This is a genomic window from Chlorobium sp. KB01, assembly GCF_001975465.1.
GTDB lineage: Bacteria > Bacteroidota > Chlorobiia > Chlorobiales > Chlorobiaceae > Chlorobium.
Genome location: NZ_MPJE01000042.1, coordinates 1 through 52,816, shown reverse-complemented (window position 1 = coordinate 52,816; position 52,816 = coordinate 1). Strand labels below are relative to the sequence as shown.

The following is a 52,816-nucleotide window of genomic DNA, read 5'->3' as shown; positions in this document are numbered from 1 at the left end:
TTACGGTTCCGATACTGGCAATGTTCTACTATTTCCTTCCCAAGTCGACGGGTCTTCCTATCTACAGCCACCGCCTCTCCATAGTCTCGTTCTGGGCACTGAATTTTGCCTATCTCTGGACCGGAGCACATCATCTCATGCTGACACCCCTGCCGGAGTGGATCCAGACCGTAGCAATGGCCTTCAGTATCTTCATGATTGCACCATCATGGGGTTCAGTTGTCAACGGCTATTACACCCTGCAGGGCAACTGGGATCAGATGCGCTCCAACTACCTGGTCAAATTTTTCATCGCAGGCATAACCTTTTACGGTCTTCAGACCCTCCAGGGACCTCTGCAGGGACTCAGAACCATCAATGCCTTCTTCCACTATACCGACTGGGTTGTGGGGCATGTACACATGGGGACGATGGGATGGGTCACCATGATAGTCTCGGCATCATTCTACTACATGATTCCGAACATCACCAACACGGTGATCTACAGCATCAAACTTGCAAACATACAGTTCTGGCTTATGATGGTTGGTCAGGTTATCTGGACCTCCGCCATGTGGATTGCCGGGATCCAGCAGGGGGCAATGTGGAAGGCCACCAACCCTGACGGATCACTGATGTACAACTTTCTTGATACTGTTGCATCGCTCTATCCCTACTACCAACTGCGATTTGCAGCCGGACTCATATTCTTTATCGGTATCCTGATCTTCGTCTGGAATCTGGTCATGACCGTACGCCAGGAACCACGTCAGGCTGAAGCATAACCGACAAATAAACAAACAGGAGCTGTAATCATGGGGATCTCTTCAAAACCGGTTGTTTTCGCACTGCTTTCAACCGTTGTCATCCTGATCGGCACAACCGTAACCGTCTTTATTCCGCTCTTCATGCCCTCAACACAGCCGGTGAGCGCCTATATCAAGCCCTACACGGCTGTTGAACAGGAGGGGCGCGACATCTATATGCGCGAAGGGTGCAACAACTGCCATACCCAGACCGTACGGCCACTCCGGACAGAGGTGCTTCGGTATGGCGAATACTCAAAACCGGAGGAGTTTGCCTATGACCGCCCCTTCCTCTGGGGCTCACGACGCACAGGACCGGATTTGAACCGGGTGGGCGGAAAATATCCGGATTCCTGGCACTACACCCACTTCCGGAGTCCACAGGCCATGTTTGAAAAATCCAATATGCCGCCCTATGCCTGGCTTGCAAAAAACAGGCTCGATACCGGAATCTCATTTAAAAAAACAGCAGTTCTCGGCTATGGCTATTCGGAAAGCGAGGTGCAGCAGCAGATCGACAACTACCGGGCAACTGTAACCGATGAGAACTATCCGTCAAGAGAGAGCCGCAACAAGGTTACTCCTCCGGAACTGCAGAAGGAGCTTACGGAGATGGATGCTCTTGTTGCCTACATCCAGAAGCTTGGACGGGATGTCAAAAATATGGAGTCGGCAAAATGAGTTTTTCCGGAGTGGCATATTTCATCTTTACGATAACACTGGCCGCTGTTTTTGCCGGAATAATTTTTTACTACTACAATCCGAAGCGAAAGGAGCAGGTCGAGAAGCCAAAGCAGAGAATGCTTGATGACGACCAGTAAAACTTCGAACTGATACAACAGATTTTTTAAAAGGAGACCTCTATGCATGATTCCGGAGAGCCCCAGGATGGCCATAACAAAATCCCCAAAGGGTGGCTGCTGTTTTTTTTCGGCGGAATTATCTTTCTTGTCGGCTACACGGTCGCCTATACCCCGGCTATCTCGGGATGGTCATTCTACAAGGAGTATGAACAGGAGATGGCTGCTGCGGCCAAAACCGTAAAAACAGATACGGTCAAAGAGTATACCGATAACAAGGATGCCATTGAAGATGGAAAGGAGATTTTTGCCTCGACCTGTGCACCATGCCACAATGCCGATGCAACAGGTGGAATCGGACCCAACCTGACTGCTCCGAAACTTAAATATGGCTCTCTTCGGACCGATCTCTATGAAACAGTGACCAAAGGGAGGCCAAACGGGATGCCCTCCTTCCTTCAGCAGATTGGTTCCGAGAAAATCAGCAAGGTTATAGCCTATCTGGAAACCCTGAGAAAACCATAACCTCTGCAAATTCGGGAGCCGCTCATTTTGTGGAAAAAAAAGAGAAACGTTGTGGCAATCATGCAGGCCGTCATCCTGACCGGACTGCCGTTTCTTGAGATAAACAGCCAGAGTGCCTTCCGCTTTGACATTGCAACACTCAAGCTTCATCTTTTCGGATCGGTAATATGGATGCGGGAGTTCTATCTTGTTCTTGCCGCATCCCTCTTTGTCCTTCTGTTCACAGGCTTTGTAACCATTATTTTCGGCCGGATCTGGTGCGGCTGGCTCTGCCCCCAGACTGTCCTGCTTGATTTGAGTGAAACAATCTCCGGATCAAAAACACTCCGGAAAACCATTCAGAAACTGGCACTCATTCCACTCACTGCCCTCGTCTCAATTACCTTGATCTGGTACTTTGTTCCACCCACCGAGACATTCAGAACGCTCTTTGCCGAGCCGACGATCACCGCATTTTTTCTGGTACTCTGGCTATTGATCTACCTTGAACTGGCCTTTCTCGGCAGAGGGTTCTGCACCTCAATCTGTCCCTACGCCATGCTGCAGAATGTGCTTTTCGACAGGGATACCCTTGTCATTGAATATGATGTTTCGCGTGATGCGACCTGCATGAAATGCGATGCGTGCGTTCATGTTTGCCCTGTCGGCATTGACATCAAAAAAGGGTTGAGTCAGGCCTGCATTGCATGCGCCGAGTGTATTGATGCCTGCCTGCGTATGACAGAAAAAAAGCATATTCCTCCCTTCCCGAACTATAAAGGACGAATCGTTCGTCTGAAAACTTTCTGGCTCGGTGGTGCAACAGTCGTCGCGGCCATTGCTCTTGTCATACTTCTCCTGAACCGTCCTCCGGTTGATTTTCTTCTCATTCGCGATAATGCTCTGCTGCCACCGGGACTGAACCGCTACTCTTTCACCATCCATAACAACGGAGGGGAAAAACTGACGTTTGATCTCACCTCCCCGGACACCGAAGCAACCCTTATTGGAGAGCATACCCTTCATGTGGAGCCATTTTCAGCTCTTCACGGCACAATTCTGGTTAAATCGACCGGCAAACGGGAGCTGCTCCATCTCAAAATTTCCGGTAACGGTATAGTAATCAACAGGGAGGCCGGTTTTCTATGAAGCTCTTTTTCTACATCATCTATCCGCTCTTTTTCTTTGCCATGGGGTGCGGCATCTATGTGGCGTTCAGGGATGCCGAGGGATTGGTGGATAACAACTATTATGAGAACAGCAAAGGCTATTTCGAGGCGAAAGCAGCAGAAGAGCGGCTCGGTATTGCTATCTCTCCTCCTGCGACACTGAAAAGGGGAGAAAACGAGATCAGAATTGCCATAACCTCAAAGGGGAAACCGCTTGAGCAGGCAAATCTGACACTCTTCATCGGCAACCTCTCCTCTTCCGGTTATGACTCCACCATAACCATGCGTGAACATTCACCCGGAGTCTATCAGGCAACCGCTGAAATTCCATTCAAGGGAGTCTGGTTCACACGAATTGACCTGAAGCAGCAACAACAACTCATTGCCACAAAAAAATGGTTTTCAGAGATAAAATAAAAGGTATGGCGGCTCTGGCGCTCTTTGTATCGCTGTTGAGCACAGGAAACACACTCCGGACAAAAGAGCTGGAGTGCAAAATCAATGATGGCCCCTGCACGCTCGTTTCCGGAACGCGAAGTGTCACCCTCGACATTGAGCCAAAACCGGTAAGCCCGATGCAGGAGCTCTCTTTCAGTGTGACCATTGCTCCGTGCGATGCACTACCCGAAAAGCTGCTGCTTGATCTCAGCATGCCGGGTATGATGATGGGCAAAAACCAGGTCACGCTTGCCAGAACAACCGGCTCTACCTACAAGGGAAATGGGGTTATTGTCCGATGTATGAGCGGTCGAACACGCTGGCAGGCAACAGTGCTTTCCGAGCTGCTTGACAATCCGGCATTTATCTTCAATGTCAGCAAGTGAGACCACCGCGGCTGAAAGCGTGCGATGCGATCACTGCATGCAGGAGACCGGCAGAGATACGGCCGTAACCGCAGTGATCGATGGCCGGAAGCGGTACTTCTGCTGTCATGGCTGTCTCGGCGTCTACGAACTGGTTAACAGCAGCTCGCTTGAGGCATTTTACCGCCAGCGTTGCGACTGGCAGCCCGGCCCTCCTGCAACCGGGGTAAAGCTCCGGAGTGCTCACTTCACCGATACCGTTACCATTGCAGGTGATGAGCACCGCATTGAGCTTTTGCTTTCAGGCATACGATGCGCGTCATGTGTATGGCTTATTGAGAAGTTTCTGGCCAAAATCGAAGGAGTCCTTTCAGCAAGAGTCAACTATGCAACCCACAAGGCAGTCATCACCTGGAGTGGCCGTAAAACAAAGCTCGACACTATCCTGAATGCCATTCGCGATATCGGCTATCTTCCACACCCCGCTCATATAAACGCAAGAAGCACGGTTTTTGCGGAGGAGAAGCAGGATCTGCTCCTTCGCTTCGGAACCGCCGGTTTTTTCTCCATGCAGCTCATGCTCTTTACCTCAGCCCTCTATGCCGGCTTTTTCCAGGGCATGGAGAGCCGCTACAGAGTGGCATTTCAGCTCATCTCCTGGGCTCTTGCCACCCCGGTTCTCATTTATGCCGGTTTTCCGTTCCTGTCAAGCGCATGGCGCTCGCTCAGGCGGCTGACGCTCAACATGGATGTTCTCGTTGCACTCGGAGCACTCTCGGCATACCTCTACAGCATTGCCATGATCCCCCTCGGAGGTGAGGTGTTTTTTGACAGCGCGGCCATGATCATCACCTTCATCCTTCTCGGCCGCTTCCTTGAAGCCGGTTCACGCCTCAAAGCAGGAAACGCCATGGCTGAACTGGCCGAACTCCAGCCGCATGAAGCCCTTCTGCTTTCCGAAAATGGCCAAACCACGATGGTGCCGATTGCCGCGGTCAATCCCGGAGACCGGATCGAGGTGATCCCCGGTGACCGTATACCGCTTGATGGCGTGGTGATCGAGGGGGAAGCCGAAGTAAACGAATCAATGCTTACCGGGGAGTCCCGTCCCGTTCTAAAAGCGCCCGGCAGCGACATCTTTGCCGGAAGTTTCTCCATGAACGGACGACTCACCATCAAGGTAACCGGAAACTCATCCACTACCCTGCTCTCACGAATTATCAAAACCGTCGAGGATGCCCAGGCACGCAAGGCACCGATACAGAACATTGCCGACAAGACCGCAGGCTTGTTCGTACCGGTAACCATACTGCTTGCTTTCACCACCTTTCTCTACTGGAAACTCTCCAGCGGCAGCACCGTTACAGCCCTTCTGAACGCAGTCTCGGTGCTTGTCATTGCCTGCCCCTGTGCTCTCGGTCTGGCAACACCGCTCGCCATTCTGGTCGGCACTACCGCAGCAGGCAAAAAAGGTATTCTTGTAAAAGGGGGGGACATTTTTGAGACCCTCTCAAGAACTACCACCGTCGTGCTCGACAAAACCGGCACCATCACCAGGGGAAAACCCTCCATAACCGATCTTCACGATTTTGCCCGAACCCCTGCTTTTCTGCAGCACGCAGCATCGCTTGAAGCCTCTTCAGAGCACCCGACAGCTCTTGCTCTTGCCGGAGCATGGGATAGCGATCTCCTGAAGGTTGATCACTTCAGGGCAATACCGGGAAGAGGAGTTTCAGGCATGATCACCGGTGAATCCTGGCTTGCAGGATCAGAACCCTTTATGAAACAGGAGGCCGTTGCAATCACTCCTGAAGAGCGATTCATTGCAGCTAAACTGGAAGCCGAAGGAAAAACCGTGGTGATGGTTGCATGCAACGGCATGCTTGCAGGAGTGATCGGCCTGATTGACGACCTGCGTGACGATGCCCTGCCTCTCATTGAAGGGCTACGCAAAAAAGGTCTCTCGATTCAGATTCTGACCGGAGATAACCGGGGAGTCGCCGACTATATCGCCGCCAGATGCGGTATAACCGATGTTCAGGCAGCTCTTGGCCCGCTCGAAAAAGCTGCGGTTATCAGGGAGCTGAAAGCAAAGGGCGAGTGTGTCATGATGGTTGGAGACGGAATCAATGATGCGCCGGCACTCACTGAGGCCGATACGGGAGTGACCGTCGGGCAGGCATCGGGCATAGCTCTCGAAAGTGCCGGGGTAGCAATTCTCAAGGATGACCTCCGGCTCATCAATACCCTGCTTGACAGCTCATCAAAATGTTTTTCCGTCATCCGCCAGAACCTTTTCTGGGCCTTTGCGTATAATCTGATTGCCCTGCCGCTTGCCGTAACGGGTGTACTGCACCCCATTATCTCCGCACTGCTTATGGCGACAAGCTCGCTGGTTGTGGTGAGCAACTCCTTGCGGTTAAAAAGAATCTGACGGATTAAGCATTATGTACACCATATTTTTTCTTATCGGTATCGGCCTGTTTGTTGGCGTGGCAGCATGGTTCCTCTTTATCTGGGCAGTAAAAAGCGGCCAGTTTGACGACCCTGAAGCGCCCAAATACCGGATGCTCGACGATGACGATGTAGCGGCAAAAACAGCAAAACCTCTTGAAAGACAAGAGAAATAATAATTAAAAAGGGCATCGCTATAAATTGTCGTGAGCGGTTTGAGTGCGAGGCGGACGGCGCGCAGAAACCGGAATGTACACGAAGTACTTGAGGATTTTGAGCACCGGCCAACGAAGCAATCGAATCGCGGAACAAATTAATAGAGATGCCCTTATGAGCATTGCACCACTGTTGGCTATACTGCTTTCGGGACTGGCTGGAGGATTCGGCCACTGCATCAGCATGTGCGGCCCGGTGGTCGGCGCACTCTCGGTTGGTGAAACACGAAAAGGTCTGCTCCATCTGCTGCTCTACAACCTCGGACGGGTAACCACCTACTCCATCCTTGGTGGAGTTGTCGGTCTCTCCGGCTCGTTTCTGCTGCTTGCTGCATCAATAGAAACGTTGCAGAGGGTAATCATGATCATTGCAGGGCTCTCCATTATCCTCATGGGGCTCTCGACAGCAGAGTGGCTGCCACTGCCCGCTAACAACAGAAATTGCACCCCCGGTAGCAGCGTGATACAAAAAATCATGTCGCTCTTCAAACCCCCCCCGCTCAATCGGCAGCTACTACCCGATGGGCATCGTCCTCGGCTTTCTCCCCTGCGGCCTCACCTACACCGCCCTGCTCGCCTCCGCAAGAGCCGCCATGGATGCGGAGAACCCCTTTGCCGGCATGCTCCAGGGAGCCCTCATGATGCTCCTCTTCGGCATCGGCACCGCCCCTGCCCTGATTCTGGTCGGAAAGGTGGTCAACACCATCAGCCAAACCACCCGCAAACGCTTCTACCGCATTGCCAGCCTGATTATGATTGCCACAGGCCTGTGGTTTGTGGCGTCGGCGCCGTAGGGGCGTATCGCATACGCCCCTGCAATGAAATTGCATACGCCCCATGCGCACCCATCAATCATTTGATAATTTTTTGATATTATGGTAATATAAAAATGATAACATGAAATACAATTCTATCACCCATCATCGTCAATCCATGCGGATGCAAGGTTATGATTATGCACAGAACGGCGTCTATTTTATAACCGTCACTGTCTCTTTGCTGAAATCAACACACCGACAGTACTGAATCGGTATGGTATCGTTGTTCTGGATGCGTGGAATAAAACACCCGTCATTCGACCAAACATTTTGTTGGATGCGTTCGTCATCATGCCTAATCATATCCACGGAATCATTGCAATTTTTGGGGGCATGTCACGGGGGGGTGAATCACAGGCGGACGTAACGGAAGAGGGCGTATCGCATGGGGGCGTATCGCATGGGGGCGTATCGCAATACGCCCCTACGGGGTTTCGATCACCGTCGCAAACCATTGGGGCAATCATTCGCGGGTTCAAATCCTCAACAACAAAACAGATCAACCAAATGCGTGGAACAGCGTATTTACAGGTCTGGCAACGCAATTACTACGAACATATTATTCGAAATGAAGAGGAATTGAACCGAATCAGGGAATACATTATCACAAATCCTCAACACCGGGCTAACGATATCCATTTTATGAGAGAATCTGAACCACCTTGTAAACTGAGTACAACACAACTGGATAACAAAACCGCGGTTTAAGGACATAGGCTTGACCGAACCACTGACCGAATTTGCGCAAAATCGAACTGCTGCATCCATTGCAACAGTTCAGAACAAAAGTGAAGTTTAATCAGGCATTACTGATGCAGCCACATATTTCAAACGGAGACGATGTATGAAAAAGAGGAATTTTCTGGTCAGGCTACTCTCTGTTGTTACCCTGTGCTCTTGCTTAAGTTTCAGTGCTCTTGCCGGGGAGATCAATTCCGGGTCAACAAAGCATGAACCGACAACCGAGCAGTTGATCACCATGGTGGATCATAACGCCGAATTGAAAGCTATGCTCGTCGAGTCCATTGAACAAACGACAAGAATCAATCCGGACAGGGTAACCAACCCGGTCAGGACGCTGGAGGAGTATTACAGTTTTATCGACTGGGCGGCAAAAGCAATGCCCTGGTCAATCCTGCCCAACATACCCTGCTCTTCGCTCTATGACCAGATTGATCAGAGTCTTGATTACTTCTACTTCGTCAACGATCAGCCGATTGCCGGATTAAAAGGGAAAGGGTACTACAATAACTCACTGCAGTACCATGAGCCCTATCGAACCTGGTTGATCAACTTCACAAAGGAGTGGGGGCTCTATCTGAGCAAGGAGGGGTCATGGAACGATGCATACTACAAAAAAGCTCTGGAGGATGATCGATTCGGGCTGAACAAGGGGTGGTATGAGGATCCCTCAAACTGGAAAACATTCAACGACTTTTTTGCGCGCTATCTGAAATCGCCCGATCAACGCCCGATTTCCTCTCCGAATGACCCGTCAGTTGTAGCTTCACCTGCTGACTCAAAGCCCCATGGTGTATGGAAAATTGACAACGAGTCCAATATTGTTGCTAAAAAAGGGGTCGCTATCAAGTCCGGTGTATTCAAATCCGTAGCTGCTCTTGTGGGTGAAGGGAGCGCATACAAACATGCATTTGCCAGTGGAACACTGACGCACACCTTTCTTGATGTAAACGATTATCACCGCTACCATTTTCCGCTTGAAGGAACCATAAAAGAGGTTCGTACTATTCAGAGCGATGATGCTGTTGGCGGTTTTTTGACATGGGATCCCGGCACGAAAAAATATATGCTTGATGCCAACACCCCCGGCTGGCAGAATATTGAGACCCGTGGATGCGTCATTATCGATACCCCGAAATATGGAGTGGTAGCGCTGCTGCCGATCGGTATGTCGCAAGTTTGCTCTGTTAATTTTGAAAAGAGTGTCAAGGTCGGCACTACCGTTAAAAAGGGTGATATGCTCGGCTATTTCCTCTTCGGCGGCTCAGACTTCGTGATGCTCTTTCAAAAGAAGGTTGACTTCAACCTTACAGCTCCGAAAGAGAGCAGTGGTGCCTTTAAACACCTGCTGATGGGACAAGAGTACGGCAAAGTGACATTGAGGAAATGAAAACCAGAAAAGGTTTTTAAACCACGAAATACTCGAAAGGCACGAAAAAAATATAACCCGATTTCACTTCATTGATTTCATTTCGTGTGTTTCGTTCTTTTCGTGGTTAAATATTTACTTGATAATCAGTAAAGAAATCCAAAAAGCCAGAGGGGGATTTTGTTCTGAAACCCTGTCTCAATATCATCAGCAACAATAAAACTGTTCTCAACCCCGCTGATTTGGCGGAAGCCTTTCCCTTTTCCACCGATTTCAAAGGTATACTGAGATTTGAAAATAAAATCCCCTTTAGCTGATAGTTCAATGGTGTTATCAACAAGGCCTGGATGAAGGGCACTGGCATTACGGAGTTGATTGACAAAAAAAAGCTCACGCAATGCTCCGATATTGACGTTTTCTGAAATAGCATACATCAGATTGCTGTTTTCAAGATATATCTTGTCTGGCTTTGTCAGCACCTCATATCCTCTCCCCTGGCTGCGCACCAGATTCAGCAGATTTGCATCCTGCAAACTTTCCAGATATTCGTAGAGACGTGGCCGGGATATTTCTGTTGCTTCAGCCAATTTTGAGATATTCGGAGTAAACGGAACGCTTGTCGCCAGCAGGTAGAGCAGCTTTTTAAGCTTTGAAAGCTGGCGCACTTCAATTCGATGCACAAGAGGAAGATCTACCTCAAGGATATGATTAATAACCTCCCGGAGCCGATAGAGATACGTACCCTTGCTCTCAAGAAAAAATGGATAGTACCCGATCTGCTGATAATCGCGAAACAGTTTTCGTACCGTAATTTCACCACAGAGGGTTTCTGCAATCTGGCGATGGTGTGCAAGAATATCCTCCAGCGAAAAGACTGCGAACTCTTTTGCCTGGGTGAAGTTGACATACTCCCGGAAAGAGAGCCCATGCAGGTTGAAAATGATGGCCCGTCGACTTAAATCTGCTTTTTGTTTGGATATCTGCAAAAGGCTGGAACCAGAAAAAACCACGTTCAACTTCGGAAAAGAGTCGTAAATCGCCTTGATGTCGAGTGACCAGTCAGGATATTTATGAATCTCATCAACAAGGAGAAGTTCTCCTCCAAACTGATGAAAATCCCGAGCAAACTCGAAGAGGTTATGTGCCTGAAAGTAGGGGCTGTCAACCGAAATATAGAGTGCTCGATCAGAAGTATCGCCATACCGATCCCTGACATGCTGCAGCATCAAGGTTGTCTTTCCTGTGCCTCGCGCACCAAGAATTCCGATACAGCGTTCACTCCAGTCAATACTGCTATAAAGATATCGCTTCACCGCGCTCACCGATGCAATCAACCGATACTGCTCCCTGAAAAAGCTTTCCATCACAATAATTATCATTTTCTGTAAAACTTATTTTACAAAATAACGAATAAATTATGATTTACAACTGCTTCGCAGAGATCACTACTTGTCAACAAAAAAGCTATCTCTGCAAAGGCTTATTGCTTTTCGCCGTTTTCCCGCTTAATGTTTATCTTCCCTGTTATCGAACCTTCCTGCTGTGTGACAAAAGTTATCAGAAAATAGATTACGTTTTTAAACGAAAACGGACTATTTTAAACCCGTTTCATCGCGAGAACTCGAGTGCGGATAGTAACCGCTTGTTACTTGCAGTTCAGTTTCAATATTGTTTTTTATGGATACCATTTTTCTTGCACGTACTCAATTTGCCTTTACCGCTGTTTTCCATTTCTTTTTCATACCGCTGACACTCGGGCTGTCCATCTTTACGGCTATTCTTGAAACCGCCTGGGTGAAAACCGGAAACGAGCGTTATAAACAGCTCGCAAGGTTCTGGGGCAACCTCTTTCTGATCAACTTTGCCGTTGGTGTGGTAACCGGTATTGTGATGGAGTTTCAGTTCGGCATGAACTGGTCGGAGTACTCCCGCTTTGTTGGTGACATTTTCGGTGTTCCGCTCGCTATCGAGGCGCTGCTTGCCTTCTCGGTTGAAGCGACCTTTATCGGAATCTGGCTCTTCGGATGGAACAGGCTGCCCAAAGCACTCCATGCCGCCACAATCTGGCTTGTCGCTCTCGGCTCCACCCTCTCTGCCTTCTGGATACTTGTAGCGAACTCCTTTATGCAGTACCCTGTGGGCTATAAAATGGCTGCAGATGGCTCAAGAGCGGAGATGGCGGATTTCTTTGCCTTTATCTTCAATCCCCATGTCTGGAAGCAGTTTCCGCATGTCCTTGCCGGTGGCGTTGTCACCGGAGGATTTCTGGTGATCGCTGTAAGCATATGGCATCTGGTGCGGTCAACAAAAGAGAGAGCCGCGTTTGAAACATCCCTCAAATTCGGCGCCATTTATGCGGTGACAGGCGCCATTCTCGTTACTCTTGCCGGACATGCACAGATGCAGGATCTCCTCAAAACCCAGCCGATGAAGGTTGCTGCTGCCGAAGCGTTGTGGGAGAGCGAAAATCCCGCAAGTTTTTCAGTGCTCACCATTGCGGATGAAAAAAATCTCCGGGATATTTTTGCAATCCGGATTCCCCGCCTTCTCTCCTTTCTTGCTTACGACCGTTTTGAGGGCGAAGTGAAAGGGATCCGGGAGCTGCAGAAGAGTTATGAAGTGCTGTACGGTCCCGGCAACTACATCCCTTCGGTTGTAACCGCATACTGGAGTTTCAGATTCATGGTAGGAGCCGGAACCTTGATGCTCCTGACCTCTCTCTTTGTGCTCTACCGGGTAGTAAAGGGCAACTATACCTTTTCGCCAAGAGTCGGCACCCTCATTATCTGGTCATCTATTCTACCCTGGATTGCAAACTCATCAGGCTGGATACTGGCAGAAATGGGTCGTCAGCCCTGGCTTGTTTTCGGCCTTCTGAAAACCGAAGAGGGTCTCTCTCCCGCCTCGGTGGTCAGCAGCACCGAGCTGACGCTCTCTCTCGGACTTTTTATCGTGATCTACGCCCTGCTGACCTTCACTGATGTCTGGCTGTTGAGAAAATATGCAGTCGCAGGAATCAACGCTCCAGAATAAACTGTAACGAACTTCACATAATGGATTTACACTCGATCTGGTTCATATTTATTGCGCTTCTTTTTACCATACTGTTTCTGCTCGAAGGCTTTGATTTCGGCACCGGCATTCTCCTCCCGTTTATGGGAAGTGATGACAGGGAGCGACGCAGTGTCATCAACACCATCGGCCCATTCTGGCTCGGTAATGAAGTTTGGCTGGTAAGCGCAGGAGGCGCTATGTTTGCCGCATTTCCGGGATGGTATGCCTCACTCCTCAGCGGCTTTTATCCGCTCTTCCTGCTGATGCTGCTCTCGCTGATTTTTCGGGGTGCTGCCTTTGAATTCCGCAGCAAGTTCAGTAACCCGGCCCTGAAAAGAGTATCAGAGTGGATTATCTTTGGCGGCAGTCTTGTTCCGGCACTGCTCTGGGGAGTTATCCTCTCCAATTTCATCAGTGGAGTGCCTGTTGATGCATCCGGGAACTATACCGGAGCTCTCTCCAACCTTCTGAATCCCTTTGCCCTTGCCGGCGGAGCTGCCTCTGCATTGACCTTTACCCTTTACGGCGCACTCTTTCTCTCGCTGAAAACATCCGGCAGAGTGAAAGAACGGGCTATCGGCATCGCAAAAAAGCTCTGGGCTCCGGCCACACTCTCCCTGATGGTTTGCATCGCCTGCAGCGTAACCGTAACCTCCATAAAACCGGGCATCCTGCCACTGCTCTCACTACTCTCTCTTGCACCGGTTATAGTCCTGCTGCAGAAAAACAGATCCGGAGTGGCATTCATCATGACCGCCCTTGCCATTATTTTTACCGCACTCGCCATCTTCACGAACCTTTACCCGAGAGTGCTTGTTTCAAACCTCAATCCGGCATGGAGCCTGACCATATACAACGCCTCTTCAAGTGAGTACACCCTCGGCATCCTCACCGTAGTGGCACTGATATTTACGCCACTGGTCATCATTGCCCAGTGCTTGAGCTACCGGCTGTTCCGGGAGAGAGTTGCAACAGACTCGGAACTTGAATACTGACAACCTGCTCTCAAAGGAGTGAACCGGTTGCATCGAACTTTTTTATTATGTAGACTTAGTGCGATTTTGACACTGAACAAGAGCATGAACCATGAACATTGACCGGCGACTTTTTCAACTCATAAAAGAAGAACGAGCGCCGTTTATTCTGTCAATTATTTCAGGATCTATCGCGTCCGGAATGCTGATCGCCCAGGCGTTTTATCTGAGCAAAATCATCGATGGCGCGTTTATACAGAAAAGTGCAATAAACAACCTCATCCCTCTGTTCGGTTTTTTCGGACTCTTCAGCATCCTCCGCATGTGCTTCAACTGGAGTTCACACACCGAAGCCAACCGGGGCACCCTGACTATCCGGAAAAAACTCTTCACTCTCCTGACTGAAAAAGTGGGGCTTCTCGGACCGATCTACACCCGTTCGGTGCAAAGCGGAAAGCTCAGTACAACACTGCTCAAAGGTGTCGAAGCGCTCGATGCCTATTACAGCCAGTATATTCCTCAGATCTTTTTTGCTCTCTTCACACCTCTGCTTATCGTTGCCGCCATCTTTCCTGACGACTGGATTTCAGGGGTTATCCTCCTTGCAACAGCGCCGCTCATTCCCCTCTTCATGATCCTGATCGGAAAATCAGCCAGTGCCATGACTGAAAAGCAGTGGAAAACCATGAGCAGGATGAGCGGCTACTTTCTTGATGTTCTGCAAGGTCTGCCAACACTCAAGCTCTTTGCACAGAGCAGGGAGCAGCGAAAATCCATTGAAGAGTCCGGAGAGAACTTCCGCCAGGCAACCATGCGGGTATTGAAAGTTGCATTTCTCTCATCCCTGACGCTTGAGCTGGTCGGCACCATTGGTACCGCCGTTATTGCTGTCGGGATAGGGTTGCGTATCATGAAAGGCCAGATCGGCTTTCAGCCTGCGCTTTTCGTTCTGCTGCTTACCCCTGACTTTTATCTGCCCCTTCGCCAGCTCGGCACCAAATTCCATGCCGGAATGGAGGGTGTCAGTGCCTCAAAAGAGATTTTTGCCATTCTTGAACAACCAGCCCCGCTCCACAGCCCTGGTGTGCCTGCAATACAAGCCGAACCATTTGTCAGGTACCCTCTCATCCTGAACAATCTGAGCTACAGCTATCCCGGCTCTGAAGTTGCCGCTATCGACAACATTACCGCAACAATTACTGCCGGAAAAACCACGGCAATCATCGGGCCGAGTGGTGCAGGAAAAAGCACCCTGATCAATCTCCTTCTCCGCTTCCAGGAACCCGCCTCAGGCAGCATAACCATGAACGGGCGACCGATTCATGAAATTCCTCTTGAAGAGTGGCACAGGGAGATCTCCTGGGTACCGCAGCACCCATACCTCTTCAATGCCACACTGAAAGAGAATATTCTCCTTGGCAGAGCGGATGCATCTGAAAAAGAGATCTCCGACACCCTTGAAAAAACCGGTCTTTCGAGCTTTGTCCGGACACTGCCGAAAGGACTTGAAACCATGATTGGCGAACAGGGCTCCCGACTGAGCGGAGGAGAGGCCCAAAGGGTCGCTCTCGCAAGGGCATTTCTTAAAAACGCCCCCCTTCTGGTACTCGATGAACCAACATCGCATACCGATCCGGAACTCGAAGCCTCACTGCGCAGCTCAATCCTGGAACTCATGAAAGGGCGTACAACCTTAGTTATTGCCCACCGGCTTGAAACCATCATGAGAGCAGAACAGATCATTGTTGTCAGCAACGGGCGGATTACCGGAAAAGGAACACATGATGAGCTGATCGAAGCCGGCGGATTCTACCGTGATGCCCTGAAGTTGCAGCAGGAGGAGTGCGTATGAAAACGTTTATTCGACTGACCGCTATCGTCAGACCATACTTCTGGTGGATGGCACTTGCCGCCCTGATTGGCTTTGCCACAACCGGAAGCGGTATCGGCCTTCTGATGACCTCTGCCTACATCATCGCAAAGGCAGCACTGCAGCCTCCGATGGCCGCCCTTCAGCTCGGCATTGTCGGCGTAAGGTTTTTCGGCCTTGCCCGCGGAGTGCTGCGCTACGCCGAACGGCTCGTTTCCCATAACACAACCTTCAGGATACTGGCAAAACTCCGCCTCTGGTTCTATGATGCCCTTGAACCTCTTGCACCAGCCCGACTCCTGCACTTCAGAAGCGGTGATCTGCTTCAGCGGATTGTTGATGATATCCAGAGCCTTGAGAACCTCTACACACGGGTTCTGGCTCCCCCGGTCACCGCTATTCTGGTCGCGCTGCTCATGTGGGTGCTTGCAGGAACCTACTCTCTTCAGGCGGCACTCCTTATCCTCTGCTTTCACCTGCTGGCCGGTATCGGCGTCCCACTGCTTGCCATGCTGCTCGGCCGCGGCCTCTCAGTCGGCATCATGCACCGGAAGACCGATCAGCAACTCCTTGCGCTTGATCTCTTTCAGGGGATCGGGGAGCTTCAGGTATACGGCAGACTTGCCGGGCATCTTGAGGAGATGCGCTCTGTCGAATCAGCCAAACTCCGGCTCCAGAGAAAAAACGCCATTATTGAAGGCTTGCAGGAGTCACTTACCGGTCTGCTGATGAATGGCGCGGTACTCACGATACTCTGGGCACTCATACCGACAGTCTCGACCGGAGCCATGAACAGCATCTCACTTGCAGTCATAACGCTTGCGGTCATGGCCTCTTTTGAGCCGTTTATCCCTCTTCCGGCAGCAGTAAAACACCTTGAAGCCGACAGGCATGCTGGAGATCGCCTTTTTGAAATACTTGATGCCAAGCCTGAAACCTCAAGCCCTGCAGCGCCGGTACCTTTCCCTGCAAACCGTGCCATCAAAATCGAAAAACTCAGCTTCACCTATCCGGGAAGCCTCACGAAAGCGCTCGATGCGATATCCTTCTCTGTTCCGGCAGGTCAGCAAATTGCCATTGTCGGGCCAAGCGGTGCAGGTAAATCAACCATCACCTCCCTCTTCATGCGATTCTGGAACAGTTCAGAAGGATGTATCGCTATCGGTGATGTTGACATCAGCCTCCTTGACCCGGAGGAGTTGCGTCGAAATATCTCACTCGTATCACAGCGAACCTACCTCTTCGCTGAAACCATCAGGGAAAACCTTCTGCTCGCAAAACCCGATGCAACTGACGAAGAGCTGCGCAAAGCCCTATCCCAGGCGGGTCTCATCAACTTTGCATCCAAACTTGACGAATGGATCGGACAGCACGGCATGAAACTCAGTGGAGGCGAACGCCAGCGCATCGCCATTGCACGTATTGTGCTGCAAAATGCTCCGATGATCATTCTTGATGAAGCAACTGCCAACCTGGACGGTATCACTGAAAAAGAGGTTACTGATACCCTTTCCTCCATCAGCAGAGGCAAAACCATGATCACCATCACCCACAGACTGAAGGCCATGGATCAGTACGACAACATCATCGTACTTGATAAAGGAAAAATTGTGGCACAGGGAGTTCATGAGAATCTCATGAGCACAGAAGGGCTTTACCGCAGAATGTGGAAGCTTCAGCATTCTGCGGATATTGCATAAAAAAGCCAATACATCATCGAAACGCTGAACGCTCCGGAAAAAAGTAAATCGATGAACTTGCCTTACGCTATACCACTATAAATTGCACTGCCCCTCCCCATTATGCGAGCAGGGTCAGTTTATTGAAAACCTTCTCGGCTATATGACCATCAACAGCTTTTTGGTAGGCTTTGAAACCCTCGGTGTTCATATGCTTTTCAAGCAGAGCAGGGCTCTCCCATATTTCATAAAAGATAAATACCGCCGGATCACTGTTGTCTTCGTGACAGAAGTACTTTATGCACCCCTCCTCCTCTCTGGCAAGAGCTACAAGTTTAAGCAGCTCACTTTTGACCAGTTCAACAGACTCATTTTTTGCCACTACTTTTGCTACAAGTGTCAGGTTTGACATTCGGTACCCCTTTATTTGAATATTTTTACTCTTCCAATCTGATTACGGAACTTCTGAACAAACAGCAGAAAATGGCCGGAAAAACAATACGTTTTTCGAAACACAGCCGGTTTGGAATACATAAAAAATAACGTACTTTATCATCGACATAAATACGGTTATTTTCTAAGAATGCCCCCGCAAAAACCACCCTTTTTTACAGTAACAAACCAAGAGAAAGCAGATAAACATGGCAATTACAATACCTGAGTCTATCCCTCATGACATTCAGATCGTTATCGGATGGTATCTTTTTGCCGGAGGAGTTGCTCTTGCTGTTCTACTGAATAAACGAAAAAGCTGAAAGTGCCCAAAACTCAAATTGCAATACTTTTTAAGGCTACGTCACAACCTCTCGCTACAGACCTGCCATCGCTATCGTATCCTGAATGCAGTCATAAACGGATCACTCGGTCTGCTGCTGTGTAACTGTGTGAATCTTCGTCGTATCAAACCCCATAGAACCAGCCTTCCCTACAAGCTCTTCGAGAAGCTCCCTCTCCATCAGAGGTGTTCTGGAAAGGATCCAGAAGTACGACCGGTTACTGCCGCACACAACTGACCAGGAGTAGTTTGTCCTGTCAAGCGCTATAACATTGTAACTCGCATAAAAAGGGCCGAAAAAGGAGACCTTCAAAGCCCCTTTGGTAGTATCATCAATAAAAACGCCGCGGCCTTCAATAGTTTTCCACTGACGTTTTTTTACCTTGTAACCGCTGTTCAAAACTTTGACGCTGCCATCTTCCGCCAGCGAGTAAACAGCCGTAGCCTGCTCAATTCCCTTCTCAAACCGGTTGTCAATTCTGGCAATTTCGTACCACTTGCCCAGATAACGATCCAGTGCGAAATTATCGACAACGGTAATCCCCTGCGGTACACCGGTACATCCGGCAAGCAACAGAAATCCAAGCAAAAAGAGTTTTTTCATAAACGTAGCTCCGGTTATAGCTGTTTCGGCACAAGATTAAAAGTAATAACCGATAGCAACACCAGAGAGTTGCCTTGGTGTCATTTCGTATCCCTCCCGAACGAAAGAGAGGAAACTTTCGGGATGAGAAATTTAAGACTTTCGAGTCAAGCAAGAGATCCCTCTGCCGACAGGTCGTCATCGGGATGACAAAGAAAAAGAGCAGAATTTCAGTGCTACGTTGTTAAGAAAAGCATCTTTAAAAATCGTCGTGAGCGGTTTGAGAGCAAGGCAGCGGAGAAACCGGAGTGTACACAAAGTACATGAGGATTTCGACTACCGCCCAACGATGCAATCAAATCGTGTAACAGATTTTTAGTGACTTCCGGTAAGGGTGTTGCGGCAAGCCTCTCCGGGATACTCTACCTCAACGGTTGAATGGTAAAGACCATGGCGTTCAACCAGCGTTCTGATACGCTCCTTGAGCTGTATATAGCTTTCAGCGTCAAGCATGGTAGCAACTTCAAGGTGAGCGGTAAAGACCGTATGCACTCCGTCCAGAGACCAGATATGGGCATGGTGTACGGCATGGATATGTTGCAACTCTTCAATTTCACGGGTGATTGCCTCAAGATCCTGCTCATCGGGCACTGCCTGAAGAAAAACCGGCACCATTGCCCTGAGATTTTTGATAACTCCGCCGAGAATATAGAGGGTAATGAGGATGGCAAGTATCGGGTCAAGCACCGGAACATCCCAGAAGAGCAGAATAACAGCCACAACAAGCACCGCCACCCATCCGAGCACATCTTCGAGCAGATGCAGCGCAACAACCCGGGCATTCATCCCTTTCTCTTTGGAGAGCCTTGCCATGGCAAGGCCGTTAACAGCAACCCCGGCAATGGCAAGGATGATCATCCCTCCTGCATCGGGGTGATGGGGCTCAAAAATCCTGGGGATGGCCCGCGAAAGCACAAAGAGAGAACTGGTGAGCAGGACCACCGTACTGATCAGTGCGCCAAGAAGCGAAAACCGCTTGTATCCATAGGAGTATCGGGAGCTGCTTGATGCGTCGGATATTTTCTCAAAATACCATGCCTGACCAAGAGCAATGGAGTCGCCAAGGTCATGCACCGCATCAGCAAGAATTGCCGTGCTGCCGGTCAGGATTCCGCCGACAATTTCGACAACGGTAAACCCGAGGTTCAGAAAAAAAGCCGTCCTGATGTTTCCTGATGCATGATGATGATGGTGGTGATGATGGTCATGGTGGTCATGAAGCTCTTCTCCTGAAGGTTTACTGCTCATAAAATCCTCGCTGAACCCGTTTACAGGTTATGGTATTTGCCCGTCTCATCATCATTTTACCATTCAGAATGCTCTGCATATTGACAGATGTGTACGAGGAAGAAATTTAATGTATTTTCAACTGCAAGCGTTTAATTCGGCAAAAAAATGTATCAACTGTTCATGAACACCTATCTCCGATGGACGCTCTCTTTCTGTTTTGTACTCCTGCTCTGCATAGCAAGCTTCACGGTTGCCGATATTCCTGCGGCCGTCTGGCTTAATGCACTGAAAGAGAGCCCGGTTTTCCAACTCTTCAGCTTCATAACGCTCTTCGGTGAATCGCAATGGTATCTTGTTCCCGGTTTCCTGCTTTTTATTGCTCTTAGAAAAAAAAATCCGTTCGTTGCACGTCAGGGACTTTTTCTCTTCACCGCGGTTGCCGTGTCGGGGATAGCGGCTGACATCATCAAATTTATAGCCGGGCGGGCGCGCCCCAAACTCTGGTTCAGTGACAAACTCTATCTCTTTGACTTTTTCCATACAGAAGCCGAGTGGACCTCGTTTCCATCCGGACATTCGGCAACCGCTTTCAGCGCGGCAATTGTCCTCTCAGTGTATTACCCCCGATGGCGGATGCTCTTTTTTTCTGCCGCCATCCTGATCGCATGCAGCAGAATCGTGCTGACCAAACACTACATCAGCGATGTCCTTGCCGGTTCATTCCTCGGCATCGCATCCACAGTTCTGCTCTATAACCGATATTTCAAAACGAGACTCAATGCAGTTGAATCTTCCGAAATCTGAAACCACCCGTTTTCTGGCACTGCTCGGACTTCTTGTTGCGGTCAGTTTCTTTGCAGGCCTTGGATCTTCACCGCTTTTTGACGTCGATGAAGGGGCTTTCAGCGAAGCAACCCGTGAGATGATGGTGAGCAAGAACTATCTGACCACATGGCTGAACGGCGCTCCCCGTTTTGATAAGCCCATACTCATCTACTGGCTCCAGCTTTTATCGGTCAACATGTTCGGAGTGAACGAGTTTGCATTCCGCCTCCCCTCTGCACTGGCCGGAACCGCCTGGGCAGCTTCAATTTTTGTTGTTGTACGCAAAGTATCCGGCAACCGGCAGGCCTTCCTTGCTGCTGCAATGATGGTGCTCTCGCTCCAGGTAAACGTCATCGCCAAGGCCGCCATAGCCGATGCACTCCTGAACGCCCTGCTTGCCATAACCATGTTTGCCCTCTTCCGTCATTTTGAAACAGGCTCAAAGCGGGCGCTCTACCTTGCATTTGCTCTGGCAGGGTTGGGCATGCTCACCAAGGGACCGATTGCCGTCATCATACCGGTGTCCGTTTTTTTTATCTTCTCACTCGTTGAAGGAGAGTTGAAAAGATTGGTGCGCGCCACGTTTTCTCCCTGGGGCATCATCATCTTTCTTTGTATTGCTCTCCCCTGGTATCTGCTTGAATACCGCGAACAGGGAATGGCCTTTATTGAAGGCTTTTTCTTCAAACACAATATCAGCCGCTTCAACACCTCATTCGAGGGCCACTCGGGCTCCCTCTTCTACTATTTTCCGGTACTCATCATCGGTTTGATGCCCTTTACCGGACTTCTCTTTACCGTGCTGTTCAACCTGAAAAAACTCTTTGCGGAACGTGAAAACCGCTTTCTGCTGATCTGGTTCGGTTTTGTCTTTATCTTTTTCTCGCTCTCCGGCACAAAACTTCCTCACTACGTCATTTACGGCTATACACCGCTCTTCATACTCATGGCGAGGGCTCTGCCTCTGAGCCGCCACCCCCGGCTTCTTGCCCTCTGGCCGCTGATGCTCCTCATCCTGCTTGCACTCCTTCCTGTTATTGCCCGAACAGCCATGAGCTATACCGATGACCTCTATCTGCTGACTCTGTTTGCCGAGGGAATTACGCTCACCGGAACGTCACACATCCTTGTAATCATTGCATCACTTCTCGGGATCCTTGCCATAGAGTGTCTTTCCCGGTTTTCTGTTGCGGACAAACTGATTGCTACGGGAGTGATTTTTGCACTCATCATCAACATCCATCTGATGCCGATTGCAGGAAAACTCCTCCAGGAACCGGTAAAGGAGGCCGCTCTGCTCGCCAGGACAGCGGGGTATAAAATCGTGATGTGGGAAGTCTATTACCCCTCTTTTTTCGTATATTCTGAATCTTTTGCTGAAAGACGGGAGCCGCTTCCGGGAGAGATTGCCCTGACAACAGTCAAGCAACTTGCCACACTCGACACTCCTGCCATACTCTACAGCAAACGCGGCATTGTGCTGGTGAAAATAAAGCAATAAACCCGGATAATCATGAAGCTCTCTGTCGTCATCCCGGTCATGAATGAGGTTGAGAACATCAAACCGCTGTTTGCTGCTCTTGCTTCATCGCTTGCCGGCATCGATCACGAGATCGTTCTGGTTGATGATGGTTCTACCGATGGAACAGTAGCTGAAATCCAGGCAAATGCCCCCTCTAACCTGCAACTCGTTGTACTGAACAAAAATTATGGCCAGACAACAGCCATGGCTGCCGGTATTGATCATGCAAAAGGGGACTTGATTGCCACCCTTGACGGTGACCTGCAGAACGACCCTTCGGACATTCCGATGATGATGCGCTACCTTTTTGACAACGATCTCGATGTTGTTGCAGGAAGGCGCGCAGGAAGGCAGGATGGCATGATACTGCGGAAAATCCCCAGCAAGATAGCCAATGCTCTCATCCGGACACTCACCGATGTACACATCCGGGACTATGGATGCACCCTGAAGGTGTTCAAAAAGGATGTTGCAAAAAATCTCGGCCTTTACGGCGAGCTGCACCGGTTTATTCCGGTACTGGTACAGCTCTATGGTGCCAAAATGGCGGAAGTTGATGTCCGTCACCATGCACGGCAGTTCGGCAAATCCAAATACGGAATCGGCCGCACCTTCAAGGTGATGAGCGACCTGCTCTTTATGGTCTTCTTTCAGAAATACAGCCAGAAGCCGATGCACCTGTTCGGTACGCTCGGGTTTTCTTCACTGTTTATCGGTCTGGCTCTGAACCTCTACCTGCTCTTTGTGAAAATCATGGGCGAGAAGATCGGGGGCCGCCCGCTGCTCTCGCTCGGCATCATCATGACCTTTATCGGCATTCAGCTTATTACGACCGGGTTTATAGCAGAGTTCATCATGCGTACCTATTACGAGTCGCAGAACAAGAAACCCTATATCATCAAAAAGATCATTGGCAAACAGTAACGCCCGGCTGAAAAAGCTGCTCAAACCACTTGTTCAGCTTCTTTTTACCTCTCTGGCCCTCTATCTGGTGCTGAAAAAGACCGATATAGCAAAACTGGCCGATATTATCCGCAGTGCAAACCCGTGGTATCTTCTGCTCTCCCTGCTTTTCTTCAATATCTCCAAGATATTCAACGCTATACGCCTGAACCGCTTTTTCAAAGCTATTGATCTTGAGCTCTCCTTCATCTACAACCTCAAGCTCTACTATCTTGGCATGTTCTATAATCTTTTTCTTCCGGGAGGTATAGGAGGGGACGGCTACAAAATTTTTGTACTGAAAAAAAATCACGGCCTTAAAACAATCAATGTCTTTCACGCCGTGCTGTGGGACCGGATCTGCGGAATGGTCGCCCTTGTTTTTCTCTCGATTGCGCTGCTGCTTCCCAGCAGTTATGCCGCACAATTTCCGGAGATGATCCCATGGGCATGGGCCGTGCTTGCAGGAATCTATCCGCTGTCACTCCTACTGAACAGACTCTTCTATAAACAGTTTCTCCCGGTATTCACCATCACCGCCATAGAGTCGATGCTGGTCCAGGTTACCCAGATTGTATCGGCATATTTCATTCTCAAGGCGATCTCGCAAAACGCAAACATTATCGACTACCTGGCCATCTTTCTTATTTCGGCTGTAGCAACCATTCTGCCGATCACCATCGGAGGCGCCGGAGCACGTGAAATAACCTTCTACTACATGCTCAATGCCATACATCTTGCCACAGACAGCGGCATTGCCCTGTCGCTCATTTTCTTTGCCATCTCGGCAATCTCATCGCTTGCGGGAATCCTCGGCAGAATCAGGCATGAAAAAAGTGTGCCTGATCAGATGGAAAAGTGACCGGCTAAAACAGAAACAGCAGAGTACCGCTATAGTCAAAAACAAATTCCGGGCACCTCTATTAATTGTCCAGTGAGAATCCCGAGAACAAGGCGGACGGAGCGCAGAAACCGGAATGTATACGTAGTACATGAGGATTTAGAGCACCGCCCAACGCAGTAATCGGGTTTCGGAACAAATCAATAGAGGTGCCCTTCAGCTCTTCAGTTTGTTGCACAACTCAAGATCCCGCAGCCTTATCTGGATCTGCTCCCGGTTATTCCACACCCTTTTTTCCACCGAATAGATCATAACAAATACCGGACGGGAGCGGGCGCTGAGATCGGTATAGATATCCGGACGATCAAAGCCGATAACCTCAAAAATCCTTCCGCCGCTATCCCTGACACTAAACTTCACATGCCTCTTGCTGAGCAGCCTTGGAGTACCGAAAAGCTGAAGTTCACGGGACATAAAGAGCGGCTCCCTGTTTCCATAGCCTAAAGGTGCAAACTGGGCAAGTACATTGATGAAGTTCGGCGTGATCTCCTCAAGAGGAAGCTGTGCATCGACAGCAAGCGCTTTCTGCTGCTGCTCAAGGGAGAGACGCGCAGCGCAGACCTCATTGAACTTTTTACGGAATCCGGCAAGATTTTCAGGGCGAAGAATAACTCCCGCAGCCTGATGATGGCCTCCAAACTGTTCGAGATACGCACTGCACTCCTGCAGTGCCTCATAGATATTAAATCCCTCAATACTTCTGACCGACCCCTTTATGAGTCCATTCATGCTGCCGAGAATTACGGTCGGGAGATAGTGTTTTTCAAGCATCTTGGATGCCACAATACCAAGGACCCCAAGATGCCATGACTCATCATAGAGCACAATTGAAGAACAATATGATGCAAAATGGCTTTCAACCATCTTTTCCGCCTTGATCATGATGTCACTGTCAATCTCCCGGCGAAGAGCATTCATGCGATCAAGTTCCCCGGCATGGCGGACCGAGTCATCCATTGATTCCGAAACAAGCCACTCCATGGCAAGATGTGCTGAACCCATCCTGCCGGCAGCATTGATACGGGGAGCAATACCGAATGCAATATGAAACATGCCGAGCTCTGAAGAAGCGACCTTCATGAGAGAAAACAGAGCCTTGAACGTGCCTCTCGGTTTTACCCGCATTCTTTTCAATCCCTCACGAACCAGGGTTCGATTTTCCTGTTCCAGTGCAACCATATCAGCCGCAGTAGCTATCGCAACAAAATCAAGATATTTCTGCCAGCTTTCATCATCCGCCCCTGAATTCCCGGCTATAGCCTGAATAAGCTTGAATGCAACACCACAACCGCATAGCTCGCGGAATGGATAGGTCGAACCCGGGACCTTCGGATTCAGAATTGCGTAGGCTGGCGGCAGTTCATCAGGCTCATGATGATCACAGACTATGACATCAATACCAAGCTCACCGCACCGCTTGATCTCCCCGTTAGCACGTATACCGCAATCAACCGTAATGACCAGCAAAACCTGCCGCCCGAGAGCCGTATCAATACCTTCGTCAGATAAACCGTACCCCTCCGTAAACCGGTCATTAATGTACCAGGAGACCTCGGCACCCTGCTCTTTGAGAAAGAGAAAAAGCATCGCTGTTCCGGTTGTACCGTCAACGTCATAATCGCCATAGATCATAATTTTCTCATGCATCCTGACCGCTTGAAGCACACGATCAACCGCCCGCTGCATCTGCTGCATGAGAAAGGGAGAGGGGATATGCTCGATTGATGACCGGAAATAATCCCTGGCAGCATCAAACGTCGTGACACCACGATTGCATAAGGCTCTTGCAACAGGCTGACTGACATTTATCGCTTCAGTTAGAGCCTGAACAGTCTCATCATCAGGAGCAAGTAAATTCCATCGATATCGTTTCATGAAACAGGGATGAGAGTGCTTGCTTTGAAAAAGTGTCAAGGTATATAACACTTCGGCATTTCTTTACAAAAACGGCTCAACGGGCAATTTTACTCTCTATTTGAAAGCGAGACTGAAATTTCTACATTTAAGGTTTAAATGTCGCTGATTAATCCCCTACCACCTAACCATCAGGATGAGTGAGCATGAGCAATTTGATTACCATTGAACGCCATATCCTCGAACAGCAGAAGTACTTCCCCGAAGCACACGGCGAACTTACCGACCTGCTTACGGATGTCGCCTTTGCAGCAAAACTGGTACGAAGAGAGGTTGTCCGTGCCGGACTGGTCGATATTCTCGGGTTTGCAGGAAGCACCAATGTTCAGGGTGAAGAGGTCAAAAAACTTGACTTGTTCGCCAATGAAAAAATCATCTCCGCCATCGGTCAGCACGGCCGGTTTGCCGTCATGGGCTCTGAGGAGAACGAAGGAATCATTATCCCGCCGAAAAACGAGACCGGGAGCTATGCTCTTCTCTTCGATCCGCTCGACGGCTCCTCAAATATTGATGTCAATGTCAGTGTCGGCACCATCTTCTCCATCTATCGGCTCAAAGGGGATGACCCCTGCAAGGCAAGCATCAACGACTGTCTGCAGCATGGATATGAGCAGGTTGCAGCCGGTTACGTTATCTACGGCTCTTCTGTGGTCATGGTCTACACTACCGGCCACGGTGTTCACGGCTTTACCTACGACCCGACAATCGGAGAGTTCCTCCTTTCACACGAAAACATCATCACACCGAAGAGCGGCAAATACTACTCCATCAATGAAGGCTCCTACGCACAGTTCAACGATGGTACAAAAAAATACCTCGACTACATCAAGGAGGAGGATCCTGCAACCAATCGTCCATACAGCACCCGCTACATCGGTTCGCTCGTAGCGGACTTCCACCGCAACCTGCTGACCGGAGGAGTCTTCGTCTATCCGCCAACAACAAAACATCGCAGCGGAAAGCTGAGGCTTATGTATGAAGCCAATCCCCTTGCCTTTATCTGCGAGCAGGCCGGAGGACGGGCAACTGACGGCAGAAACCGTATTCTTGACATTCAGCCGACCTCACTCCATCAGCGCACTCCGCTCTATATCGGCAGTGAAGAGGATGTTATTGTTGCCGAGGAGTTCGAGCAGGGATTGAGGTAAATCGATTATGGATTGCGCATTATGTCATCTCGACTGAAAGGAGAGATCTCTCTCTTGCGTTCGAGATCACAGACCCGGCTCAATTCGGAATCAACATACATGAAAACAAAAAAGTCCTCTTGCGAGGACTTTTTTGTTGATAACCATCGATATTTCCTACACCACACCGCGGTCGTACTCGGGATAAAATATCCGCTCGATGCCGACGGTTTTGCCGGTTGAGTGGTCAAGCGAGAGCAGCACTGCAGCAAAATGGACATCATCTTCGGCGCACTCGTACTTGTGCGGAGTCTGATAGAGCATCCTGTCGGTAGCAGATTTTATCTGCATGCCGATAACCGAGTTGTGCGGCCCGGTCATGCCCGCATCGGAACAGTATCCGGTCCCTTTCGGAAGAATGCGCTCATCAGCCGTCTGCACATGGGTGTGGGTACCGATGACTGCTGAAACCCGGCCGTCAAGATACCATCCGAGCGCTATTTTTTCAGCCGTAGCCTCCGCATGGATGTCAACAAAAATAAAACGGACTTTATCCTTGTGCTGCTCCTTGATCTGCTTCAGCACCCAGTCAGCAGTCCGGAACGGGCAGTCGATCGAGTACATAAAGGTTCTGCCCTGCAGGTTAACAACGGCAATGTCGCCAAGCCCGTCCGGCAGCTTGAAAACACCGTAGCCCTTGCCGTAGGTACCTTTCGGGTAGTTCAGCGGGCGCAGAACCTGTGGGTGCGTTTTAAGGGTGTCGAAAAAGTTGAAGTTGCTCCAGGTATGGTTGCCACCCGTCACAACGTTAACGCCTGCCGCAATCAGTTGATTAAGCGCCTCAAGGCTCATCCCCTTGCCATGATGGGCATTCTCGCCGTTACAGACCACAAAATCGACATCATGCTTTTTGATGAAGTTCTTCAGCCATAAATCAACCATCTTCAATCCCGGAGTACCGACAACATCGCCGATAAACATCACCTTCACCGTTTTCTGTGCCATACCTGATACTGTTCATATTCTATTGCTAAAGCTGACTGTGCTGAATTTACTCATTACGCCCCAAATTGAACAATCTTATTTGACTGCCCTCCGCAAGAGTGAACTTGTTAGCTCCTTCTGGAGGTTCAGATATAAAGTCCGTCTGATAATTCCAACAGTTAACCATGACTACTTCGAGAAAGATTCACAAGGTTTTTAAAAGCAAACCTGTTACCGAAGGTGCCGGTGTCCATCTGAAACGGGCATTCGGTTTCAACGAAGCACCGCTCTTCGACCCGTTTCTGCTGCTTGATGATTTCCGCTCTGATAATCCGGCAGACTATCTGAAAGGGTTTCCGTGGCACCCGCACCGGGGTATTGAAACCATAACCTATGTGCTTGAAGGCAATGTGGAGCATGGCGACAGCATGGGCAACCGGGGGGTGATCACTGCCGGATCGGTGCAATGGATGACTGCCGGAAGCGGCATCATCCATCAGGAGATGCCCTTTGGAGAAGCGAGCGGACGTATGGGAGGTTTTCAGCTCTGGGCAAACCTTCCCGCATCGCAGAAAATGAGTCCGCCGCGATACCGCGACATCACTGCAGAAGATATTCCGAGAGTAGTTCTTGATAACGGTGTGGAGATCAGTATCATCTGTGGCCGAATAGGCAACACAGCAGGGCCGGTCAGAGACATTGCCATTGATCCGGAGTATCTCGACATCACCATTCCGGCAGGCACATCATACAGCCATCCCGTGATCAAAGGTCACACCGCTTTTGCCTATATAATTGCAGGAAAAGGTGTTTTCGGTCATCAGGAGGAGTCGTTATCTCCTGGAGCCGGAGAGCTTTCCGGAAATGAAACACTGATACAGTTCAGCGATGGCGACACCGTTACCGTTACAACAGAAGCGGAGCCTGTACGATTTCTGCTCATCTCGGGCAAACCGCTCAACGAGCCAGTTGCCTGGTACGGCCCCATCGTGATGAACACCGATACCGAACTCCGTCAGGCTTTCGAAGAGTATCAGAACGGAACATTCCTGAAACACATGACAACGTAAGCGATAAAGGAGACTCTAAAAACTCTCTATGTCGGATAACTGAGTCGAAAGATAGCGCTCCCCTGAATCCGGAAGAATCGTAACAATTTTTTTTCCCCGGTTCTCTTCTCTTCGGGCAATCTGAATAGCCGCCCACACAGCCGCACCCGATGAGATACCTACCAGTATCCCCTCCTTGCGGCTTACCGTTTGGGCTGTCTCAAATGCAGCTTCATTGGTCACCCTGACAATCTCGTCAATAATGTTACGATTCAGCACTTTCGGAATGAAACCCGCCCCAATCCCCTGTATCCGGTGAGGGCCCGGCCTGCCGCCGGAAAGAACAGGGGAAGCATCAGGTTCAACAGCAATAGCTTTGAAACCCGGCTTGCGTGCCTTTATGATTTCCGCAACACCCGTAATTGTTCCTCCGGTACCCACTCCCGAAACGAGAAAATCGACATCACCTGCCGTATCCGCCCATATCTCCTCTGCCGTTGTCTCGCGGTGCACCTGGGGATTCGCCGGATTCTCGAACTGCAGCGGGATGTAACTTCCCGCTATCTGCCGCTGTAACTCCTTTGCTTTATTGACTGCTCCATTCATCCCCTCGGTTCCGGGAGTCAGCACCAGTTCAGCCCCCAGCATTTTAATGAGCTTACGCCGCTCAATTGACATCGTCTCCGGCATCGTCAGGATCAGACGGTAGTTCCGTTCGGCAGCGGCAAATGCCAGACCGATACCCGTATTGCCGGAGGTCGGTTCAATGATCGTTCCGCCGGGTTTCAGTTTTCCGGACCATTCAGCCTCACGAATCATGGCAATACCGATACGGCATTTCACACTGTTCAGGGGATTGAATGACTCGACTTTCCCGAGAATTATCCCCGGCAATCCATCGGAAATTTTTCCGAGACGAACAAGAGGTGTATTGCCGACTGCGGATGTAATGGTATCGTATATTTTACCTCTGAACCGATTTGATTCTGACATATTGTTACTGTTCTGATTCCTGGTTTATTAAATCGAATACTCGCTTTCGTTATCGATATCATATTTCAGGAGTCGGCTGATACGCTCCTGGATATCGGCCAACTCAGGATGATCGCGCCTGCGCGGCCTTGGCACATCAATAGTGAACCGGTTTCTTATCGTACCGGGTGAAGGAGAAAATATGATAATCTCGTCCGAAAGATAGGCCGCTTCAGCAACATCGTGTGTAACGATAACGATGGTAATGCCTGAAGAGTCCAGGAGTTTCAGCAGATCATCCTGCAAACGCTCCCTTGTCAGCAGGTCAACAGCAGCAAATGGCTCATCCATCAAAATCGCCTTCGGCTCAACCGAAAGAGCGCGGGCAAAAGCAAGGCGCTGCCGCATGCCGCCAGAAAGCTGCGAAGGATATTTATGTAACGAAGCGCCAAGACCAACCTTGTTGAGATAAAAAAGCGCCTGTTTCTCCCTCTCTGCACGGCGCAATCCTCGCAATTTGAGCGTGAAGGTTACATTCTGCAACACTGTCATCCATGGAAAGACCGCATAATCCTGAAAGATCATGGCAATATCGTGCTTGGGCCGATCCCGAAAGAGGTCATTGGCAAGCGGAGAGAGAAAACGGTATCTTTTCCGGTAAGCATCCATCTCTGCACGAGTCGACGGCAGGGGCTCAAGAACCCGAACCCCATCAATGAAAACCTCCCCTTCAGACGGGGCCTGCAATCCGGCCAATATTTCAAGAAATGTAGATTTTCCGCACCCGGAAGGTCCAAGCAGGGTAATAATTTTCCCTTTCTCAATAGAGAGCGTAACCGACAAACAGGCGGTGAGCCCCTCGGCAATGCCCTCTTTGTTCACGATTGAAAAAAACTTGCTGATACGTCGTGCTTCTATCATCTCCCCACCTTCCATAACGCGAGTTTCAACTCTGCGAATTTTAAGATTTCAATTGAAAACCAGCCGATCATTCCAAGCACCAGCATACAGACCACCATGGCAGGTATCTGGAAAAAATCTTTTGCCTCCACCAGCAAATAACCGATACCACTCCTTCCACCATACATTTCAGCAATAACAAGCATCACAAGAGCTATGGCTACGCCGGTTTTTACGCTCATGATGATGGCTCCGAGTGCATTCCAGAAATAGATATTGCAGATAAGCGTCAACTCACTTGCTCCGAAAACCCTTGCCGAAGAGAGATAACGGGGATCCGTATCCTTTATTGCCTGATAGGTATTGAAGAGAATCGGATAAAATGCCCCGAGAAATATCAGGTAGATCTGCATGGGAAGACCGATGCCAAAAATAATAATGGTGAGCGGAACCCAGGCAGGGGGCGGTATTGGGGCAAGAATCTGAAACAAAGGCAGAGTGTGCTTGCGTATGGGAAGATTCCACCCCATGAATATCCCTATCGGAATAGCAGTAAACACAGCAATCAAAAGACCGGCAAGAAATTTGCCGAGACTGTAGAGAATGTGGAGCAACAAACCCTTGTTGATCACCATATCCCGGAATGCAAGAGCCACATCGCTCAGGGTAGGCGCCAGAGTGCGCGGAAGGATATCAAACCGCGGAATCACCTCCCAGAGGAGAAGCAGCGGAATGAGCACTTTGATGAACTCACGGGAAAAGAGACTTCCGAACGAGTTTCTCAAAAAAAGCCCCGCCCCTCTTGTCAGTCGGCCAAACCCTTTTGATCCATATTGCTGCTCAACCTGCATGATAATTCATCTGTAATTTATTGATGGCTGACGGTAAAGGCACCTCTATTTATGGTGATCAGTCCCTGAATGCTGCGAAAAAAGTGACAGCAATTGATTGTCAGCCAACTCAAAAGAGGCAAGGGGAAGATCAGCAAAGAGCGTTTCAGGAACATGTTCTGCTCTCGAAAGCGCCGCTCTTAATACGGAAGGGTTCAATGCCGCCGATCCGGTTAAAATCTCCACAAGCGCACGATTGCGGGTCTGTTCTTTTTTCTGCGCAAGCAAAACAAACTCAAGCTGATCAATAACGGGCGGGCAGCACTCGTTACCGGGCTCCATGTCCCATTTCTGAAAAAGAATATTGTGTCCATCACTTATGGCAATCACTGATTTTGATCCTTTGACAATTGCGCCGTGAATCTTTCCCGCATCAAGGGCCGGAATGATTGCGTCCGATGGTAAAAATTGATAATTGACCTGCTTCAGTTGAACCGGATACTTGCTGACAGCCGTCGTGAACTCTTCCAGCAAAGCAGGATTATCAGATGGCACACCAATATGATGTCCGTTTATATCCTGCAACCTGAGAGATGATCCTTTTTTCGTAATGACGGTAACACCATAGGGAAAGGTTACTTTTCCCAACACTACAAGGTTGTCAAAGCCGCTTAATCGGGAAAGCTCAAGAGCTTTTTCCGGCTCAATAAAACCGGCATGGATAGTTCCAGAGAGCAAGGCATAGCCTACATCAGCCGAAGAGTTGAACTTTGCCGCTGTAAACGCTTCCCTGCCTTCATCCCCTTCATCTGCTGCATATAAAAACGCAAGCAGCGGGCTGCCGTTATGGCCAATAATGGCTTTCGGGGAAAAGAGTTTCCGTGTTGATTGAAAAGCAAAAACGACACAAAGAATAACCAGCAACAATGTTACCACTGATAACGGTAAAGCCCATCGGCTTAAACTGTTCTGCTCTTTAGAGTTTACCACAATCACTCTTGTTTCAGTTAAAAAAAGCCCCGCCGGAATTCATGGCCCGGCAGGGCTGAGATTCAAAAAAACCATTATCTGCAACTACCTCCAGGTAATGCCGCGGAACTCTTCTGCATAGAGGCGATTTCCCGGATTTTCCCGGATATTCTGAAGCTCGATCAGTTCATTGCCGAGCAGAAACAGACCGGGCTGATCGATAGTGGTGCGGAATTTCAGTCTGTGGTTTCCATACTTTATAGCCTCAACAGGTGCACCGGTGTATTTCACCGCTATATCGACAATATTCGGAGCAACAGGATTTGACAGAATAAGTGCATTGGCTTCCCCTATCGCCCTGATAAAGGTTTTAAGCTCTTTTGCATTGCTTTTCAGAAAGGTATTCCGGGCATTGATTGTACGGCATGGAATGTTTTCAGCCGCATCCTTGAAGAGCACCTTGTACCCTTTCAACTCCGCAATACTGGCCTGTGGTTCTTCAAGAATGGCACCATCAACCTGCCTTGCTTCAAGTGCTGCAAGTGCCGGGCCTCCGGCCAGTTTCTGAAGATTGAACTGGCCACCGTTTTTTCTTGCCGCAACCGTCAATGCAATGACCGATTCGCATGTAGGTGAAATACCGGCAATATTCTTGCCCTTCAGATCTGAAAGACGGGTAATCGGAGAATCCTTTGGCACAAGCAGTACCGAGGTGCAGGGCTTCTTCACCTGGGAGATGATCTTGATCGGCGCACCATTGGCAATAGCAGCAATAGCAACTGTCGGGCATGACCAGAAAACATCAGCCTGTCCGGATACCACAAGATCTCTTGCGGCTGCCAGATCAGCAACCGGCACGATGGAGACGTCCAGCTTGTGCTTTTTGAAAATCCCCAACTCCTGAGCCACATAGAGGTTGAGGTGATGGGTTGTTTTCGCATCCGCCACAACTATTTTTGCCGGTGCACTGATCGCAGCCTGCTGGCTGGCTATCAACGACAACAGGCCCAATAACAATGCAGCAGGTCTTTTAAGGCTTTTTTTCATTTGCATGGATCATCTTCTGTTTTGTTATAAAAAACTCCATAAACCCAATTAACTTCTGTTGTGAAGTTTGTTAATATTCACTGCACAGGCAATCGCATCTTTACGTTATGACTCGTACCGCAAATGCGGTATTCGAAATACCGCAAGGAGATAAACACGCTATATCCACGTTTACCAATGATCATATAGGGCTGAGATGCACTCCGGAGAGCCGGATTTGAATGTAAAACCGATACTCACATGCCAAAAAGAGTCATGAGAGGATTAATCGCAGTCGCACTGCTCTTCATCCTCTTCGCGGGAGCGCTTGTCCTTCCGGAAAAGGTGTCACCGCAGGCTTATCGGGCAGCCCTTCGTGCTCTGCAATCATACCGGTCACTCCATCCTGAAGAGAACCCCCGTTATCTTGCTGTGGTCGATTACTCGAAGCCCTCTTACCTGAAACGGATGGCTCTTGTTGAGCTGAAAACCGGCAAGCAATCGTTTTACCGGGTGGCACACGGAAAAAACTCCGGAGAGCTCTACGCTCTCAGGTTTTCCGACACTCCGGAGTCAAATATGAGCAGTCTCGGACTGTTCAGGGCTCTTGAAACATACAGCGGAGATCATGGGAAGGCGCTCCGTCTTGATGGGCTTGACAGCACCATGAACGGCAATGCATTCATGCGCGATATTGTGCTGCACTCGGCCGGTTATGTCTCTTTGTTCACCATCATTGAAAACCTTCTGACCTTCAACGGCCCGAGAATCGGCCGGAGCAACGGCTGCTTTGTGGTTGCAAGCGGAGATATTGACGAGGTAGCCGAAAAGCTCTCTGATGACGGGTTTATTTATGCATGGAGAGAAGAGCGGAAAAGAGAATAAAAGCAGAAAGCCCGGAAAAACCGGGCTTTCTGCTTTATGACTGAAGAAACAACTCAATGCATCAAAGTGCGTCAATGATCGCGTTCAGCGTTGCGCTCGGACGCATCGCTTTTTCGGTCTTTGCGTCATCCACATGGTAGTAGCCGCCCATATCGACCGGGCTACCCTGTGCTGCAATCAGCTCCTCATTGATTTTTGCCTCACTGCCGGAAAGCTGTGCTGCGGCCTTTGCAAAACGGGCCTGAAGCTCAGCATCCTTCTTCTGTGCGGCAAGAGCCTCTGCCCAGTAGAGCGCAAGGTAGAAGTGGCTGCCCCGGTTATCGATCTGGCCGACCTTGCGGGCAGGTGACTTGTCGTTATCGAGGAACTTTCCGATTGCCTGATCAAGCGTTTCAGCCAGAACCTGCGCTTTGTCATTGCTGAATGCCTGGGCAAGGTGCTCAAGCGAAGCGGCAAGGGCTGAGAATTCGCCAAGCGAATCCCATCTGAGGTAACCCTCTTTCTGGAACTGCTGAACATGCTTCGGGGCAGAACCACCGGCGCCGGTCTCGAACAGTCCGCCACCATTCATAAGCGGAACAACCGAGAGCATCTTTGCACTGGTACCGAGTTCGATAATCGGGAAGAGGTCGGTAAGGTAGTCGCGAAGGACGTTGCCGGTAACCGAGATGGTATCCTTTCCTGCCCTGATACGCTCAAGAGAGACGCCCATGGCTTCAACAGGGGTAAGAATACGGATATCAAGACCGGTCGTATCGTGCTCCTTGAGATATTTTGTAACCTTTTTAATGATCTCTGCATTATGAGCACGCTTGCTGTCGAGCCAGAAAAGAGCAGGCGCTCCGGTGATCCTTGCCCGGTTGACTGCAAGTTTTACCCAGTCACGAACCGGAGCATCCTTTGCCTGGCACATTCTGAAAATGTCGCCTGTTTCAACCTTCTGCTCAAGTACGGTCGCGCCTGAGGCGTTGACAACCCTGATCGTTCCTTCTGCAGGAGCCATAAACGTTTTATTATGAGAACCGTACTCCTCTGCCTGCTGGGCCATAAGACCGACATTCGGAACACTGCCGATGGTGGAGGGATTAAATGCACCGTGTTTTTTACAATCTTCGATAATCGCCTGGTACATGGTTGCATAACAACGGTCAGGAATCATCGCCTTGGTATCGTGCAGCTTACCATCAGGTCCCCACATCTTGCCAGAGTCACGCACAACAACCGGCATGGATGCATCGACAATGATGTCATTGGGTACATGAAGATTGGTAATACCTTTATCTGAATCAACCATCGCCAGTGCAGGGCGGGTGGCATACACAGCCTGTATGTCCGCTTCGATCTCTGCTCTCTGTGTGTCAGGAAGCTTCTGGATCTTGGCATAGAGATCGCCAAGTCCATTATTGACATTTACACCGAGCTCCTTGATAACGGCGGCATGCTTGTCAAAAACATCCTTGTAGAACACCGTTACGGCATGGCCGAACATGACCGGATCCGAAACCTTCATCATGGTGGCTTTCAGATGCAGCGACAGAAGAATACCTTTCTGTTTTGCATCGGCAATCTGATCGGCATAAAAAGCGCGAAGTGAGCGGACATTCATAACCGAGGCATCAATGATCTCACCGGCAAGCAGCGGTGTGCTCTCTTTGAGAACCGTAACCTTGCCGTCAGCGCCGACAAACTCTATCCTGACATTGTCTGCCTTCTCCATTGTAACGGACTTCTCGCTGCCATAGAAATCACCGGCACTCATGCAGGCAACATGTGATTTGGAATCACTGCTCCATGCTCCCATTTTATGCGGATTCTTTTTGGCATACTCCTTGACTGAAAGCGGAGCACGTCGGTCAGAGTTTCCTTCGCGAAGTACCGGGTTCACTGCGCTTCCAAGCACCTTGGCATAGCGGGCCTGAATCTCTTTCTCGCCGACATTTGCAGGTGCTTCAGGATAATCGGGAACATTGTAACCCTGGCTCTGAAGCTCCTTGATTGCAGCTTTCAACTGGGGAATTGATGCGCTGATATTCGGCAGCTTGATAATGTTGGCCTCAGGCGCCAGTGCAAGTTCACCCAGTTCGGCAAGATAATCCGGAATTTTCTGGTCAGGAGTGAGATTGTCAGGGAAGTTTGCAAGAATCCTTCCGGCAAGAGAGATGTCTTTGGCTTCAACGTCTACACCTGTACCCTTGGCAAATGCCTTGATGATTGGAAGAAGGGAGTAGGTCGCAAGAGCCGGAGCCTCATCAATTTTGGTGTAAATAATTTTTGTTGTTTTTGCCATCTCGGTTGTCGTTTTAAGTATTTGAAGAGAGTTGATTAAGGATAATTGAGAAAAAAACCATAACAATCGACCCGAACCGGACAGAAACCGGAAAAGGCGAATGCAACAATGTTTACTTGTGTAAGCTCCGAAAAGAGAAACATGACACAGCTTGAGATACCGGCTTGATTGCCGGGTGCCGGTCAGGTAGAGGAGCGTAATCCTGATTTAAACCGGAAATATCCCGATTTCCCTTGTAAGCTGTACTGTAAATACGGTAATGTCGGCGTTGAAATAGCTGCTGCCCTGTAATTTACCTTTCAGTGCAGCAACATAACGAGGCGATAAGACCGGAGAGAGCAAAGTCCGGTTCCTCTTCGTTATGCAATACCTGTTGATGCAGGCATAAAAAGACCGCCGTCCACACCACTTGTCCGGGACGGCGGATCATATACCCTTGCAGGAGTATAGTCATCCAGACCTACACGGGCGGCAAGCTCCTTGTCATTGAGGACTTCATGAGCAAGCTTGATCATCGGAATAGTTGCCCCCATGGAGCTGTACCCGCCATCATGGAAAAGGTTCTGCATGGTTACCTTTCGTGAAAGGTCACTCAGGATGGTCATGGCGTACTCTGCACACTCTTCGGCAGAGGCATTCCCCAATGGAGACATGAGATCGCTGTATTCATACATTTTCTCAAACCCCGGAATACCGCTTCCTGCCTTCGTATATGTTGGACTTTGTGAGATCGTATTGATACGGATGGCCCGCTTTGCAAGCCGTGGTCCATAACTGCGAACAATGGATTCAAGCAGCGATTTCGCATCTCCCATATCGGAATAGGTCCAGTAGTTCCGCTGTGATGCTATATAGGAAAGTGCAAGAATACTTGCTCCGTCATTCACTGCTCCGGTCTTCAATGCATAGGAAACAAGCCTGTGCAGCGAGAGACCTGAAACGTCGAGCGTTCTCATGAACCACTCGTAATTAAGCTCTTCATAGGGAAGCTGCTTGCGGATATTCTGCGACATGCCGATAGAGTGAACGATAAAATCCACCGACCCGAATTTCTCTTTCAGCTCAATGAAACAGTTTTCAACATCTTCATTTTTTGATGCGTCACAAACTAATACCGGAGCGTTGCCGCAAATGGCCGAGAGCTCTTCGATATTACCGAAACGCAATGCGGTCGCAACATTGGAAATTGCGATCTGGGCACCTTCCTTGTGGGCATGAACCGCAATCTGCCAGCCGATACTGCTTTCATCAAGCGGACCGAAAACAATGCCTTTCTTTCCTTTCAACAAACCATAGTGCGCTTTCTCGGACATGATATAAGCTGATTCTTTAACAAAGATTTGGGGTAAATTCCCGTTAACTCAACATTTTAAACATTTAAGATACAAGATTCCCTCGAAAACTTAAACTGTTTCCCCTGAATTTTTCATGACTCAAAAAAGGGATGAGCCGCTATATCTTCAATCGCCTCATGGAGCGGAGCTTGTCAAGCATATTTTTATTGACATTCAGCTCGGCATCCTCCTGCTCGGAAGGCTGCTCCTTGAAGATGACACGTAAAAGATTATCCTCCCGAAGATACTCCTCCATCTCAAGACTGTAAAGCGCTCTTGGAAGGGTAATAATCCTCTGGGCCCGGTCAACAGTCACCACAATATCAGTACCCATCCGCTCAACGCTGACATCTTCAGCATCCTTGAGAAAAGGAATTCTGATACAGAGAATTTCACGCTGATCTTCGGTTGCCGGATTTTTCTTGCTCTCTATCCAGAAGTTCTTGCCGGAATAGAAAATCTTGTCAGGCACCTGCTCACCGAAGACCAGCTTGCTGATCTCGTAGAGGGCATCGGCACCGATCGGCTCGGTCCTCTGAAGCTGACAGCGGAAAACGGGAGTAGGATAGAAGGAGTTGTCGATCTCCATCAGGTATTTGCTGTGCAGATCAGCCCAGAATTCAAAATATTCGCCAACAGTTTTTGATGTCGGAAGAATCTTGTTGATCACGATACCGTCAACATTGATCCCGTAGAGATGCACAAAGGTATAGGCCCGTTTGGTCTCAAGAATGGAGAGCTTCTCAGGATTGAGTACCAGCCGGAAGCTGACCTCGGGACTGAGGATAAATTTATTGATATCCTCCATCTGCTTGAGCAGCACATTGACCTCGTTGAAAAAATCATCATCGGGTATGGAGTTTCCGCTCAACGGGCGGGCCAGTGAAGACATGCTTTTATAGAGCTTGAAAAACTGCTTGCCCATGTTTCCGCCAATAATGATCTCCGGATAGGCAAGCAGACGAAGGGTGTTGCCGGTAGGCGAAGTATCAAGCACAATGGCATCCCATCTGCCCGACTGCGCTTCATCAAGCAGGCGGCTCAAGGCAAAAATCTCGTCGAGACCGGGCTGGGTAGTCAGCTCGGTAGCCATTCCGCTGTCAATCCCCTTGTTTTTATAGGAAGTCGAGACAAATTTCTGAAAGCCGGACATGTGCTTTTTAAGCTCATAGACCGTATCAACCTCAAGACCGTAGAGGTTGTTCTCGATTTTCTGCGGGTCGTTGCGACTGATCTTGACATCAAAAACATCCGAAAGTGAGTGCGCCGGATCACTCGACATGATCAGCACTTTCTTGTTCTGCCGGGCCAATGAAACTGCTGTAGATGATGAAACCGTGGTTTTTCCAGTCCCCCCTTTTCCCGAGTAGATGATAATTCTGGGCAGTGACTGGCTTTCTGTTAAATCCCTCGACAACATAAAAACTCCCCTGTTAAAGGTCTGATAAACCTGATAGTGATTCCCTCTGTTTGAAGGAACAGATCAATGTGAGGCAAAGTACCACTTTTCCCCTGCTTAGAGAAACACTATCTTTTTGCGGAGTGCATGATCAAGTTGAACCATAAACTCCTCATGCTCTATTTCAACTGCGCCAAGTTTTCTGAGATGAGGATTCATGATCTGGGCGTCAAGCAGGAGATATCCCTTCATTCTCAAATGATAAACGAGGCGATCAAATGCTACCCGGGAGGCATAGGAGCGAAGGGAAAACATCGACTCCCCGAAAAATGCGCCGCCAATGGCAAGCCCGTAGAGTCCGCCGACCAGTTCACCCTGATACCGGCTTTCAACACTGTGTGCCAGCCCAAGCCGGTAAAGCTTGCGGTATACCTCAATAATCTCAGTGGAGATCCAGGTTTCCGGGTCGTTTTTTCTTGGCGCTGCACACCCGCTGATCACTCCGTCGAAATCACGATCAAATATCACACTGAACTTATTTTTTCTCAGGAGGCGCTGAACATCACGAGAAGGGCGGTAGGCTTCAAGAGAAAAGAGTGCCCTTTTGTGAGGCCGGCACCAGTATGTTTTACCATCATCCGGATCAGCCATGGGGAAAAAGCCCTGGCGGTAGGCCTGAAGCAGTTCGTCGATGCGAATCATCGTTGCTGATTCACTTCGGTTAATGAAACTTCAGAAGCACTTCATCGGGCATCCTTTTGGGAACATGATGAACTCCGTAGCGGTCACGGTAGTATCGAACAGATTCCGGATCGGTCATCTGATCAATGACAACGGTCTCCTGAGGCTTGCCGAGAGCAAGCACCATCAGAATGGAAAAACGTTCAGGAATCTTCAGCAGCTCCATTATACGGTTACGATCAAGAGCAGCAATGATGCAGCCGCCGAGCCCGGACGCTGCAGCGCCAAGCAGAATGGTTTGAGCAGCGATACCGCTGTCGGGGCCAAAATCCTGACTGATCTCCTTGTCACCAAGCATGACGATATATGCCGCCGGACGCTCGCCCTCTGCAGGGCCTGGCCAGTCGGCAAGATAGCCCGCCCAGGAGAGCGAAGGGTAAAGCAAGGCCGCGGTTTCAGGATCACATACCGGTATAAATTTCAGCGGCTGAAGGTTTTTTGCTGAAGGCGTGTAGCATGCAAGCTCAACAAGATCCCGAACCACCTGTTCGGAAACCGGATAACTGCCATCAAATCTTCTGTAGCTGCGGCTGTTGGTTACAAGCTCCCTGAATTGCATCATGGGCACCAAATATTAATTTGTTACGCGATTCGATTGCTTCGTTGGGCGGTGCTCAAAATCCTCAAGTACTCCGTTGTACATTCCGGTTTCTGCGCTGCCTCGCACTCAAACCGCTCAAGACAATTAATAGAGTTGCCTTCATAAGTTCAGTGTGAAAAATTTCCACTCCATGAGGCAGCAGCATATTTCGGCAGCTCCTCCCAATGGCCGCTGCCTATCCATTCAGCAATAAAGTCCACTGATTTTGCATAACGAAGCGGCTCCCGGCATGGCCGCTGCAGCCAGTCGGCAAGCACAGCTCCATCAAGATCGTGCATTGCCATACCATAACCAAGCTCCTCCATGGCAAGGGCATTGGACTCCTGTTCGATCTGGCCGTCAAGCGGTCGGAGCAGGAGCTTTTTGCCGAGGTGAAGCGCCTCGCCCGGAAGCTCAAAACCGGCATTGCAAACCACACCGTCACATTCAAGCAGGTCATCCAGAAAGCCCGATCGGGAGTATGTCCTGAAATGCAGATGACCGTCATCCCGGTCTTCACTCACCTTGCCGTATATGTAAAACTCGAACTGGTCAAAAGGAGTCATCAACACGGTAATATCCTCAATCTCCTCAAAAGGAAGATAGACAAGAACTTTACCCTTGATGACAAGCTTTGCATTTTTCTCATAAAGCGAGGGGGGGATCACCGGAGGAAAAATGGGCTGGTTGAAATGGTGCCAGTGAAGGCCTGCATTATAGCGGGCAGGAGCAAAATTCATCAGAATAAACTTCGCAAGAATATTGCCTTGAGCCAGCGGAATATCATAACCGAAAGCGTACTGGTGACCGAATCCCATGGAGGGAATATTTCTCACTCTTGCCGCCATCGAGGTTACCGGATCAAAATCGGTGATGACCAGTTCCGTACCGGCGGTATCGAGCAGTGCGACATCAGCCATCAATCGAGCAAGATCAAGCTGAATCATGGTATCGATATAGCTCATTTTTCCCTTATGCGAAACCAGCGTCATGCCCTTCATCACCCTGAAGGGCTCGAATATCTCGACCTCCTTCAGCTCTTCGGCTTTTCTGCCGCTGATAATGACATCAACATCATGACCATCCTCCCTGAGCTTTCGCACAAGCTCCCGGCTGCGGCTGATATGGCCGTTTCCGGTTCCCTGGACACCGAAAAGTATCTTCATACGACTGAATATTTATAAAGGGTGCGATCCCGTTTTAACAAGGAGTTACTATTGAATTTTGAGATTCGCATACTGAACCATCAGTGTTTTTTCCCCGGCACTGCGAAAACTGATCCTGACTTTCTGCTTTGCCCCTGTCCCCTGAACATCAAGCACGGTTCCGGGCCCGAAAACCGCATGATGTACCGAGATACCTGAACGAAGTCCCGAACGTGCAAGCTTCGGTTTGTCAAAGGAGCTCGACTGAGTGGCTACAGGAGTTGTCTGCTTCTGCGGGTATCCTCTTGAAAACGAAGGTTCAGTGGAGACCGGCGCATCCCGGAGCGGACGATCCGAAAGAAAAAACCCGCCCTCTGTCTGAACAATAGAGGAGTCGATTTCACTGATAAACACCGATTTCAGACAGTGCTGCGGCTGACCGTAGTGATAGCGACTCTGTGCCCAGGAAAGAAATATCTTCTCCTGAGCTCTGGTAACAGCAACATAAAAAAGTCTGCGCTCCTCCTCAAGCTCTTCGGGTTCCTGGCCGTGAAGGGGAAAGAGCCGCTCCTCAAGACCGGTAACAAAGACAACCGGAAACTCAAGACCTTTGGCGGCATGCACCGTCATCAGAGAGACATAGTTATCCGAATCCTGCGTCTCTTCGTAATCGGAGGCAAGCGATATATTCTCAAGAAAATCTCCAAGTGAGCCTGCATCAGGATTATGATCCGAAAAGTCCCTTGCCATGGAGAGCAGCTCCTGAAGGTTTTCATGACGCGCTAGCGATTCAGGGGTATTTTCAGCCTGAAGCAGCAGCGGAATGGAGGTAAGTGTAAAGAGCTCCGACAGAACATTGTAGACCGTCCCGTTATCGGCAATCTCTTTAAGCGACTCGATAACCGTACTGAATGAAGTGAGCGCCGTCACAAGACGCGCCTGAAAGCCCCCCTCTTCAGCTTTCCGGATTGCTTCATAGAGGCTTACGCCCTCTCTTTCGGCAAAATCCTTGAGCTTGCCGATACTGACATCCCCGATTTTGCGGGGAGGAAAATTGATGATCCGCAACAGTGATTCGCTGTCGCGCTCGTTCAGGATAAAACGGAGATAGGCTACCGCATCCTTGATCTCACGCCTCTTGTAGAAAGAGACACTGCCGAAAATCCTGTAGGGAATCCTGCTCTGGCGCATAACATCCTCAAGCACCCTCGACTGGGCATTGGTGCGGTAAAACACGGCAAAGCTTCTGAACTCATAGCCCTGTTTCATGCGCATTGAGCGGATATGGTCGCCAACTTTTTCGGCTTCATTGCGCTCATTATATGCTTCAAGAAGTGTCAGCGGATCGCCCTCGCTGCGATGTGAAATCAGCTCCTTTTTAATCTGCCGCTGGTTGCGGCTGATAATGCTGTTGGCCGCCTTGAGAATATTGCCCGTACTGCGATAGTTCTCAACCAGCTTGAAGGTCAGGGCATCATGATAGTCATCCTGAAAGTTCAGAATGTTGGAAATATCGGCTCCGCGCCATGAGTAGATTGACTGCGCGTCATCACCAACAACAAAAATATTGCGGTGACGGGCCCCGAGCATCTTTGCAACAAGGTACTGGGCCTTGTTGGTATCCTGATACTCATCAATCATGATATAACGGAAGGCGTCCTGCAGCTCTTCGAGTACGTCGGGATGCTCGTTGAAGAGTTCAATCGGCTTGATGAGCAGGTCATCAAAATCAAGGGCATTGTTCTCCTTGAGCTTCCTTGTATAGAGTTCGTAGACCTGCGCAGCTTTCTGCTGGTTATAATCTCCGGCATTCCGGTGAAATTCAGCTGGAAGAATAAACCCGTTTTTTGCCCGGCTGATCATGCTCTGAATCGTGTTTACAGGAACAGATTCGTGGGAGATATTCAGTTCGGTCATGGCCTGGCGGATCAGGCTCTTGCTGTCGTCACTGTCAAAAATCGAAAAGTTCCGGTCATAACCGATCAGATGAATATAGGTGCGGAGCAGACGGGCAAAAATCGAATGAAACGTCCCGATCCACAAGCCGCTGGAGCTTCCGGCATGGAGCAGCGTATCAACACGATGACGCATCTCCCCTGCTGCCTTGTTGGTAAAGGTAAGCGCAAGAATATTATTGGGGGAAACCCCTTCATTGCTGACAAGATATGCAATACGGTAGGTGATCACCCTTGTTTTTCCGGAACCCGCACCGGCAAGAACCATAACCGGCCCTTCGGTCGCGCTTACGGCATTGCGCTGAACCTCATTGAGATCATGTAAAAAATCCGTCAAAACGTATGAACACCTGTTAACCAAGTTATAGCGCGCCCTTCTTCAGGCCGGAATATAGGCCTCGAAAAAGATGATCAACACTGAAATCTCCAGTTGAATTTCGTATAACTTTACCCTTTTTACAAGCATCAACAAAACAAATCATCATCCATTGCTCCCTCCATACAAAAAGGGGGTATCCCTTTTGAAATTGCAGCCATAAGTACGTATCCCGAACTGCCTGCCGATGCAGGCCGGATGATGTTTTTTGACTGTAAAGAGAGCTGATCACACCTATTATTGCGTTCAGAGTTGCTATATTGGAAACAAACCATTACCCACCAATAACTTCCGTTCCATGTTCCCTCTCGTATACGAAATCAATACAAGAATCTGGCTAAAAAAACTCAGCAAAACCCATAACCGTTCTGTAACCCTCGGAACTGTTCCCGATGAAGAGTTCGACTTCTTTTCTGCATCGGGTTTTGACATGGTCTGGCTGATGGGGGTATGGCAACCCAGTCAGTACAGCAAGGCAATTGCAACTGCACATCCCTGCCTGCGCACCACGTTTCTGGAGCACCTTGTAACTGTTCACCCCGAGGATATAGCATCTTCACCCTATGCCATCCCCTCATACACCGTCAATGAAACCCTCGGGGGAAAAGATGCACTTATCCTCTTTCGCGACAAACTGAACCGGCGCGGCATAAAGCTCATGCTCGATTTTGTTCCGAACCATCTTTCACTCGACAACGAATGGCTCCCGGAACACCCTGAATTTTTCATTCCGGTATCCACCGATGAGATGCGCCATGACCCTGAATCCGGATTTGAATACGCCCGGGACCAATACCTTGCCTATGGCAAAGACCCCTACTTTCCACCCTGGACCGACACCCTTCAGCTCAATTACGCCAGCAAGGCAACGCAGAGCATGATGACCGAAAACCTTTTCAAAATCAGCGAACTCTGCGACGGCGTCAGATGCGATATGGCCATGCTGATTCTGAAAAACGTGTTCAATAAAACCTGGAGCAGTCTAAGCGGAGCAATGCAGGAGGAGTTCTGGTCTGATGCCATTGCAGCGGTTAAACAGCGCCACCCCGACTTTCTTTTTCTCGCAGAATCATACTGGAGCAAGGAGTGGGAGCTCCAGCAGCAGGGATTTGACTACGCCTACGACAAGCCCTTTTATGACTTTATCACCAGTGCACCGGTAAATACGGAAAAACTTGCCGGACATCTTGGTGCCGAATGGGGGTACCAGAAAAAACTCTGCCGGTTCATTGAAAACCATGATGAACCAAGAGCAGCAGGCAGAATAGGCCTGAACAACAAAGCCGCGGCGATGGTTCTCTTCGCAACTCCGGGTATGCATCTCCTGCATCAGGATCAGATGGAGGGGTATCGTCAGAAGATCCCGGTACAGCTTGTCCGGCAGGCTCCTGAACCCGAAAACCGGGCACTTGCAGCATTGTATAAAAAACTTTTTGCCCTGCAGAAAACACCGCTCTTTCAGGAAGGGGGTATTGAACGGCTTGACCTGAATCTGGCAAACAACTCACACTGTCTCGGATTTCACCGCTTTACAGCCGGGGAGCATGCCTTCATTCTGGCCAATTTCAATGCCACCGGTATAGCTCTTGAGTTCCGGCATCCTTCGATTGAGGGAATCACCATCGATATGCTGAACATACTCAGCACCACAACCGAAAATAAATCGAGTGGCATTCATGGTGCTGACCACTCCATTCGCGTTCATCTCTCTCCTCATGAAGCGGTGGTCATATCCTTCCGGAAAGCGCTATGAACAACAACAACAATGAAGGGGTTCGTCCTATGCAATTCACAACCGTCACCATCAAGACCCGAACCGTCAAACCGGTAGAGATCATCGATATCTCCGCCGAAGTTGCCGCTGCACTCTCAGCTTCAAAACTTGATTCCGGACAGGTAACCATTATAAGCCGTCATACCACCGCATTCATCAATATCAACGAAAAAGAGGAGCAGCTGCTTGAGGATATGGAAACATTTCTCAAGCGTCTGGTTCCAAAAGACGGCAACTACCTGCACAATCTCAATCCGGTGGATGGTCGCGACAATGCCCACTCCCATCTTCTGGGACTTTTTATGAACAGCTCTGAAACCATTCCCTTTGCAAAAGGAAAGATGCTTCTCGGAGAGTGGCAGTCAATATTTCTTGTTGAGCTCGATGGACCCCGCCAGGAACGAAGCGTTCTTGTGCAGATCGCCGGAATCTGATTGTTGTATAAATGGCAGGATGCATGGAACCGGGAAGGCTTCTGCATGGTTACATCTTAGAATAAGTACGATAAAATCAAGCAGTAAAACACTATGCCTGAATCAAAGCACACAGCGCCCATACAACCGATGATCCCGCTTTCCGAAATCAACTCTCCGGAAGATCTGAAAAACCTCTCTATCACGCAGCTTCAGGGTGTAGCAGATGAGTGCCGAAACGAGGTCATCAAACTCGTCTCGGTCAACGGAGGTCATTTTGCATCAACGCTTGGCGTGGTGGAGCTGACCGTTGCGCTTCATCATGTATACAGCACTCCTCACGACAAAATCATCTGGGATGTCGGCCATCAGGCCTATGTCCATAAAATTCTCACAGGAAGAAAAGAGCGGATGCAGACAAACCGACAGTACGGCGGTCTTGCCGGATTCCCCAGAATATCGGAGAGTCCGCATGATGCATTCGGTACCGGACACGCCTCGACCTCTATTTCCGCCGCAGCCGGTATCGCCGCAGCAAGAGACCTCGCCGGGGGCACGGAGAAAGTTATCGCCATTATCGGTGACGGCAGCATGACAGGAGGCATGGCCTTTGAAGCCATGAACCACCTCGGAGACCTGAAAAGTGATGTGCTGGTCATCCTGAACGACAACCAGATGGCCATCTCTCCAAGTACCGGAGGGCTGAGAACCCATCTCATCAACATCACCCTCAACAAGACCTACAACAAGGCGCGTAAATTCATCTGGAACTCGATCTCCCTGCTCAACAATGAACTGGGCGATGCGGCTAAAACCGCCGTCAGGAAACTGGAGGATGGATTTAAAGCTGCATTCACTCCCGGAGCATTTTTTGAGGCGCTCGGCTTGAGGTATTTCGGCCCGATTGATGGCAATAACATGGAGCAGCTTGTCAAGGCCCTTAAAGAGATGCAGGAACTTCCCCATCCCAAACTGCTGCATATTATCACGACAAAGGGAAAAGGGTTCATGCCTGCGGAACAGAACCAGAGCAAATGGCATGCTCACAGCGGCGGATTCGATACCACAACCGGTGAAACGCTCAAAAAAGCTGATACATCACTGCCGCCGAAATATCAGGAGGTCTTTGGAGAAGCTCTGGTTGAGCTTGCCCTGAAGGACAACCGGATTACCGCCATAACCGCCGCCATGCCGTCAGGAACTTCGCTGGATCTCTTCCAGGACGCACTGCCGAACCGTTTTTATGATGTCGGTATCGCTGAAGGCCATGCCGTAACGTTCGCCGCAGGGCTGGCCACAGAGGGGTTCAAACCGGTTTTTGCGATCTACTCCACCTTTCTTCAGCGCGCCTATGACCAGTTGATCCATGATGTCGCCCAGCAGAACCTGCATGTCGTATTTGCAATTGACCGGGCCGGACTGGTCGGAGAGGACGGGCCGACCCACCACGGCTCTTTCGATCTCTCCTACCTGCATACCGTACCGGGGCTGGTCATTATGGCTCCGGCAGACGAACAGGAACTGCGAGATATGCTCTACACTGCCCTCTATGACCTGAAAGGCCCGGTAGCCATCCGTTATCCGAGAGGAAACGGCATCGGAATCCCCTTGCGCAAAAATTTCGAATCCGTTACCATTGGAAAAGGTCAGATTGTGCGCGAAGGCAGCGGGCTCGCGCTGCTCTGTATCGGCAACATGACGTCAAAAGGTCTTGAAGTCGCCGAAGTATTGCACAATGAAGGCATTGAGGCCTCGGTTGTCAACATGCGCTTCCTTAAACCGCTCGACACCGCTCTCATTGAAGAGGTGGCCAAACAGTCAACCCATCTGGTGGTGATTGAGGAGAACAGCAGGATCGGCGGACTCGGCAGTGCTGTAATCGACCACCTTAACGCCAAAGGGCTCAATAAACCTGTACTGAAAGTTGCGCTTCCGGATGCATTTGTAACCCACGGAAGCATGAAGGAGCTCTACAGGGAGATCGGTTTTGACACGCCGACCATGGCAGAGAACATCAAGCGATTTTACAAGGGTGAAGAGAGGTGAAAAAGGGGGAGCAGCGCAAGCACTCCCCGCACTGAAAGATTGGCCAGTAATCCGGCAAGGAGATCATCAGCCATAATGCCCCAGCCTCCCGGCATGCGCTGTAATGCATCGACAGGACCCGGTTTAGCGATATCAAAAAAGCGAAAAAAAGCGAAAGCCAGAAGTGCAGGCAGAACTCCTGCAGGCAGTGCAGCAAGGGCAAGCCACTGGCCCGAAAGCTCATCAATGGTGACAATTGAGGGGTCACTGCCGTAACACTCCTCCATCACGAAGCCCGACCAGACTCCGGCAGCAGCCGTCAGCATAACCATCAGCAGGAGAAGAGGGAGTTCACGCAATCCGGGAACAAAGAGGTAGGCAAGCACGGCCGCAATACTGGTAACCGTGCCCGGAGCCACGGGAAAATAACCGATTCCGAAACAGGTGGAAATAATTCTGGCCGCGAGTTGCTTCATGGCATTACCGGTTCTGAAGCGGATTCTGCAAATAAACCTTCCAGTTGCTGACAAGATAGGAGATTCCGGTATAAACGGTAAAAGTCGTGACACCGAGCATGATATAGTCGAGATACTCAGAGAGCAGAAAGGAGTTGATCGTGCGAGAGACACCCTTTCCGGAAAAAGCAGGCTCCTTCATCAGCACCAGCAGCATAATCACATAGACAAATATATTCTGCACCAGGGTTTTGTACTTCGCCTCCATGCTGGTCACCACCGGTCTGTCCTTGATTTCGGCATAAATCCTCAGTCCTGTGATCAGAACGTCTCTGATAATAACAAGAATCGCCATCCAGAGTACCAGATAGCCCATCCAGACATAGAGCAGAAAAGCGGCTGTAATAAGAAATTTGTCGGCAAGCGGATCAAGAAAGGCGCCCAGCCGGGTCGTAACGCCATACTTCCTTGCATGATAGCCATCATAGAGATCTGTAAGGGAGGCAAAAATAAAAACAATGACTCCGATCAGCTGGAGCCAGGGATCAGGCTGCAGGAGGAGGAGAACAAAGACCGGAACGAGCAGAATCCTCAAGACGGTCAGTTGATTGGGTACGGTGAGGAGTTCCTTGTACGTGTCTTTCACAATAATCTTATGGTTAAAAGCCGAAAAAACGGCACAAGGCCAACAGGTGGCACTCTTCGGCACAAGATACGGTTTTGAACCCTGATTTTCAATGCATAGAAAAGATACTCGCTAACAGGCTACTCTAAAATCGTAATGAGTGACTTGCTGTTCAATCCCCGGAGAGGCGAAATATCGGTAGCGCACTCCAGACGAAGTCGGGACCGGGAGAGGATTTCGAGCACCGCCCAACGACGCAATCGAAGCGCGGAAAGGCTCTGCTATAAATCGTAGTGAGCGGTTCGAGGGCAAGGCGGACGGAGCGCAGAAACCGGAGTGTACACCTGAGTACATGAGGATTTCGAGCACCACCCAACGACGCAATCGAATCGCGGAATAGATTTATAACAGAGCCTTCTTATTCGAGTTCTACAATTGTCACTCCGGCCCCCCCCTCTCCCCACTCTCCGAGACGGAAACTTTTGATATTGCGGTGCTTCTGGAGAAACTCCGCGGTTTTCAGGCGCAGGGACCCCGTTCCCTTTCCGTGAACAATGGTCGCGGAGTGGATCCGGTTAAGCCGCATGGCATCAAGAAAGCGGTCGACTTTCATAATGGCCTCGTCACCGGTAAGCCCGCGCAGGTCAAGACGTGTAGACTCAATATCCCCGGTTACTGCCGACCATCCACCTTTTTTCCCCTCCGCTGCCGGTATCCGAAGTTGTTTGCGTGACTGTGTTTTTGAGGTTTTCTCAAGGTTTTTAAGCGATGTGGTCAATCTGAAATTTCCGCACTGCACCACAACGCTGCTCCCCTGGACACTCTCAACCTCACCGGAAGTGTTAGTATCGAGAATCCGGACCAGATCACCTGCCCGAATAGTGTGATCAATTGGAACATCTGTTTCTGCAAGCAGTGCCGACTCACTCTTTACCGCTTCATGCTTTTTCTGCTCCAGCTTTTTTCGAGCCTGCTGCACCGCTTTTTCATCTGCAGGGGCGTTTTTCACCTCATGCAGAATCTCGCGAATCTCCTTGCGTGCATGCTCCACCTCTTTCTGCAGCTCCCTTGATGCTCCGAGCTTCAGCGATCTCTGCTGCTCCCTGAGTCCCACTTCCGCTTGCTGCACATCAATCGTCCTCGCTTCGAGTTCAGCCGTTTCCTCCAGAAGTCGCAGCTTCAGAAGACGGTTCTCTTCAAGCACGCGGTTCAGGTCGTCAAGCATCCGATCAAGCCCGATGCGCTCACCCTTCATGAACCCCTCGGCACGCTCAATCATTGACCGGGGAAACTCCATCCGCTGCATCATGGCAAAGGCAAAACTGTTGCCCGGCAACCCCTTGATAAAGCGGAAAGTCGGCACCAGCCCTGCCCGGTTGAACTCCATGGCGCCGTTGACGACACCTTCGCGTTCATGAGCGTAAGCCTTCAGTTCACCGAGATGAGTGGTTACAATCGTTTTTGCACCTCTATCTATCAGCTCTTCAATCACCGCCCGGGCGATAGCTCCGCCCTCCTCAACATCGGTACCGGCACACAGCTCATCAATCAACACCAGGTCACTGCTGCCAGCCGCTTCAATGATTTTGCGAATCGCGCCAAGGTGGGAGCTGAAGGTCGAAAGATCATTTTCAATGGACTGGTCATCACCGATTTCGATAAAAATATCGCTGAAAAGCGGAAACACCGAACTCTCGCTGCACGGCAGCAGATAGCCGTGAACCAGCATGCAGCAGAGCAGACCGGCGGTTTTCATTGCCACAGACTTGCCGCCTGCATTCGGTCCTGAAATAACAAGAACCCGATCCCCGGCACCCAGATCAAGGTCAAGCGAAAAAACCTCTTTGTGGCGGTGCGAAATAAGCAGCCAGGGATGAAACCCCTTGATAATGCGGAGCGCGTGGCCCTCGGCAATTCCGGGAAGCAGGGAATCTGTTTCCACTGCAAACCTGGCGCGGGCATAGAGAGCATCAAAAAGGCTGAGCAAACCTTCATTATGGCGAAGGTTTTCAAGCTCAAGGCGGATTTCACCGGAGAGCTCCTTCAGAATACGTTCGATCTCGCGCCGCTCGCTGATCTCCAGATCCTGTATCCGGTTGCTGATTTCAAGTGTCTCGGCAGGCTCGATGAAGACGGTCTGACCCGTTCCGGAGTAGTCCTGTATATATCCTGCTATCCTGTATTTATACTCCACCCGCAACCCGAGTGTCAACCGGCCGTTTTTGATGGCCACCGTATCGTCCATCAGCCACCCCTCTGCCTGGCAACGGCGAAGAAGCCGGTCCATCTTCCTTCGAAGCAGTTCACGACTCTCGCCAAGCTCGCGACGAATCATCTGAAGTCCGTCGCTTGCCGTGTCGCGAACCCTGCCCTGCTCATCGATAACCCTGCGAATAGCCGCCTGTATACTCTTTTCAAGCCAGAGCTGAATAGTAAACTCATTGAGCAGCGGATAGACCTCGCGACAGTTGAACATGAACTTGCGCAACTGTACCGATGAATAGAGCAGGTGATAGATATCCTGCAGCTCATCAGGCTCAAGAAAGCTCTCAAGCACCTCAAGTTTTTTAAGCAGCGGCCGGGTATCCGGCAGATATGAAAAAGGAAGAGTCTGCTCCTCCTGTAAAAGATTCCTTAACTCAAGCACCCGTTCAAGCTCCCCGAGCAGCAGCTCCCGCCTCACCTCCGGCACCCGGGCCATAAGCGCATCGCACCCCATCGCCGAGAGACAAAACTTTGCCGTATAGCCGGCAACCCGGTCAAATTCAAGTTTTTTAAGGGTGATTGGGTTCATGGGGAAGCTATGGATTTGCTATCGGATGACATGTTTAGACAGTTTGGGACTGTGCGCATTATAGCAAAATATCACAATCAAAAACAGCACCGGGTTTTATTACAAAGAACCCCGCATCCTCTTTAGGGCACCTCTATTAATTGTCGTGAGCGGTTTGAGTGCGAGGCGGACGGAGCGCAGAAAC

General features: G+C 49.9%; 47 protein-coding genes and 1 pseudogene. 27 read left to right on the top strand and 21 right to left on the bottom strand.

Translation table 11 applies throughout. The annotated features are described in order from the left end of the window. The 13 genes and pseudogenes from BOO20_RS04710 to BOO20_RS04650 form a co-directional block, all read left to right on the top strand. Positions 1 to 764, top strand: a 764-nt coding sequence (locus tag BOO20_RS04710; RefSeq protein ID WP_198935417.1) for a cbb3-type cytochrome c oxidase subunit I, incomplete at its 5' end; no start/stop codon positions are given. 30 nt (positions 765 to 794) lie between these two features. Then, positions 795 to 1,466 carry a cbb3-type cytochrome c oxidase subunit II gene (locus tag BOO20_RS04705; RefSeq protein ID WP_076790964.1) on the top strand — a complete coding sequence of 224 codons (672 nt, stop codon included), beginning with the start codon at positions 795 to 797 and terminating at the stop codon, positions 1,464 to 1,466. Continuing rightward, entirely contained in the window at positions 1,463 to 1,606 is a 144-nt protein-coding gene (locus tag BOO20_RS04700) for a cbb3-type cytochrome c oxidase subunit 3 (protein ID WP_076790963.1), read from the top strand. Before BOO20_RS04705 ends, BOO20_RS04700 begins: the two co-directional genes overlap by 4 nt. A gap of 42 nt (positions 1,607 to 1,648) precedes the next feature. Continuing rightward, a complete protein-coding gene (locus tag BOO20_RS04695) occupies positions 1,649 to 2,110 on the top strand; it encodes a c-type cytochrome (protein ID WP_076790962.1) in 462 nt (153 codons plus the stop codon). 60 nt (positions 2,111 to 2,170) lie between these two features. Then, complete coding sequence (locus BOO20_RS04690) at positions 2,171 to 3,238, top strand: 4Fe-4S dicluster domain-containing protein (protein ID WP_368665423.1); 1,068 nt, start codon at positions 2,171 to 2,173, stop codon at positions 3,236 to 3,238. Beyond that, entirely contained in the window at positions 3,235 to 3,675 is a 441-nt protein-coding gene (locus BOO20_RS04685; RefSeq protein WP_076790959.1) for a FixH family protein, read from the top strand. The genes BOO20_RS04690 and BOO20_RS04685 overlap by 4 nt, the downstream gene beginning before the upstream one ends. Then, positions 3,654 to 4,082: a hypothetical protein gene (locus tag BOO20_RS04680; RefSeq protein ID WP_076790957.1), complete on the top strand. Its 429-nt coding sequence runs from the start codon at positions 3,654 to 3,656 to the stop codon at positions 4,080 to 4,082. Before BOO20_RS04685 ends, BOO20_RS04680 begins: the two co-directional genes overlap by 22 nt. Then, entirely contained in the window at positions 4,069 to 6,495 is a 2,427-nt protein-coding gene (locus BOO20_RS04675; RefSeq protein ID WP_083694549.1) for a heavy metal translocating P-type ATPase, read from the top strand. Before BOO20_RS04680 ends, BOO20_RS04675 begins: the two co-directional genes overlap by 14 nt. Before the next feature lie 13 nt (positions 6,496 to 6,508). After that, complete coding sequence (gene ccoS, locus BOO20_RS04670) at positions 6,509 to 6,691, top strand: cbb3-type cytochrome oxidase assembly protein CcoS (protein ID WP_076790955.1); 183 nt, start codon at positions 6,509 to 6,511, stop codon at positions 6,689 to 6,691. A gap of 73 nt (positions 6,692 to 6,764) precedes the next feature. Continuing rightward, a pseudogene (locus BOO20_RS13325) lies at positions 6,765 to 7,112 on the top strand (sulfite exporter TauE/SafE family protein); the annotation flags it as partial. A gap of 139 nt (positions 7,113 to 7,251) precedes the next feature. After that, positions 7,252 to 7,524 carry a sulfite exporter TauE/SafE family protein gene (locus tag BOO20_RS13255; protein WP_255372199.1) on the top strand — a complete coding sequence of 91 codons (273 nt, stop codon included), beginning with the start codon at positions 7,252 to 7,254 and terminating at the stop codon, positions 7,522 to 7,524. A 315-nt stretch (positions 7,525 to 7,839) separates the two neighbouring features. After that, positions 7,840 to 8,256, top strand: coding sequence for a transposase (locus BOO20_RS13320; protein WP_076790953.1), 417 nt, complete (start codon positions 7,840 to 7,842; stop codon positions 8,254 to 8,256). A 136-nt stretch (positions 8,257 to 8,392) separates the two neighbouring features. Beyond that, a complete protein-coding gene (locus BOO20_RS04650) occupies positions 8,393 to 9,679 on the top strand; it encodes a phosphatidylserine decarboxylase (RefSeq protein WP_076790951.1) in 1,287 nt (428 codons plus the stop codon). Between the two features lie 125 nt (positions 9,680 to 9,804). Here the strand turns inward: BOO20_RS04650 and BOO20_RS04645 are convergent, their stop codons facing one another. After that, positions 9,805 to 11,037 carry an ATP-binding protein gene (locus BOO20_RS04645; protein ID WP_198935416.1) on the bottom strand — a complete coding sequence of 411 codons (1,233 nt, stop codon included), beginning with the start codon at positions 11,035 to 11,037 and terminating at the stop codon, positions 9,805 to 9,807. Positions 11,038 to 11,335: 298 nt separating this feature from the next. Between BOO20_RS04645 and BOO20_RS04640 the strand changes: the two genes are divergently transcribed. The 4 genes from BOO20_RS04640 (at position 11,336) to cydC (ending at position 17,256) form a co-directional block, all read left to right on the top strand. Then, a complete protein-coding gene (locus BOO20_RS04640; RefSeq protein ID WP_076790949.1) occupies positions 11,336 to 12,691 on the top strand; it encodes a cytochrome ubiquinol oxidase subunit I in 1,356 nt (451 codons plus the stop codon). Between the two features lie 20 nt (positions 12,692 to 12,711). Further along, complete coding sequence (gene cydB, locus BOO20_RS04635; RefSeq protein ID WP_076790948.1) at positions 12,712 to 13,707, top strand: cytochrome d ubiquinol oxidase subunit II; 996 nt, start codon at positions 12,712 to 12,714, stop codon at positions 13,705 to 13,707. A 91-nt stretch (positions 13,708 to 13,798) separates the two neighbouring features. After that, complete coding sequence (gene cydD, locus BOO20_RS04630) at positions 13,799 to 15,538, top strand: thiol reductant ABC exporter subunit CydD (protein ID WP_076790946.1); 1,740 nt, start codon at positions 13,799 to 13,801, stop codon at positions 15,536 to 15,538. After that, complete coding sequence (gene cydC / locus BOO20_RS04625) at positions 15,535 to 17,256, top strand: thiol reductant ABC exporter subunit CydC (RefSeq protein WP_076790944.1); 1,722 nt, start codon at positions 15,535 to 15,537, stop codon at positions 17,254 to 17,256. The genes cydD and cydC overlap by 4 nt, the downstream gene beginning before the upstream one ends. 100 nt (positions 17,257 to 17,356) lie before the next feature. Here the strand turns inward: cydC and BOO20_RS04620 are convergent, their stop codons facing one another. From BOO20_RS04620 to BOO20_RS04610, 3 genes are all read right to left on the bottom strand, one after another. Continuing rightward, positions 17,357 to 17,647: a putative quinol monooxygenase gene (locus BOO20_RS04620; RefSeq protein WP_006365236.1), complete on the bottom strand. Its 291-nt coding sequence runs from the start codon at positions 17,645 to 17,647 to the stop codon at positions 17,357 to 17,359. Between the two features lie 445 nt (positions 17,648 to 18,092). Next, positions 18,093 to 18,614 carry a lipocalin family protein gene (locus BOO20_RS04615; protein WP_076790943.1) on the bottom strand — a complete coding sequence of 174 codons (522 nt, stop codon included), beginning with the start codon at positions 18,612 to 18,614 and terminating at the stop codon, positions 18,093 to 18,095. 354 nt (positions 18,615 to 18,968) lie between these two features. After that, positions 18,969 to 19,901, bottom strand: a complete 933-nt coding sequence (locus BOO20_RS04610) for a cation diffusion facilitator family transporter (RefSeq protein WP_076790941.1) — start codon at positions 19,899 to 19,901, stop codon at positions 18,969 to 18,971. A gap of 162 nt (positions 19,902 to 20,063) precedes the next feature. On the opposite strand from BOO20_RS04610, the gene BOO20_RS04605 reads away from it, so the two are divergent. From BOO20_RS04605 to BOO20_RS04590, 4 genes are read left to right on the top strand one after another with little or no spacing between them, the layout of a single operon-like run. Further along, positions 20,064 to 20,687: a phosphatase PAP2 family protein gene (locus BOO20_RS04605; protein ID WP_076790972.1), complete on the top strand. Its 624-nt coding sequence runs from the start codon at positions 20,064 to 20,066 to the stop codon at positions 20,685 to 20,687. After that, entirely contained in the window at positions 20,662 to 22,209 is a 1,548-nt protein-coding gene (locus BOO20_RS04600) for a glycosyltransferase family 39 protein (RefSeq protein ID WP_076790939.1), read from the top strand. Before BOO20_RS04605 ends, BOO20_RS04600 begins: the two co-directional genes overlap by 26 nt. 12 nt (positions 22,210 to 22,221) lie before the next feature. Then, positions 22,222 to 23,154, top strand: a complete 933-nt coding sequence (locus BOO20_RS04595; RefSeq protein WP_076790937.1) for a glycosyltransferase family 2 protein — start codon at positions 22,222 to 22,224, stop codon at positions 23,152 to 23,154. Then, positions 23,141 to 24,034 (top strand): lysylphosphatidylglycerol synthase transmembrane domain-containing protein, encoded by an 894-nt coding sequence (locus tag BOO20_RS04590; protein WP_076790935.1) that lies wholly within the window; start codon positions 23,141 to 23,143, stop codon positions 24,032 to 24,034. The genes BOO20_RS04595 and BOO20_RS04590 overlap by 14 nt, the downstream gene beginning before the upstream one ends. Before the next feature lie 195 nt (positions 24,035 to 24,229). Here the strand turns inward: BOO20_RS04590 and recJ are convergent, their stop codons facing one another. Then, positions 24,230 to 25,948 (bottom strand): single-stranded-DNA-specific exonuclease RecJ, encoded by a 1,719-nt coding sequence (gene recJ, locus BOO20_RS04585; protein WP_076790933.1) that lies wholly within the window; start codon positions 25,946 to 25,948, stop codon positions 24,230 to 24,232. Positions 25,949 to 26,133: 185 nt separating this feature from the next. Between recJ and fbp the strand changes: the two genes are divergently transcribed. Beyond that, complete coding sequence (gene fbp / locus BOO20_RS04580; RefSeq protein WP_076790932.1) at positions 26,134 to 27,135, top strand: class 1 fructose-bisphosphatase; 1,002 nt, start codon at positions 26,134 to 26,136, stop codon at positions 27,133 to 27,135. A gap of 156 nt (positions 27,136 to 27,291) precedes the next feature. On the opposite strand, the gene BOO20_RS04575 is transcribed toward fbp, so the two are convergent. Further along, positions 27,292 to 28,119, bottom strand: a complete 828-nt coding sequence (locus BOO20_RS04575) for a TIGR00282 family metallophosphoesterase (RefSeq protein ID WP_076790931.1) — start codon at positions 28,117 to 28,119, stop codon at positions 27,292 to 27,294. A 164-nt stretch (positions 28,120 to 28,283) separates the two neighbouring features. On the opposite strand from BOO20_RS04575, the gene BOO20_RS04570 reads away from it, so the two are divergent. Further along, a complete protein-coding gene (locus BOO20_RS04570; protein ID WP_076790929.1) occupies positions 28,284 to 29,168 on the top strand; it encodes a pirin family protein in 885 nt (294 codons plus the stop codon). A 15-nt stretch (positions 29,169 to 29,183) separates the two neighbouring features. Here the strand turns inward: BOO20_RS04570 and cysK are convergent, their stop codons facing one another. The 5 genes from cysK to BOO20_RS04545 form a co-directional block, all read right to left on the bottom strand. Further along, positions 29,184 to 30,140 (bottom strand): cysteine synthase A, encoded by a 957-nt coding sequence (cysK, locus tag BOO20_RS04565; protein WP_076790928.1) that lies wholly within the window; start codon positions 30,138 to 30,140, stop codon positions 29,184 to 29,186. Positions 30,141 to 30,167: 27 nt separating this feature from the next. Continuing rightward, positions 30,168 to 31,040: an ABC transporter ATP-binding protein gene (locus BOO20_RS04560; RefSeq protein WP_076790971.1), complete on the bottom strand. Its 873-nt coding sequence runs from the start codon at positions 31,038 to 31,040 to the stop codon at positions 30,168 to 30,170. After that, on the bottom strand, positions 31,037 to 31,870 hold the full coding sequence (locus tag BOO20_RS04555) for an ABC transporter permease (RefSeq protein WP_083694547.1): 834 nt from the start codon (positions 31,868 to 31,870) through the stop codon (positions 31,037 to 31,039). Before BOO20_RS04555 ends, BOO20_RS04560 begins: the two co-directional genes overlap by 4 nt. A 45-nt stretch (positions 31,871 to 31,915) precedes the next feature. Continuing rightward, positions 31,916 to 32,839, bottom strand: a complete 924-nt coding sequence (locus BOO20_RS04550; protein WP_144277115.1) for a hypothetical protein — start codon at positions 32,837 to 32,839, stop codon at positions 31,916 to 31,918. 84 nt (positions 32,840 to 32,923) lie between these two features. Then, complete coding sequence (locus tag BOO20_RS04545; protein WP_083694545.1) at positions 32,924 to 33,871, bottom strand: ABC transporter substrate-binding protein; 948 nt, start codon at positions 33,869 to 33,871, stop codon at positions 32,924 to 32,926. Between the two features lie 249 nt (positions 33,872 to 34,120). On the opposite strand from BOO20_RS04545, the gene BOO20_RS04540 reads away from it, so the two are divergent. Then, positions 34,121 to 34,729: a murein L,D-transpeptidase catalytic domain family protein gene (locus tag BOO20_RS04540; protein ID WP_144277114.1), complete on the top strand. Its 609-nt coding sequence runs from the start codon at positions 34,121 to 34,123 to the stop codon at positions 34,727 to 34,729. Positions 34,730 to 34,790: 61 nt separating this feature from the next. Here BOO20_RS04540 and BOO20_RS04535 read toward each other — a convergent pair whose 3' ends face one another. The 7 genes from BOO20_RS04535 to BOO20_RS04505 form a co-directional block, all read right to left on the bottom strand. Beyond that, on the bottom strand, positions 34,791 to 37,016 hold the full coding sequence (locus BOO20_RS04535) for an NADP-dependent isocitrate dehydrogenase (RefSeq protein WP_076790921.1): 2,226 nt from the start codon (positions 37,014 to 37,016) through the stop codon (positions 34,791 to 34,793). A 359-nt stretch (positions 37,017 to 37,375) separates the two neighbouring features. Beyond that, entirely contained in the window at positions 37,376 to 38,329 is a 954-nt protein-coding gene (locus tag BOO20_RS04530) for an enoyl-ACP reductase (protein ID WP_233120880.1), read from the bottom strand. A gap of 139 nt (positions 38,330 to 38,468) precedes the next feature. Further along, a complete protein-coding gene (locus BOO20_RS04525) occupies positions 38,469 to 39,770 on the bottom strand; it encodes an ArsA family ATPase (RefSeq protein ID WP_076790919.1) in 1,302 nt (433 codons plus the stop codon). 96 nt (positions 39,771 to 39,866) lie between these two features. Beyond that, on the bottom strand, positions 39,867 to 40,451 hold the full coding sequence (gene aat / locus BOO20_RS04520) for a leucyl/phenylalanyl-tRNA--protein transferase (RefSeq protein ID WP_076790918.1): 585 nt from the start codon (positions 40,449 to 40,451) through the stop codon (positions 39,867 to 39,869). A gap of 19 nt (positions 40,452 to 40,470) precedes the next feature. Further along, on the bottom strand, positions 40,471 to 41,049 hold the full coding sequence (locus tag BOO20_RS04515; RefSeq protein ID WP_076790969.1) for a nitroreductase family protein: 579 nt from the start codon (positions 41,047 to 41,049) through the stop codon (positions 40,471 to 40,473). Positions 41,050 to 41,198: 149 nt separating this feature from the next. Beyond that, complete coding sequence (locus tag BOO20_RS04510) at positions 41,199 to 42,236, bottom strand: MJ1255/VC2487 family glycosyltransferase (RefSeq protein ID WP_076790916.1); 1,038 nt, start codon at positions 42,234 to 42,236, stop codon at positions 41,199 to 41,201. 48 nt (positions 42,237 to 42,284) lie between these two features. Then, a complete protein-coding gene (locus BOO20_RS04505; protein ID WP_076790968.1) occupies positions 42,285 to 44,507 on the bottom strand; it encodes an ATP-dependent helicase in 2,223 nt (740 codons plus the stop codon). 337 nt (positions 44,508 to 44,844) lie between these two features. On the opposite strand from BOO20_RS04505, the gene BOO20_RS04500 reads away from it, so the two are divergent. From BOO20_RS04500 to dxs, 3 genes are all read left to right on the top strand, one after another. Beyond that, entirely contained in the window at positions 44,845 to 46,299 is a 1,455-nt protein-coding gene (locus tag BOO20_RS04500; RefSeq protein ID WP_076790914.1) for an alpha-amylase family glycosyl hydrolase, read from the top strand. A gap of 29 nt (positions 46,300 to 46,328) precedes the next feature. After that, positions 46,329 to 46,754 carry a secondary thiamine-phosphate synthase enzyme YjbQ gene (locus tag BOO20_RS04495; RefSeq protein ID WP_006365257.1) on the top strand — a complete coding sequence of 142 codons (426 nt, stop codon included), beginning with the start codon at positions 46,329 to 46,331 and terminating at the stop codon, positions 46,752 to 46,754. 93 nt (positions 46,755 to 46,847) lie between these two features. Beyond that, the gene (gene dxs, locus BOO20_RS04490; RefSeq protein ID WP_076790913.1) at positions 46,848 to 48,779 is read left to right on the top strand and encodes a 1-deoxy-D-xylulose-5-phosphate synthase; all 1,932 of its coding nucleotides are present in this window, start codon (positions 46,848 to 46,850) and stop codon (positions 48,777 to 48,779) included. Here the strand turns inward: dxs and BOO20_RS04485 are convergent. The 3 genes from BOO20_RS04485 to BOO20_RS04475 form a co-directional block, all read right to left on the bottom strand. Further along, complete coding sequence (locus tag BOO20_RS04485; protein ID WP_076790911.1) at positions 48,758 to 49,234, bottom strand: phosphatidylglycerophosphatase A; 477 nt, start codon at positions 49,232 to 49,234, stop codon at positions 48,758 to 48,760. The genes dxs and BOO20_RS04485 overlap by 22 nt on opposite strands. A gap of 4 nt (positions 49,235 to 49,238) precedes the next feature. Then, a complete protein-coding gene (pgsA, locus tag BOO20_RS04480) occupies positions 49,239 to 49,859 on the bottom strand; it encodes a CDP-diacylglycerol--glycerol-3-phosphate 3-phosphatidyltransferase (RefSeq protein WP_076790966.1) in 621 nt (206 codons plus the stop codon). Between the two features lie 397 nt (positions 49,860 to 50,256). Beyond that, on the bottom strand, positions 50,257 to 52,632 hold the full coding sequence (locus BOO20_RS04475; RefSeq protein ID WP_076790909.1) for an endonuclease MutS2: 2,376 nt from the start codon (positions 52,630 to 52,632) through the stop codon (positions 50,257 to 50,259). Positions 52,633 to 52,816 lie beyond the last annotated feature (184 nt).

What these genes read in the sequence shown, in the direction of transcription:
- BOO20_RS04705 (WP_076790964.1), top strand. Translation starts at nt 795, where the DNA reads ATGGGGATCTCTTCAAAACCGGTTGTTTTCGCACTGCTTTCAACCGTT.
- BOO20_RS04700 (WP_076790963.1), top strand. Translation starts at nt 1,463, where the DNA reads ATGAGTTTTTCCGGAGTGGCATATTTCATCTTTACGATAACACTGGCC.
- BOO20_RS04695 (WP_076790962.1), top strand. Translation starts at nt 1,649, where the DNA reads ATGCATGATTCCGGAGAGCCCCAGGATGGCCATAACAAAATCCCCAAA.
- BOO20_RS04690 (WP_368665423.1), top strand. Translation starts at nt 2,171, where the DNA reads ATGCAGGCCGTCATCCTGACCGGACTGCCGTTTCTTGAGATAAACAGC.
- BOO20_RS04685 (WP_076790959.1), top strand. Translation starts at nt 3,235, where the DNA reads ATGAAGCTCTTTTTCTACATCATCTATCCGCTCTTTTTCTTTGCCATG.
- BOO20_RS04680 (WP_076790957.1), top strand. Translation starts at nt 3,654, where the DNA reads ATGGTTTTCAGAGATAAAATAAAAGGTATGGCGGCTCTGGCGCTCTTT.
- BOO20_RS04675 (WP_083694549.1), top strand. Translation starts at nt 4,069, where the DNA reads ATGTCAGCAAGTGAGACCACCGCGGCTGAAAGCGTGCGATGCGATCAC.
- ccoS (WP_076790955.1), top strand. Translation starts at nt 6,509, where the DNA reads ATGTACACCATATTTTTTCTTATCGGTATCGGCCTGTTTGTTGGCGTG.
- BOO20_RS13255 (WP_255372199.1), top strand. Translation starts at nt 7,252, where the DNA reads ATGGGCATCGTCCTCGGCTTTCTCCCCTGCGGCCTCACCTACACCGCC.
- BOO20_RS13320 (WP_076790953.1), top strand. Translation starts at nt 7,840, where the DNA reads ATGCCTAATCATATCCACGGAATCATTGCAATTTTTGGGGGCATGTCA.
- BOO20_RS04650 (WP_076790951.1), top strand. Translation starts at nt 8,393, where the DNA reads ATGAAAAAGAGGAATTTTCTGGTCAGGCTACTCTCTGTTGTTACCCTG.
- BOO20_RS04645 (WP_198935416.1), bottom strand. Translation starts at nt 11,037, where the DNA reads ATGATAATTATTGTGATGGAAAGCTTTTTCAGGGAGCAGTATCGGTTG.
- BOO20_RS04640 (WP_076790949.1), top strand. Translation starts at nt 11,336, where the DNA reads ATGGATACCATTTTTCTTGCACGTACTCAATTTGCCTTTACCGCTGTT.
- cydB (WP_076790948.1), top strand. Translation starts at nt 12,712, where the DNA reads ATGGATTTACACTCGATCTGGTTCATATTTATTGCGCTTCTTTTTACC.
- cydD (WP_076790946.1), top strand. Translation starts at nt 13,799, where the DNA reads ATGAACATTGACCGGCGACTTTTTCAACTCATAAAAGAAGAACGAGCG.
- cydC (WP_076790944.1), top strand. Translation starts at nt 15,535, where the DNA reads ATGAAAACGTTTATTCGACTGACCGCTATCGTCAGACCATACTTCTGG.
- BOO20_RS04620 (WP_006365236.1), bottom strand. Translation starts at nt 17,647, where the DNA reads ATGTCAAACCTGACACTTGTAGCAAAAGTAGTGGCAAAAAATGAGTCT.
- BOO20_RS04615 (WP_076790943.1), bottom strand. Translation starts at nt 18,614, where the DNA reads ATGAAAAAACTCTTTTTGCTTGGATTTCTGTTGCTTGCCGGATGTACC.
- BOO20_RS04610 (WP_076790941.1), bottom strand. Translation starts at nt 19,901, where the DNA reads ATGAGCAGTAAACCTTCAGGAGAAGAGCTTCATGACCACCATGACCAT.
- BOO20_RS04605 (WP_076790972.1), top strand. Translation starts at nt 20,064, where the DNA reads ATGAACACCTATCTCCGATGGACGCTCTCTTTCTGTTTTGTACTCCTG.
- BOO20_RS04600 (WP_076790939.1), top strand. Translation starts at nt 20,662, where the DNA reads ATGCAGTTGAATCTTCCGAAATCTGAAACCACCCGTTTTCTGGCACTG.
- BOO20_RS04595 (WP_076790937.1), top strand. Translation starts at nt 22,222, where the DNA reads ATGAAGCTCTCTGTCGTCATCCCGGTCATGAATGAGGTTGAGAACATC.
- recJ (WP_076790933.1), bottom strand. Translation starts at nt 25,948, where the DNA reads ATGAAACGATATCGATGGAATTTACTTGCTCCTGATGATGAGACTGTT.
- fbp (WP_076790932.1), top strand. Translation starts at nt 26,134, where the DNA reads ATGAGCAATTTGATTACCATTGAACGCCATATCCTCGAACAGCAGAAG.
- BOO20_RS04575 (WP_076790931.1), bottom strand. Translation starts at nt 28,119, where the DNA reads ATGGCACAGAAAACGGTGAAGGTGATGTTTATCGGCGATGTTGTCGGT.
- BOO20_RS04570 (WP_076790929.1), top strand. Translation starts at nt 28,284, where the DNA reads ATGACTACTTCGAGAAAGATTCACAAGGTTTTTAAAAGCAAACCTGTT.
- cysK (WP_076790928.1), bottom strand. Translation starts at nt 30,140, where the DNA reads ATGTCAGAATCAAATCGGTTCAGAGGTAAAATATACGATACCATTACA.
- BOO20_RS04560 (WP_076790971.1), bottom strand. Translation starts at nt 31,040, where the DNA reads ATGATAGAAGCACGACGTATCAGCAAGTTTTTTTCAATCGTGAACAAA.
- BOO20_RS04555 (WP_083694547.1), bottom strand. Translation starts at nt 31,870, where the DNA reads ATGCAGGTTGAGCAGCAATATGGATCAAAAGGGTTTGGCCGACTGACA.
- BOO20_RS04545 (WP_083694545.1), bottom strand. Translation starts at nt 33,871, where the DNA reads ATGCAAATGAAAAAAAGCCTTAAAAGACCTGCTGCATTGTTATTGGGC.
- BOO20_RS04540 (WP_144277114.1), top strand. Translation starts at nt 34,121, where the DNA reads ATGAGAGGATTAATCGCAGTCGCACTGCTCTTCATCCTCTTCGCGGGA.
- BOO20_RS04535 (WP_076790921.1), bottom strand. Translation starts at nt 37,016, where the DNA reads ATGGCAAAAACAACAAAAATTATTTACACCAAAATTGATGAGGCTCCG.
- BOO20_RS04530 (WP_233120880.1), bottom strand. Translation starts at nt 38,329, where the DNA reads ATGTCCGAGAAAGCGCACTATGGTTTGTTGAAAGGAAAGAAAGGCATT.
- BOO20_RS04525 (WP_076790919.1), bottom strand. Translation starts at nt 39,770, where the DNA reads ATGTTGTCGAGGGATTTAACAGAAAGCCAGTCACTGCCCAGAATTATC.
- aat (WP_076790918.1), bottom strand. Translation starts at nt 40,451, where the DNA reads ATGATTCGCATCGACGAACTGCTTCAGGCCTACCGCCAGGGCTTTTTC.
- BOO20_RS04515 (WP_076790969.1), bottom strand. Translation starts at nt 41,049, where the DNA reads ATGCAATTCAGGGAGCTTGTAACCAACAGCCGCAGCTACAGAAGATTT.
- BOO20_RS04510 (WP_076790916.1), bottom strand. Translation starts at nt 42,236, where the DNA reads ATGAAGATACTTTTCGGTGTCCAGGGAACCGGAAACGGCCATATCAGC.
- BOO20_RS04500 (WP_076790914.1), top strand. Translation starts at nt 44,845, where the DNA reads ATGTTCCCTCTCGTATACGAAATCAATACAAGAATCTGGCTAAAAAAA.
- BOO20_RS04495 (WP_006365257.1), top strand. Translation starts at nt 46,329, where the DNA reads ATGCAATTCACAACCGTCACCATCAAGACCCGAACCGTCAAACCGGTA.
- dxs (WP_076790913.1), top strand. Translation starts at nt 46,848, where the DNA reads ATGCCTGAATCAAAGCACACAGCGCCCATACAACCGATGATCCCGCTT.
- BOO20_RS04485 (WP_076790911.1), bottom strand. Translation starts at nt 49,234, where the DNA reads ATGAAGCAACTCGCGGCCAGAATTATTTCCACCTGTTTCGGAATCGGT.
- BOO20_RS04475 (WP_076790909.1), bottom strand. Translation starts at nt 52,632, where the DNA reads ATGAACCCAATCACCCTTAAAAAACTTGAATTTGACCGGGTTGCCGGC.